Here is a 57,015-nt window from a genome sequence, read left to right as displayed (position 1 = left end):
CCGTGCCGCCGCGGCCGGGGCAACGCGATTTCGCACCTCGTCACCTACAGACCAACACGCCCGGTTCATGGCATATTGTGAGCGTTCGCCGTACGGGGGTGCGGAGGAGGAGCGAGCGCCCCCGCCGATGGAGAGCAGCGGTATTGCCACCATGGGTGACCGGTCATACGTTTTCCACCATGGCGGGGTCTACGTGCGTAGAGCCTTTCCGACATGGCATCGAGGTTTCCGGGGACCCCGCCCTCAGCCAGTGGAAGGAGTGGGAGCATGAGCCGCATCGTCATCCGGGGCGGACTGGTCGTCACCGCCGCGGAGGAGGTCCACGCCGACGTCCTCGTCGAGGGGGGCAGGGTCGCCGCCCTCGCGTCGCACGACTCCGACGCGGCGCAGGGCTGGACCGCGTCCGCCGACCGCGTCATCGACGCGACCGGGAAGTACGTCATCCCGGGCGGTGTCGACGCCCACACCCACATGGAGCTGCCCTTCGGCGGCACCCACGCCTCGGACACCTTCGAGACCGGCACCCGGGCCGCCGCCTGGGGCGGCACGACGACGATCGTGGACTTCGCCGTCCAGTCGGTGGGCGAGTCGCTGCGCGCCGGACTCGACACCTGGCACGCCAAGGCCGACGCCCAGTGCGCCGTCGACTACGGCTTCCACATGATCCTCTCCGACGTGAACGAGGACACCCTCAAGGAGATGGACATCCTCGTCGAGGAGGGCGTCACCAGCTTCAAGCTGTTCATGGCCTACCCCGGCGTCTTCTACAGCGACGACGGCCGCATCCTGCGCGCCATGCAGCGCGGTGCCGACAACGGCGGCCTGATCATGATGCACGCGGAGAACGGCATCGCCATCGACGTGCTCGTCGAACAGGCGCTGGCCGCGGGCAAGACGGACCCGCGCTACCACGGCGAGGTGCGCCACGCCCTCCTCGAGGCCGAGGCGACCCACCGTGCCATCCGGCTCGCCCAGGTCGCGGGCTCCCCGCTCTACGTCGTCCACGTCTCGGCGCAGCAGGCCGTCGAGCAGATCGCCCTCGCCAGGGACGAGGGGCTGAACGTGTTCGGGGAGACCTGCCCGCAGTACCTGTTCCTGTCCACGGACAACCTGGCCGAGCCGGACTTCGAGGGCGCCAAGTACGTCTGCTCCACGCCGCTGCGCCCGAAGGAGCACCAGGCGGTGCTCTGGCGGGCCCTGCGGACCAACGACCTGCAGGTGGTGTCCACGGACCACTGCCCGTTCTGCTTCGTGGGGCAGAAGGAGTTGGGCCGGGGTGACTTCTCCAAGATCCCCAACGGTCTGCCGGGGGTGGAGAACCGGATGGACCTGCTCCATCAGGCGGTGGTGGACGGGCACATCAGCCGGCGCCGGTGGATCGAGATCGCCTGCGCGACCCCGGCGCGGATGTTCGGGCTGTACCCGCGCAAGGGCACCATCGCGCCGGGCACGGACGCCGACATCGTCATCTACGACCCCGGCGCGGAGCAGGTCATGTCCGCCTCCACCCACCACATGAACGTCGACTACTCGGCCTACGAGGGCCGGCGGATCACCGGCCGGGTCGAGACCGTGCTCTCCCGCGGCGAGCCCGTCATCGACGGCCGGGAGTACGTCGGACGGGCGGGCCACGGCCAGTACACCCCGCGCGGAACCTGCCAGTACCTCATCTGAGAAAGGCGCGTGGACCCATGGACTTCGGACTCGTCCTGCAGACGGACCCGCCAGCGTCGGGGGTCGTGGAGCTGATGCGGCGCGCCGAGCGCAACGGCTTCACCCACGGCTGGACCTTCGACTCCACGGTGCTGTGGCAGGAGCCGTTCGTCATCTACAGCCAGATCCTCGCGCGGACGGAGCGGATGGTCGTCGGCTCCATGGTCACCAATCCGGGCACCCGTACCTGGGAGGTGACCGCGTCCACCTTCGCCACGCTGAACGAGATGTTCGGCAACCGGACGATCTGCGGCATCGGCCGGGGCGACTCGGCGATGCGTGTGGCGGGCCGCAAGCCCAACACCCTCGCCCGCATCGAGGAGGCGATGCACGTCATCCGCGAGCTCGCCGAGGGCCGCGAGGCCGACCTCGGCGGCACTGTCATCCGGATCCCCTGGATCAAGGAGGGGGCGGAACTGCCGGTGTGGATGGCGGCGTACGGGCCGAAGGCGCTGGCGATCGCCGGGGCGAAGGCGGACGGGTTCATCCTGCAGCTCGCCGACGTGTACCTGACCGAGTGGATGGTCAAATCGGTCAGGGACGCCGCGGTCGCCGCCGGCCGCGACCCCGCGCAGGTGAAGGTCTGCGTGGCGGCCCCCGCGTACGTCACCGAGGACGACTCCCCGCAGGCCCTGGCCCACGCCCGCGACCAGTGCCGCTGGTTCGGCGGCATGGTCGGCAACCACGTCGCCGACCTGGTGGCCAGGTACGGCGAGCACTCCGCCTCCGTCCCCGACGAACTCACCGACTACATCAAGGCCCGTCAGGGGTACGACTACTCCCACCACGGCCGTTCCGGGAACCCCGACACCACGTTCGTCCCCGACGAGATCGTCGACCGCTTCTGCCTCTTGGGCACCCCGGAGCGCCACATCGAGAAGCTGCGCGCCCTGAAGGCCCTCGGCGTCGACCAGTTCGCGGTCTACGACATGCACGACGCCAAGGAATCCACCATCGACGCCTACGGATCCACCGTCATCCCCGCACTGAGCGGCTGAGGGGGAGCACCGCACCCATGCCGGCCCCCACGCCGCCCGCCCAGATCACGCACCCCGACGGCCGCGTCGAGCTCCGCCTCGACGCGGCCGTGCCGCACGGTCGGTACGCCAACGAGGACCTGCTGCCGATCCCCATCGCCAAACGGCACTGGACCACCTACAACTTCACCGCGCTGTGGATCGGGATGGCGCACAACATCCCGTCGTGGACGCTCGCCTCCGGCCTGGTCGCCCTCGGCATGGACTGGAAGCAGGCGGTGTTCACCATCGCCCTGGCCAACGTCATCGTGCTCGCGCCGATGCTGCTCACCGGCCACGCGGGCCCCAAGTACGGCATCCCCTTCCCGGTGCTGGCCCGTTCCTCCTTCGGGGTGCGCGGGGCCAACCTCCCGGCGATGCTGCGCGCCGCCGTGGCCTGCGCCTGGTTCGGCATCCAGACCTGGATCGGCGGCCAGGGCATCTTCGTCCTCCTCGGCAAGATCTGGGGCGGCTGGGCGGGCGCCGCGCACGTGGCGGGCTACCCGTGGACGCTGTGGGTCTGCTTCCTCGCCTTCTGGGCGCTGGAACTCGCGATCATCTACCGGGGCATGGAGACGCTCCGCCGCTTCGAGAACTGGGCCGCGCCCTTCGTCCTCGTCGGCGCCGTCGTCCTGCTGGTCTGGATCACCAACAAGGCGGGCGGCCTCGGCCACCTGCTGGACCAGCCCTCCGCCCTCGGCTGGGGCGGGGACTTCTGGAAGGTCTTCTTCCCCGCCCTCATGGGCATGATCGGCTTCTGGTCGACCCTCTCCCTCAACATCCCCGACTTCACCCGCTTCGGGGCCGGGCAGCGTGCCCAGGTCTGGGGCCAGTCGCTCGGGCTGCCGACCACGATGACCCTCTTCGCCGTCCTGTCGGTGCTGGTCACCTCCGGCTCCCAGGCGGTCTACGGCGAGGCCATCTGGGACCCGGTCGAGCTGGCCGGCAAGACCGACAACGTCATCGGCCTGCTGTACGCCCTGGTCACGGTGCTGGTCGCCACCATCAGCGTCAACATCGCGGCCAACGTGGTCTCCCCGGCGTACGACCTGTCCAACCTCGCGCCCCGGCACGTCGACTTCCGCACCGGCGCGCTGATCACCGGCGTCGTCGGGGTGCTGATCTTCCCCTGGAAACTGACCTCCACCCCCGAGCTGTACATCTTCACCTGGCTGGGCGTGGTCGGCGGTGTCCTCGGCACCGTGGCCGGCGTCCTCATCGCCGACTACTGGGTCGTCCGGCGCACCCACTTGGCGCTGCCCGAGCTGTACGAGGCAGGTGGCGGACGCTACTGGTACCTCCGCGGCTGGAACTGGCGGGCGGTGCTCGCCCTCGTCGTGGGCGGCCTGCTGGCGGTCGGCGGCTCGTACTCCACCGTCGACGCCGAGGGCCGCAAGCAGGGCCCGTTCCCCGTCGACGGCCTGATCCCGCTGCTGAAGCCGCTCGCGGACTACGGCTGGGCGGTCGGCCTGGTCAGCTCGTTCGTGCTGTACAGCGCCCTGATGCGGAAGGCGGGACCTGCCGCACGGACGGCGTGAACCCGCCAAAGCCACCACGGGTGCGCGGCGCCGCGGACGATCTGGTCTGATGGAGGAGTGATCGATGACGCACTCTTCAAGGCGGTCGAGGACACGGTGCGCGCGGCCGCCGAGGCGGAGGTCGTGCCGCGCTGGCGCCGGCTGAGCGCAGCCGACATCAGCCACAAGACCGGACCGGGGGACCTGGTCACCGTCGCCGACCGCGAGGCGGAGCTGCGGCTCGCCGAGGAACTGCCGGCGTTGCTGCCCGGTTCGGTCGTGGTGGGGGAGGAGGCCGTGCACGCCGACCCGGGCATCCTGCGCCGCATCGGCGGGGACGAACCGGTGTGGATCGTCGACCCCGTCGACGGCACCGCCAACTTCGTCGCCGGCAGGCCCGAGTTCGCCACGCTCGTCGCGCTCGCCCGCGGCGGCGAGGTCCACGCCTCCTGGACGTACGTGCCGAGGCTGGCCCTCATGGCCACCGCCCGGCGCGGCGGGGGCGCCCTGCTCAACGGCGAGCCGATCCGCACCGCCCGCGACTCCGGTGGGTCCGCGCTCACCGTCGCCACCTCGCAGTTCGCCTTCCTCGACGAACAGGAGCGGCGCCGGTTCGAGGGGCTCGGCACCGACGGCGTCGAGTCCCGCCAGTGCACCTGCGCAGGCCTGGACTACCTGGAGGTCGCCCGGGGCGCCATCGACGCCGTCGCCTTCACCTGGGAGTCGCCCTGGGACCACGCGGCCGGACTGCTGCTGGTCACCGAGGCCGGCGGCGCCAGCATCACCGCGGAGGGCGTGCCCTTCCGCATCGGCGGCGGCAACGTCTTCCCCTTCTCCGTGGCGCGCGACGAGGCGACCGCGCGACGGGTCGTCGACCTCATGGCAGGTGACCGATGAGCAGGGCACACGTCACGGACGTCATCGTCGTCGGAGCCGGGCCCAACGGCCTGACCGCCGCGGTCGAACTCGCCCGCGCCGGGTACTCCGTGGAGCTCTTCGAGGCCGGCGACCACGTCGGCGGCGGCGCGCGCACCGAGGAACTGACCCTGCCGGGCTTCCGTCACGACCCCTGCTCGGCCGTGCACCCGCTCGGCGCCGGCTCGCCCGCGTTCAACGCGATGCCGCTCGCCGACCACGGCCTGCGGTGGCTCCACCCCGAGCTGCCGCTCGCGCACCCCTTCGACGACGGCACCGCCGCGGTGCTGGACCGCACGGTCGGCGCGACCGCCGCCTCGCTCGGACCGCGCGACGCGGGCACCTACCGCAGGCTCCTGGCCCCTTACATCGGCCGCTGGAAGACCCTCGCCCACGACTTCCTGCGCCCCCAGTGGCGGGGACTGCCCCGCGACCCGCTGCGCTTCGCGAGCTTCGGACTGACCGGGCTCCCGCCGGTGGCCGTGCTCGCCCGGCTGTTCCGCGACGAGAAGGCCCGCGGGCTGCTGGCCGGTCTCGCCGCCCACGCGATCGCCCCGCTGACCAGCCCGCTCACCGGTGCGACGGCGCTGATGTTCGCCGTCTCCGGCCACGAGGTCGGCTGGCCGGTCCCGCGTGGCGGCTCGCAGTCGCTCGCCGACGCCCTCGCGTCCTACCTGCGGCTGCTCGGCGGCACCGTCCACACCGGCGTCATGGTCCGCAAGCTTGACGAGCTGCCGCCGGCGCGCGCGTACGTCTTCGACACCTCGCCGACCGCGCTGGCGCGCATCGCCGGGCTCGGCGACGTGTACCGGAACTACCGCTACGGACCCGCGGTCTGGAAGATCGACTACGCCCTGGACGGTCCCGTGCCCTGGACCGCCGCCGAGGCCCGCCGGGCCGGCACCGTGCACATCGGGCCGACCTTCGGCGAGATCGGCGACGCGCTGAACCGGGCGGTACGCGGCCGCCCGCCGCAGACCCCGTTCCTCATCACCGCCCAGCCCACCGTCGTCGACCCCGGGCGGGCCCCCGAGGGCAAGCACGTCTTCTGGGCGTACGGGCACGTGCCCAACGGCTGGCGCGGCGACGCCACCGAGTCCGTCGAGCGGCAGATCGAGCGCTTCGCCCCCGGCTTCCGGGACCTCGTCCTCGCCCGGGCGGTCAGCGGACCGGCCGAACTCGCCGCCCGCAACGCCAACTACGTCGGCGGCGACATCGGCAGCGGGGCCTTCGCCGGCCTGCAGATGGCCTTCCGCCCCAAACTGCAGTGGAACCCGTACACCACCTCGCGCCCCGGGGTCTTCCTCTGCTCCTCCGCCAGCCCGCCCGGCCCGGGCGTCCACGGCATGCCCGGCCACCACGCGGCCCGCGCCGTGCGCCGTCACCTGGAGGGGGCCGCCCGCCGGTAGCGCCCGCCCCGTCGGCCGCGGCCGGCGGGGCAGCGACTAGCATCGACGGCATGGAGCAGCGCGTATTGGGCAGGACGGGCCGCAAGGTGTCCGTCGTGGGTCTCGGCACCTGGCAGCTGGGCGCCGACTGGGGCGAGGTCCGCGAGGAGGACGCACTCGCGGTCCTGGACGCGGCCGTGGCGGAGGGCGTGACCCTCTTCGACACGGCGGACGTCTACGGCGACGGACGCAGCGAGCAGCTGATCGGCCGCTACCTCCGGGAGCGCCCGGACGCCGGGATCTTCGTCGCCACGAAGATGGGCCGCCGGGTCGCCCAGGTCCCCGAGAACTACGTCCTGGACAACTTCCGCGCCTGGAACGACCGGTCCCGGGCCAACCTCGGCGTCGACACCCTCGACCTGGTGCAGCTGCACTGCCCGCCGACCGCCGTCTACTCCTCGGACGCGGTCTTCGACGCCCTCGACACCCTCGTCGAGGAGGAGCGCATCGCGGCCTACGCCGTCAGCGTCGAGACCTGCGAGGAGGCGCTGACCGCGATCGCCCGGCCGGGCGTCGCGAGCGTGCAGATCATCCTCAACGCCTTCCGCCTCAAGCCGCTGGAGCAGGTGCTGCCGGCCGCCGCCGAGGCGGGGGTGGGCATCATCGCCCGCGTGCCCCTCGCCTCCGGCCTGCTGTCCGGCCGCTACACCAAGGACACGGTCTTCCCCGCCGACGACCACCGCACCTACAACCGGCACGGCGAGTCCTTCGACCAGGGCGAGACCTTCTCCGGCGTCGACTACGCGACCGGCCTGGAGGCCGCCGCCGAGTTCACCGCCCTCTCCCCGCAGGGCGCGACCCCGGCCCAGACGGCGCTCCGCTGGATCATCCAGCAGCCCGGCGTCACCACCGTGATCCCCGGCGCCCGCTCCGTCGAGCAGGCCCGCGCCAACGCCGAGGCCGCCGCCGTGGCGCCGCTGCCGCAGAGCACGCTGGACGCCGTGCGGGACCTGTACGACCGGCGCATCCGAGCCCAGGTCCACCACCGCTGGTGACCGCCGCGGCGAACCTGCCCTGAGCCGTGCCCCCGGACGATCCGTCCGGGGGCACCGGCGTCAGCCCGCGGCGGCCTCCCGGGCGATCCCGTCCAGGAGCGCGGGCAGCGAACTCCCGATCGGCTCGCGCACCAGCTCGTCCGCGATCTCGTCGTACGGCGTCGGCTCGGCGTTGACGATCACCAGCCGCGCCCCGTGCTCCGCCGCGATCCCGGCGAGCGACGCGGCCGGCTGCACCTGCAGGCTGGTGCCGACCGCGATGAAGACCGTGCAGCCCTTGGCGATGGCCATCGCGTTGCCCAGCACCACCGGATCCAGCCGCTGCCCGAACATGACGGTCGCCGACTTCAGGATCCCGCCGCACTTCCCGCACGCCGGGTCCGGCTCGCCCGCCCGGACCCGCGCCAGCGCGTCGTCCATCGGCGCCCGGTCGTGGCACCGCGTGCAGACGACGGCGCGGGCGGTGCCGTGCAGCTCCAGCACCTTGCGCTCGGGCAGCCCCGCCATCTGGTGCAGCCCGTCCACGTTCTGCGTGATCACGCGCACCGCCACGCCCGAGCGCTCCAGCCGGACGATCGCGTCGTGCGCCGCGTTGGGCCGCGCCTCCAGCGTCGGGCTCTCCATGCGCATCCGCCACGACCTGCGGCGCACGTCGGGATCGGCCATGTAGTGCTCGTACGTCACGAGCTTCTCGGCCTCCGGATCGCGCCGCCACAGCCCGTTCGGACCGCGGTAGTCCGGGATGCCGGAGTCGGTGGAGATACCTGCGCCACTGAGGACGGCTACGAGAGGCCTGGCCATGCGCCGAGGGTAGGACGGCTGCCGGCCCGGCGCGAACGTATATCGGGGGATGCCCCTCGCCCAGCGGCCACACCCTCGTTCACCTGGGATTTTGTCTCGACTAACAGCAGTTGTGAACAGTCTCGTACCACTGGACCAAGCAGGGAAAGGTGACCATGAAGCAGTCAGCAGAGGTCTCGCGAGCTCCCCGATCCTTGAGCATCCGCCGGGGGGACTCCCTGGAGTTCGTCGCGTCGCATCCGAGTGAGCCGGGCAAGGGCGTCAGGGTGGCGCATTTCCTCGGCCCGGACAGTGGCGCCGCCCATTTGTCGATCGCGATCGTCGAACTCGAGCCCGGTGGCCACGTCATCGGTCACCGGCACCCGTTCGAGGAGTCGTTCTTCGTCCTGGAGGGCAACCCGCTGCTCGCGGTGGCCGACCACCGGTACGCCCTGCGTCCCCATGACTTCGGCCTCGTGCCCTACGCCGTCGGTCACGCGTGGAGCAACCCCACGGATCAGCGCGTGCGCATGTTGCGCGTGCACGCTCCCCAGCCGCGCCCCATCGACGGCAGGGGGACGTGGGGGGTGTTCGAAGCTCCTGAGACCCAGGTGCCGACTCAGGGCGTGGCCGTCGACGAACTCGACCCGGCCAAGCCGTACGTCGGTCACTTCGATCAGACGGACATGGCGCCGCCCGGGTCGATCTCCATGCCCGGATACCACGGGGCGAACGTGCAGAACGTCCAGATCCGCATGATGGTGGACGATCTCCTCGGGGCGCGCCACCACGCGATGTTCATCGTGCAGTTCACCCCGGGCGTGGTGGACAACGTCCCGCTCAAGACCGCAAAGGAGCACTTCCATCCGTTCGAGGAGATCTACTACCTGATCTCCGGCCGGACGCGGTCCTTCTGCGACGGTGCGCAGGACCTGGCCGGGGCCGGCGATCTCGTCTTCGCGCCGGTCGGCGCGTCGCACGGATTCGCGGCCCTCGGCACGGAGCCGCTGTGCTGGATCGAGGTCCAGTCGCCGATGCCGCCGGCGAGCGGCGGATTCACCTTCCACAACGACTGGGCGCAGCACACCAACATCGGTTGATCCGCTCGTCCGGCACCGGGGCCCGCGCGTTTCCGCGCGGGGTCAGCCCAGTGCCGCGCGTACGTCCGCGACGAGGGTGGCGGCGTCCTCCACCGCCGTCACCGGGTCGCCGAGGCCGGACAGCACCGCTTCGGCGCGGGACCGGAAGCCGGGCGGGGTGTCGGGGAGGGCGCCCGCGGCGGCGAGGGCGCCCTTCTCGTTGAGGCACCACACGCGGTGGTGGGCGTGGAGCGACTGCGTCAGCACCCCGACCGCCCGCGCAAGGCACAGGGCGGCGTGCAGGACGTCCCCGGCGCCCGCGGACTTGCGGGCGTTGACGGCCAGGAAGTCCGCCTCCCAGGAGGCCCCGACGAGGGCCTCGCGCAGCGGCTCCGGGTAGACCAGCGTCCGCTCGCGCAGTGCGGTCAGCTCACCCGCCGGGTCGGCCAGGACGCGGCCGAGGGCGACCTCACCGGCGTACACGGGGGACCAGAAGCCCAGCGGATGGCCGGCCTGGACACCCACCTCGTAGCGGCCGGCGCGGCAGTCGTCCCACACCCGCCCCACCCGGTCCAGGTCCCGCAGGATCCAGTCGACCTGGACGCCGTCCACGCGCAGCCACGCCCCGCCGTTCACCCAGGGACCCCAGCCGCCGGGGCCGGCGATCTCCACCGGTGCGCCCGTCGCCTCGGCGGCGAGCGCGGCGAGCGCCTCCAGGTCCGGTTCGCCGCGGTAGTACACGCCGAGGTCCCAGTCGGAGTCGGGGCGGTGCGTTCCGCGCGCCCGGCTGCCGCCCAGCATCACCGCGACCACACCGGGGACCCGGGCGAGCGACCGTGCCATGGAGGAGACAGGGGGTACGTGTTCGGGCTCGTGGGGCACCGTGCGAGTGTAGGTGCACCCCGGGCGCGAGGAGTACGGAATTGTTCACGACCCGTCCCACCCTCCAAGGCACCTTCGGCATGGCCTCCTCCACGCACTGGCTCGCCTCGCAGTCGGCGATGGCCGTGCTGGAGAGCGGTGGCAACGCCTATGACGCGGCGGTGGCCGCCGGGTTCGTCCTGCACGTGGTGGAGCCGCACCTCAACGGACCCGCGGGCGAGGTGCCGATCATCGTCGCGCCCGCGGGCGGTCCCGTGCGCGTGCTCTGCGGCCAGGGCCCCGCTCCGGCCGGGGCGGGCATCGACCACTACCGCGCGCTGGGCCTGGACTTCGTCCCCGGTACCGGTCCGCTCGCGGCCGCCGTGCCCGGTGCCTTCGACGCCTGGATGGTGCTGCTGCGCGACCACGGCACCAAGCCGCTCGCGGACGTGCTCTCCTACGCCATCGGCTACGCCGAGCACGGCCACCCCGCGGTGGACGCGGTCGGCGCCACGGTCGGCTCCGTCCAGGCGCTGTTCGAGACGGAGTGGACGACCTCGGCCGAGCTGTACCTGGCCGGCGGCCGCCCGCCCCGGCCGGGGGATCTGCTGCGCAACCCCGATCTCGCCGCCACCTGGCGGCGGTTGCTGCGGGAGGCGGAGGCCGCCGGCAGCGACCGGGAGGCGCAGATCGAGGCGGCCCGGCGGGTGTGGCGCGAGGGCTTCATCGGCGAGGCGCTGGCCGCCTTCGCCGCCCGTCCCGCGATGGACACCACGGGCGAGCGCCACGCCTCCACCCTGACCGGGGACGACCTCGTCGCGTACGAGGCACGCCACGAGGACCCGGTGACCTTCGACTGGAACGGCTGGACGGTCTGCAAGGCCGGACCGTGGAGCCAGGGCCCGGCCTTCCTGCAGCAACTGGCCCTGCTGCCGCCGGATCCCGCGGACCTGGAGTACGGCTCCGCCGACTACGTGCACACCCTGGTCGAGGGCACCAAGCTCGCGATGGCCGACCGTGAGGCCTGGTACGGCGACGCCCAGGACGCCGTCCCCCTCGCCGAACTGCTGTCACCCGACTACAACGACGCACGGCGCGCCCTGGTCGACCAGGCGAAGGCCTCCCACGAGCTGCGCCCCGGCAGCCCGGGCGGCCGCACGCCGCGGCTGCCGCACTTTCCGCTCCACGACGCTGCCGCGACAGCGGGATTCGACGCCATGGGCGTCGGCGAGCCGACGGTCGCCCACAACGGCGCGACCCGCGGCGACACGTGCCACCTCGACGTCGTCGACCGCTGGGGCAACATGGTCGCCGCCACCCCCAGCGGCGGCTGGCTCCAGTCCAACCCGGTGGTCCCGGGGCTCGGCTTCCCGCTCGGCACCCGCCTGCAGATGACCTGGCTGGAGCCCGGGCTGCCGAACTCCCTCACCCCGGGACGCCGTCCGCGCACCACGCTCACCCCGTCGCTCGCGCTGCGCGACGGCGTGCCGGTGATGGCCTTCGGCACCCCCGGAGGCGACCAGCAGGACCAGTGGTCGCTGCACTTCTTCCTGGGCGTCGCCCTGCGCGCCCCCGTCCGGGGCGGCCTCGACCTCCAGGGCGCCATCGACGCGCCCAACTGGCACAACGACAGCTTCCCGAGCTCCTTCCACCCCCGGGAGATGCGGCCCGGCAGCCTCACCGTGGAGAGCCGCTTCGAGGAGTCCGTCATCGCCGGGCTCCGCGGCCGCGGCCACGACGTCACCGTCGGTGCCGCCTGGTCCGAGGGCCGTCTGTGCGCGGTGGCCCGCGACCCGGAGACCGGCGTGCTGTCCTCCGCGGCCAACCCCCGCGGCATGCAGGGTTACGCGGTGGGGCGCTGACCCGTCGCCCGGGCAGGCGCCGTCCGCCGGCGCGGCAGGGCAGCGCGGCAGGGCGACGGGGACCTGGGGGTGGAGGCCGGTGGGGGACTGCTCCTCGGCCTCCTGGGGCGTTGCCGTGCGGCGGGCGGACAGCCCGTGGCCCGCGACCCGGCGACCGGTGCGGCCGACCCCCGCGGTATGCGGGGTTACGCGGTGGGCCGCTGACCGACCACCGGGGGGCGGCCGTTGACCAGTTCGACGGGGCAGGCGCCGTCCGCCTGTGCGGCCAGGGCGGCGCGGACCCGGCGGTAGAGGCCGGGGGAGAGGTACTCCTCGGCCTCCTCGGGCGTCGCCATCCGCCAGGCGGACAGCTCCTCCTCCTGCAGCACGATCGCGCCGAGCGCGGCCTCGTCGAGCACCCCGCCGTCGTACAGGTAGGAGGTCAGCGGCGGGCGGCCCGGCCACTGCACCCAGTCGACGGCGAGCAGGGCGCCCGGCTCGACGTCCAGACCGACCTCCTCCAGGGTCTCCCGGCGCGCCGCCTCGCGGGGGGTCTCCCCGTCGGCCGACTCGATGGTGCCGCCGGGCAGCACCCACTTGCCGTCCTGGCGGTAGGTGGTCTCGGCGATCAGGATCCGGCCGTCGGCGTCGCGGAAGAGCGTGCTGGCCCCGGCGAGGATCTTCGGCAGGCTGTCGATGTAGGCATCGAAATCGGTGGTCGTCACGCGCCCCAACCTACGGGTTCGCGACCCTCGACGGCGGCGGCCACCTGCGCCGGGTCCAGGCTTCCGGGGGCGCGGAGGTCGCGTGCCGCACGGTTCGCGAGCCGGCGCAGCGTCTCGTTGACCGGGACGGGTATCCCGTGGAGCCGTCCCAGCAGCACGATCTCGCCGTTGAGCCAGTCCGCCTCGACGCTCCCGGTGCCCCGGGTCAGGCTCTGCCAGGACGAGCCGCCGCCCCGGGCGAAGCCGTCGACCGGCCGCAGGCTCACCCGGTCGCCGCGGACCGCCGCCTGCTCCTCCTCGCCCGCGTACGGGATGCCGGCGGCGTCGAGCACGGCGGCGCCCTCGGCCCGCGCCCGCTTGACGAGGCCGGCGGCCGTGTCGTCCCAGCCGCCGCAGAGCGCCTCGACGGCGTTGCCGAGGTTCGACAGGAGCTTGGCGTACTTCCAGCGCATCACGTCGGCCACGACCGGGGCGGCGAAGGAGGACTTCTCCAGGTCCGCGGAGACGGCCCGCGCGAGCTCGTCCGTTCCGTGCGGGTAGCTGCCCAGGTGGAGGATGCCGGTCAGCGGACCGCAGGGGGCGACCACCTCTCCGGGCTCCAGGTGCGTCGACGGCAGCCACACGCACATGCCGTACACGTCGCGGAAGCGGCGCAGTGCCATGCGTTCGTTGGCGACGCCGTTCTGGGCGCAGACCAGCGGCAGGTGGTCCGCGACCGGGGCCCAGGCGGCGAGCGCGGCTTCCGTGTCCTGCGTCTTCACGGCCAGCACCAGCACGTCGTCCTCGCGCAGCGTCAGCCCCTCCGGGCCGCCGGCCACCGGGACGGGCAGCGACAGCGTCCCGTCCGGAGTCCGCAGCGTCAGCCCGCGCTCGCGCAGCGCCTCCAGGTGCGCTCCCCGCGCGACGAGGACGACCTCGTGACCGCTCTCGTACAGCCGGCCGCCGATCGTCGCGCCGACCGCGCCCGCTCCCACAACGATGTATCGCACACGCGGACCCTACGGCACGAGCAGCGCCGTGCGACGGGCGAGTTCGCTGATCGCCACGCCGTCGAAGCCGAACACCGCGCTGCGCACCCGGTCCTCCAGCGGCTCGGTCCACTGCGGCGGGATCGCTGCCGCGCCGCAGAACACCCCGGCCACCGAACCCGCCGTCGCGCCGCTGGAGTCGGTGTCCAGGCCGCCGCGCACGGTCAGCGCGATCGTGGCGGTGAAGTCGCCCGCGCCGTAGAGCAGCCCGGCGGTGACCAGCGCGGCGTTGGGGACGGTGTGGATCCAGTGCAGCCCGCGGGTCTCCTCGTCCAGCTCCGCCATCGTCCCGGCCCAGTCCAGCCCCGCCGCGTGCAGCGCCATGGTCCGGCGCACCGTGCGGGCCAGCCGGCAGCCCGGCGGGACGTGCTGCAGCGCCGACTCCAGCGCGGCCCGGGCGTCGGGCGCGGTGAACGCAGCCGCGATCAGCGCCGCGGCCCACATCGCGCCGTACACCCCGTTGCCCGTGTGGGACAGCACCGCGTCCCGGCGGGCGAGCGACGCGGCCCGCCGGGGGTCGCCGGGGGAGGTCCAGCCGTGGATGTCGGCGCGGATCAGCGCCCCGATCCACTCCTGGTACGGGTTGTCGGCCGTAGCCGTCAGCGGCGGCTTCATCCCGCCCGCGAGGTTGCGGTACGCCGCGCGCTCGGCGGTGAAGGTCTGCAGGTAGGGAAGGCGCAGCAGCCACAGCTCGCCGACCTGCTCGGTGGTGAAGTCCGGACCGTAGGTCTCCAGCAGGTCGAGCCCGAGGATCGCGTAGTCGACGTCGTCGTCCCGCGCGCTGCCGTGGATGTTGCCGCGGGTGCACTGCGGCCACTCCGGGCGCAGCTCGAACTCCGCCGGATCCGCAGGCGGGTCCAGCGCGGGGATGTAGTCGGTCAGCGGCAGCGCCCCGGCCCGGCGCAGGTAGCGGTCGATGCGCTCCCGGGTCCAGTGGTCGCCGCGCTCGACGGGCTTGCCGAGCATGTTTCCGGCGATCCGGCCGAGCCAGCCGCCCAGGATGCGGTCTTGGAGAGAGAGGGCCATGCCCCCGGTGTACCGCCCGGACGCCCCGGGATAAGGTCCAAGCGGCGCGACCTGCCGTAAGGGAGATCAATGTGACGGACGCACGGCCCGCGCGGGTGCTCATCGCCGCGGACAAGTTCAAGGGCTCGCTCACCGCCGTCGAGGTGGCGGAGCGGCTCGGGGCGGGGCTGCGGAGCGCCGCCCCCGATCTCGTCGTCGAGTCCGTGCCGGTGGCCGACGGCGGGGACGGAACGGTGGACGCCGCCGTCGCCGCGGGATTCGAGCGGCGCCTGGTGGAGGTCACCGGGCCGCTGGGGGAGCCGGTCACGGCCGCGTACGCGCTGCGCGACGGCACCGCCGTGGTGGAGATGGCCGAGGCCTCGGGACTGCGGCACCTGCCGACCGGCGTCTTCGCGCCGCTGACGGCGACCACCCGCGGCACCGGTGAGCTGCTGCTGGCCGTACTCGACGCGGGAGCGCGGTCCATCGTGCTCGGCGTCGGCGGCAGCGCGACCAACGACGGGGGCGCGGGCATGCTCGTCGCGCTCGGCGCCCGCCTGCTGGACGGCCGGGGCGAGCCGGTGGGCCCGGGCGGCGCGGCGCTCGCCGGACTGGCCTCGGCGGACCTGTCCGGCCTCGACCCGAGGCTCGCCACGACCGAGGTCGTCCTCGCCAGCGACGTCGACAACCCGCTGCTCGGCCCGAAGGGCGCCGCCGTCGTCTACGGCCCCCAGAAGGGTGCCACGCAGGAGGACGTCGCCACGCTGGACGCGGCGCTCGCCCATTACGCGCAGGTGCTGGAGGCCGGTGCGGCCGCCGAGGCCCCGGGAGCGGGGGCGGCCGGCGGGGTCGGGTTCGGGGCGCTGGTGGGCCTTCGCGCCTCCTTCCGGCCCGGCGTCCAGGTGCTCCTGGACATGCTCGGCTTCGCGGCGGCCCTGGAGCGGGCCGACCTGGTGATCACGGGCGAGGGCTCGCTGGACGAACAGACCCTGCACGGCAAGGCCCCGGCCGGTGTCGCGGCCGCCGCCCGTGCCCGGGACGTGGACGTGGTCGCCGTCTGCGGCCGCCTCGCGCTGTCCGGCGCCGCCCTGGGCGCGGCCGGCATCCGGCGGGCGTACGCCCTGACCGACCTCGAGCCGGACCCGGCGCGCTGCATGGCCGAGGCCGGGCCGCTGCTGGAGCGCCTCGCCGAGGACATCGCGCGCGACCTGCCGGCCTGACCCGGGAACGCCAGGGACCCCGAGCCTTCCCGGCTCGGGGCCCCTGGCACGTACGTCGTACGCCGTACGGCTACGGAAGCTGTGCCGTACGCGCCTCGCGGCGGTTGTTGCGGATCGTGTTGACCCGGCGGGTCGTCGCGAAGAGCGGGATCACCGCCGCGGCGCAGATCTGCAGGGCCGCGCCCGTCTGCAGGAGCACGTCGCCGCCGGGGACGGCGAACGCCCAGCAGACCAGGCAGCCCATGCTCAGCACGATCCAGGCCAGCGTGATCGTGGCGAGCCGGCCGCGGGGCTTGGGGTACTCGACCCGGCTGACCATCAGCCACGCCACACCGACGATGGCCAGCACCGTCGGGATGAAGGGCAGCTCCAGCAGCACGACCGAGATGACCGTCATCGCCCCGAAGGGGCTCGGCATGCCCTGGAAGATCCCCTCCCGCACCGTCGTGCAGGAGAAGCGGGCCAGGCGCAGGACGACCGCGAGCAGCACCACGACCGCCGCCACCGCCGACAGCTTGCCGTAGGCGTCGTCCGAGATCAGACCCCAGACGACCACGAAGTAGGCGGGGGCCAGGCCGAAGCTGATCAGGTCGGACAGGTTGTCCAGCTCCGCGCCCATCGCCGAGCTGCGCAGCTTGCGTGCCACGAGGCCGTCGAAGAGGTCGAAGACCGAGGCCATGAGCATCAGCAGCACGGCGGTGGCGGCGCTGTGCCGCGTCATGCCGCCGTCGGTGTTGCCCATCAGGTGCGGGACGAGCACCCCGGTGGTGGTGAAGTACACCGCCATGAATCCGCAGATCGCGTTGCCGAGGGTGAGGCCGTCCGCTATCGACAGCCGCGTAGACAGCGGCATGTCATCGTCGTCGTCCTCGTCCACCGAGGCGACCCACGGTGCCTGGGTGTCGGGATCAATCACGGTCAAGGCGCGTCACCCCAGCCACGGTGGTCTGGCCGACCTCGACGGCGGGCTCGACGCCCTCCGGCAGGTAGATGTCCACACGGGAGCCGAAGCGGATCAGGCCGATGCGCTCGCCCTGCTCCACCTTGGTGCCCTGCGGCACGTAAGGGACGATGCGGCGCGCCACGGCTCCGGCGATCTGCACCATCTCGATGTCGCCGAGCTCGGTGTCGAAGTGCCAGACGACGCGCTCGTTGTTCTCGCTCTCCTTGTTGAACGCCGGAACGAAACCGCCGGGGATGTGCTCGACGGACGTGACGGTGCCGGCGAGCGGCGCGCGGTTCACGTGGACGTTCAGCGGGCTCATGAAGATCGCGACGCGGGTGCGCCCGTCCTTCCACGGCATGATGCTCTGCACCACACCGTCGGCCGGCGAGATGACGCGGCCCTGGGTGATCTCACGCTCGGGGTCGCGGAAGAACCACAGCATGCCCGCCGCGAGGGCGGTGGTGGGGACGGCCACGGCCGCCCAGCGCCCGGAGCGGCGGGCGCGGACGAGGCTGATCGCGGCGGTGGCCACGGTCGGGAGGAGCCACGGCGACGCTCCGCGCGCGAGGCGTACGCCGGCCCGGCTGTCGCGTTGTGCAGAGGAATGGCTGTGGGGCATGGAAGACCTTCGTAGCGGAGGGTGCCGCAATGATGGTGCAGGGGACGGCGGCTTTCCGTGAATGGTATCGGGAGTGACCGGCAACTGGGCAAGCCAGCAGTCGAGTCAGTGGCCGGTATTTGATGACTGGGTGTGACCTTTGGCTCGCACAAAGTGCCACAACCTGGACATTCACCCCTGGATTCGGTACTCCTCGAGCAGTCGGCGCCCGATGATCATTTTCTGGATCTCGGCGGTGCCCTCACCGATGAGCAGCATCGGGGCCTCGCGGTAGAGGCGCTCGATCTCGTACTCCTTGGAGAAGCCGTAGCCGCCGTGGATGCGGAAGGCGTCCTCCACGACCTCCTTGCAGTACTCCGCGGCCAGGTACTTCGCCATGCCGGCCTCGAGGTCGTTGCGCTGGCCGGAGTCCTTCTTGCGGGCCGCGTTCACCATCAGCGCGTGGGCCGCCTCGACCTTGGTGGCCATCTCGGAGAGCTTGAACTGGATCGCCTGGTGCTGCGCGATCGGCTTGCCGAAGGTCTGCCGCTGCTGGGCGTACGCGATCCCCAGTTCGAAGGCGCGCTGTGCGACACCGCAGCCGCGGGCGGCCACGTTGACCCGGCCGACCTCGACCCCGTCCATCATTTGGTAAAAACCGCGGCCGCTCTGACCGCCCAGGACGCGATTTGACGGAATCTTCACATCCTCGAGGATGAGTTCGGTCGTGTCGACGCCCTTGTACCCCATCTTCTCGATCTTGCCGGGCACGGTGAGACCCTTCACCGTCGGGTTCGGCCCGAAGCCCGGCTCCTTCTCGATGAGGAAGGTCGTCATCGACTTGTGCGGGGCCGCGCCCTCCGGCTGGCCCTCGTCGGTCCGGCACAGCACCGCGACGAGGTTGGAGGTGCCGCCGTTGGTCAGCCACATCTTCTGGCCGTTGATGACGTAGTCGTCACCGTCCCGGACCGCCTTGGTGCGGATCGCCGAGACGTCGGAGCCGAGGCCCGGCTCGGACATCGAGAAGGCGCCGCGCACGTCGCCGGCGGCCATGCGGGGCAGGAAGTGGTCCTTCTGCTCCTGGGTGCCGTGCTGCTTGAGCATGTAGGCGACGATGAAGTGCGTGTTGATGATGCCCGACACGCTCATCCAGCCGCGGGCGATCTCCTCGACCGTCAGGGCGTAGGTGAGCAGGGACTCGCCCAGGCCGCCGTACTCCTCGGGGATCATCAGACCGAAGATGCCGAGTTCCTTGAGACCCTCAACGATGTCGGTGGGGTACTCGTCCTTGTGCTCCAGCTCGTTGGCGACCGGGATGATCTCCTTGTCGACGAAGCTGCGGACGGTGGAGAGGATCTCCTGCTGGACGTCGGTCAGCCCGTCGGTCTGCGCGAGGCGGCTCATGTCTGCTGTCTCCTAGGCGTTCAGCTCGGGGCGGCCGGGCTGCTCGCCGCCGCGCTCCTTGATGTACGTGGCGGTGGGGACCATCACCTTGCGGCGGAAGACGCACACCAGGGTGCCGTCCTGCTTGTAGCCCTTGGTCTCCACGTGGACGATCCCGCGGTCGTCCTTCGACTTCGACGGCCACTTGTCCAGCACGGTCGTCTCGCCGTAGATGGTGTCGCCGTGGAAGGTCGGCGCCACGTGCTTGAGCGACTCGACCTCCAGGTTCGCGATCGCCTTGCCGGAGACGTCCGGCACCGACATGCCGAGCAGCAGGGAGTAGACGTAGTTCCCCACGACCACGTTCTTCCCGAAGTCGGTGGTCCTCTCGGCGTAGTTCGCGTCCATGTGGAGCGGGTGGTGGTTCATGGTCAGGAGGCAGAAGAGGTGGTCGTCGTACTCGGTGACCGTCTTCCCGGGCCAGTGCTTGTAGACGGCACCGACCTCGAACTCTTCATACGTACGGCCGAACTGCATCTCTCCTACGCCTCCGGGGTGTCGAACGTGTTCGTACGGGTGTTCGCTGCGGGGGTCACGCGGCGACCTCCAGCGGCTCCAGCTTGTTGGCCCTGCGGATCTCGTCCACGATCCTGCCGATGATCTCGGTGATCCCGAAGTCCTTCGGCGTGAACACGGCCGCGACGCCGGACTCGACCAGCTTGGCAGCGTCCGCCGGCGGGATGATGCCGCCGGCGATGACCGGCACGTCGTCCACCCCGGCCCTGCGGAGCCGGTCCAGCACGTCCGGGACCAGTTCGGCGTGCGAGCCGGAGAGGATCGACAGGCCCACGCAGTGGACGTCCTCGGCGACCGCCGCCGACACGATCTGCTCGGGCGTCAGCCGGATGCCCTGGTAGACCACCTCGAAGCCGGCGTCGCGCGCCCGTACGGCTATCTGCTCGGCGCCGTTGGAGTGACCGTCCAGGCCCGGCTTGCCCACCAGCAGCCGCAGCTTGCCGGTGCCCAGCTCCTCGGCGGTCAGCGCCACCTTGCGGCGCACCGCGGCCAGCGGCGTGCCCGGCTCGGCGGTGACCGCGACGGGGGCGCTGCTCACGCCCGTCGGCGCGCGGAACTCGCCGAAGACGTCGCGCAGCGCCCAGGACCACTCGCCGGTGGTGACACCCGCCCGGGCGCACTCCAGGGTGGCCTCCATCAGGTTGCCGGTCCCGGCGGCCGCGGCCTTGAGGGCCTCCAGCGACCGCTGCGCCCGTACTTCGTCCCGGTTGTCGCGCCAGTCGTGGAGGGCGGCGACGACCCGTGCCTCGTTCTCCGGGTCGACGGTCATGATGGCGCCGTCCAGGTCGGAGGTGAGGGGGCTGGGCTCGGTGCCCTCGTAGCAGTTGACACCGATGATCTTCTCCTGGCCGGACTCGATCCGCGCCCGGCGCTCGGCGTGCGAGGAGACCAGCTGAGACTTCAGGTAGCCGGACTCCACGGCGGCCATGGCGCCGCCCATCTCCTGGATGTGCTCGATCTCGGCCAGGGACTGCCCGACGAGCTCGGTGACCTTCGCCTCCACGACGTGGCTGCCCTCGAAGATGTCGCCGTACTCCAGCAGGTCGCTCTCGTGGGCCAGCACCTGCTGGATGCGCAGGGACCACTGCTGGTCCCAGGGGCGCGGCAGGCCGAGCGCCTCGTTCCAGGCCGGCAGCTGCACGGCGCGGGCCCGGGCGTCCTTGGAGAGCGTCACCGCCAGCATCTCCAGCACGATGCGCTGGACGTTGTTCTCCGGCTGGGCCTCCGTCAGGCCGAGCGAGTTGACCTGGACCCCGTACCGGAAGCGGCGCTGCTTGGGGTCCTCGATGCCGTAGCGCTCGCGGGTGATCCTGTCCCAGATGCGGGTGAAGGCCCGCATCTTGCACATCTCCTCGACGAAGCGCACGCCCGCGTTCACGAAGAAGGAGATGCGCGCGACGACGTCGCCCATCCGCTCCTGCGGCACCTGGCCGGAGTCGCGGACCGCGTCGAGGACGGCGATCGCGGTGGACATGGAGTACGCGATCTCCTGCACCGGCGTGGCCCCGGCCTCCTGCAGGTGGTAACTGCAGATGTTGATGGGGTTCCACTTGGGGATGTGGTTGACCGTGTACGCGATCATGTCCGTCGTCAGCCGGAGCGACGGGCCGGGCGGGAAGACGTACGTCCCGCGCGACAGGTACTCCTTGACGATGTCGTTCTGCGTCGTCCCCTGGAGCCTGGTGACGTCGGCGCCCTGCTCCTCGGCGACCACCTGGTAGAGCGCGAGCAGCCACATGGCGCTGGCGTTGATGGTCATCGAGGTGTTCATCTCCTCCAGGGGGATGTCCTGGAAGAGCCGGCGCATGTCGCCGAGGTGGGCGACCGGGACCCCGACCCGGCCCACCTCGCCGCGGGCCAGGATGTGGTCGGGGTCGTACCCGGTCTGCGTCGGGAGGTCGAACGCGACCGACAGCCCGGTCTGGCCCTTGGCGAGGTTGCGCCGGTACAGGGCGTTGGACGCCTCGGCGGTGGAGTGCCCCGCGTACGTCCGCATCAGCCACGGACGATCCTTCTGACGCTCGCTCATGCTCGTTCCCGTTCTCAGACGTTCCGGAAGCGGTTGATGGCGTCGAGGTGCTCGGCGCGCAGCTCCGCGTCGCGGACGCCGAGGCCCTCCTCGGGGGCGAGCGCGAGCACGCCGACCTTGCCCTGGTGCACGTTGCGGTGCACGTCGTGCGCTGCCTGGCCGGTCTCCTCCAGGCGGTACGTCTTCGACAGCGTGGGGTGGATCTTGCCCTTGGCGATGAGGCGGTTGGCCTCCCACGCCTCGCGGTAGTTCGCGAAGTGGGAGCCGACGATGCGCTTGAGCGACATCCACAGGTAGCGGTTGTCGTACTCGTGGTTGTAGCCCGAGGTCGACGCGCAGGTGACGATCGTGCCGCCCTTGCGGGTGACGTAGACCGAGGCGCCGAAGGTCTCGCGGCCCGGGTGCTCGAAGACGATGTCGACGTCCTCGCCGTCGGTCAGCTCGCGGATGCGCTTGCCGAGGCGCTTCCACTCCTTCGGGTCCTGGGTGTGCTCGTCCTTCCAGAACCGGTAGTCCTCGGCGGTGCGGTCGATGATGGCCTCGGCGCCCATGCGGCGGCAGATCTCCGCCTTCTGCGGCGAGGAGACCACGCAGATCGGGTTGGCGCCGCCGGCCAGCGCGAACTGGGTGGCGTAGCTGCCCAGGCCGCCGCTGGCGCCCCAGATCAGGACGTTGTCGCCCTGCTTCATGCCGGCGCCGTTGCGGGAGACCAGCTGGCGGTAGGCGGTGGAGTTCACCAGGCCCGGGGCCGCGGCCTCCTCCCAGCTGAGGTGCCTGGGCTTGGGCATCAGCTGGTTGGACTTGACCAGCGCGATCTCGGCGAGGCCGCCGAAGTTGGTCTCGAAGCCCCAGATGCGCTGCTCGGGGTCGAGCATCGTGTCGTTGTGGCCGTCCGCGGACTCCAGTTCGACGGACAGGCAGTGCGCGACGACCTCGTCGCCCGGCTTCCAGAGGTTCACGCCGGGGCCGGTGCGCAGCACGACGCCCGCCAGGTCGGAGCCGATGACGTGGTAGGGCAGGTCGTGGCGCTTGGTGAGCGGGGAGAGCCTGCCGTACCGCTCGAGGAAACCGAACGTCGACACCGGCTCGAAGATCGACGTCCACACCGAGTTGTAGTTGACCGAGCTGGCCATGACGGCCACCAGGGCCTCGCCCGGGCCGAGCTCGGGCACGGGCACCTCGTCCAGGTGCAGCGACTTGCGCGGGTCCTTCGCGCGGCTGTCCACGCCCTCGAACATGCCGGCCTCGTCCTTGTGGACGGTGATGGCGCGGTACGACTCGGGCAGCGGCAGCGCGGCGAAGTCCGCGGCCGTGCTTTCGGACGCCATGATTGCGTCGAGGATGTCCTTCACGGTGATGCCTCCGGCGAAGCGCGACGTAGGGACGCTTGAGGGAACGTCGGGGGTTGCTGTGGGGTGGTGCCGTCGGTTCGGCGGTGGTGCTGCTGTCCGTGGCGGTCGCACGGATGGAGCGGGGGCGCTTGGTGGCGCGGTGAATGCCTGTGACGCAGGCGTCCGGGCCTTTGGGGACAGACGGCGTTCGACGGATCCCAGCACGCCGCCCGCCCGGACACTTCTCACGTTATGGCACCGCGTGCCACCCTGCAAGACACTGCGTGCCAACAATTTTTCTCAGATGGCACCACGGCTTCACGTTTGAGCAACACGCGAAGGCGCCCCCGGCACGAGGGCCTGGGGGCGCTGGTGGGATGCCGGGGGCGCCGGAGGACGCCGGGGGCGCGAACGGGCGGCTACGCGCCCTTCAGGGCTTTTTCGATCGTCCGCATGACCTCGGCGGGCGAGGCGTCCGTACGGGCCACCGCAACGATGACCTCGCCCTGCTCGGAGGTGAGGACCGGGGCGGGGGCGGGGCTGGGACGCCGGCCGATGCCAGTGCCGAAGGTCTGCTTGATCACCTCGAAGGCGTGGTCGAGCTGGGCCTCGACGTCGCCCTTGCCGCCGGCGCGCAGCCAGCGCCGCAGCACGTGGTTGTGGGCGGCGACGACGGCGGACGCGGCGACCTCCGCCAGCAGCGGGTCGTCGTCCCCGTCGTGGTGGGCGCCCTCGTCGAAGTGGCCCAGCAGGTAGCGGGTGAACAGCCGCTCGTAGCGGGCCACCGAGGCGATCTCGCGCTCCCGCAGGATCGGGATCTCACGGGTCAGGCGGTAGCGCTCCACCGAGACCTCGGGAGCCTCGGCGTACATGCGCAGCACCTCGGTGATGCCACGGCACACCGTGTCGAGCGGGTGCTCGTGCGGTTCGGCGGAGTCCAGCACCTGCCCCACGCGCACGAGGGTGTCGTCGTGGTCGGGGAAGATCGCCTCTTCCTTGGAGCGGAAGTGCCGGAAGAACGTCCTGCGCGCGACCCCCGCGGCCGCGGCGATCTCGTCGACCGTCGTCGCCTCGTAGCCCTGGCTCGCGAACAGGTGCATCGCCGCGGCGGCCAGTTCCTGGCGGACACGATGGCGCTGGGCGGTGGTGGAGGACGCACGGGCGGGCTTCACGGGCTGGGGCATACCGCGAACGTACTGCATTCCCGCTGCACCGTGGGCCGGGCCCGGTTTCCGGAGGCGGTGGGGCGGTCCCAGGAGACCGCCCCAGCCACCGGGATCGTCCCGGCCGTCCCAGCCGCTGCCCGCGTAATCAGCGGCGGGCATACTCGCGGAAGCCGCGGCCGGTCTTGCGGCCGAGGCAGCCCGCGGACACCAGGTGCTCGAGCAGCGGCGCCGGCGCCAGGCCCGGGTCGCGGAACTCCTTGTGCAGCACCTGCTCGATCGCGAGCGAGACGTCCAGCCCGACGACGTCGAGCAGTTCGAAGGGCCCCATCGGGTAGCCCCCGCCGAGCTTCATCGCCGAGTCGATGTCCTCGACCGTCGCGTAGTGCTCCTGGACCATCTTCACGGCGTTGTTGAGGTACGGGAACAGCAGCGCGTTGACGATGAAGCCGGCCCGGTCGCCGCAGTCCACGGCGTGCTTCCTGATCTTGCCGCAGACCTCGTGGACGGTGGCGTGCACGTCCTCGGCGGTCAGCACGGTGCGGACCACCTCGACCAGCTTCATGGCGGGGGCCGGGTTGAAGAAGTGCATGCCGATCACGTCCCGCGGACGGGACGTGGCGGTGGCGACGGCCACCACGGGCAGCGAGGACGTCGTCGTGGCCAGCACCGCGCCCGGCTTGCAGACCTTGTCCAGGGTCGCGAAGAGCTGCTGCTTGACCGGCAGGTCCTCGGCGACCGCCTCGACGGCCAGGTCCACGTCCGCGAAGGCGTCCAGCGATCCGGCCGCGGTCACCCGCGCCACGGCGGCGTCGCGCTGCTCCTGGCTGAGCCGGCCCTTGGCCACCGACCGGTCCAGGGACTTGGCCAGCGCCGCGACCGCCCTGTCGGCCTTCTCCTGGCCGCGGGCGGCCAGCACGACCTCGTACCCGGCCTTGGCGAAGACCTCCGCGATGCCGACGGCCATGGTGCCCGAGCCCGCGACGCCCACGCTGCGCACGGGGCGCCCGCCGGTGGCACCGGCGGCCTCGGCCGGCGTCTCGGCGTCCGGGACGACGCTCGCGCTGCCGGGCGCCTCGTAGGTGTAGAAGCCGCGTCCCGCCTTGCGGCCCTTGAGGCCGGCGGCGGAGAGCTGCTTCAGGATGGGCGCGGGGGCGTGCAGCCGGTCGCGCGAGGCCTCGTACATCGCCTCCAGGACGGTCTGCGCGGTGTCGATGCCGATCAGGTCCAGCAGGGCGAGCGGGCCCATGGGCAGGCCGCAGCCGAGCCGCATGGCGGCGTCGATGTCCTCGCGGGTGGCGTACCGCGCCTCGTACATGGCCGCGGCCTGGTTGAGGTAGCCGAAGAGCAGGCCGTCGGCGATGAAGCCCGGACGGTCGCCGACCGCCACCGGCTCCTTGCCGAGCGAGCGGACCAGCTCGGTCACGGAGTCCGTGGTCTCGGGGGAGGTGAGCACGGTGGAGACCACCTCGACCAGCTTCATGGCCGGTGCGGGGGCGAAGAAGTGCAGGCCGAGGACGCGGTCGGGGCGCGAGGTGTGCGAGGCCAGCTGGGTCACCGACAGCGCGTTGGTGCCGGTCGCCAGGACGGCGCCCGGCTTCAGGAGGGCGTCCAGGGCCGTGAGGACCTCGCGCTTGATCTCGAAGTGCTCGGTGACGACCTCGATCACCAGGTCGGCGTCGGCCGCCGCCTGGAGGTCGGAGAAGGTGCGGAAACGGGCCAGGACGTCGCCGCGCTCGGCCTCCGTGATCCGCTCGCGCTGCACGGCGCGGGCGGTGGAGGCCTCCAGGGCGGCGACGGCACGGTGGGCGGCCGCGTCGTCGATCTCGATGCCGATCACTTCGTGGCCGGCGCGGGCGACGACCTCGGCGATGCCGGTGCCCATGGTGCCGAGACCGATGACGGCGACGGTGGGGAAGGGTCGTGGACGGTCCATCGCGGAACTCCGAATGCTGAGGGTCCGCGCCGTGCGTCTCTGCTGCGCAGGCGCGGGGGCGGGAGAGTCGAGGAGCCGCGGGGTGCGTACGCGTGTGTGGGCGTACCCGCGTGAGAACCGGCGAGCCCTGTCCCGGGGCTGCGCCGCGATGGTGCCGAACCGACAACGGCTGCACGCGGCGGCTGCGTCACCAGGCCTATGCGTGCGTTGGTTAGAGGGTAACCGGTGAGTAACCTCGGCGCCAGCCCACCCGCCCATGTGATTTACACCTCCTACAGATGAGCGCGCCATTAGGGTGAGCGCACGGGGGAGAGGGGGGACCGTGGAACGGGAGCACGGGGGCGCCGGTCACTCGGCGCGGCGCGCGGCCGAACTGTACGGGGCCGTGCGGGCGGGGGAGACGGACATCGCGCGGCTGCGCGGGCGCGGGGAACCACGCCGCGTCCTGGGGCTGCTGGAGTTCGCCGGCCAGGGGCGGTGCGAGGAACGCGGTGCCTATTTGCGGCGGCTTGCCACCTCACCGGACGCCGCCGCCATGGTGCGGCCCTGGCTCGGTCCTGCCGAACGCGCGCGCCTCGACGTGGCGGGCGGGCGGGCCCCCGCCGTCCCGCCGTTGCTGGCCATGCTTCCCCGTGGCACGGAGGAGGAGCGCCGCTACGCCTTGGAGGCGCTGGCGGTGAAGCGCCCCATGGAGGCGACGGGACCCCTCTTCGGCCTGCTCGGCGCACTCGGGCCGGACGAGCACTCCTGGTACCCCGGGTTGATCGAGGACACCGTCAGCCGCATCGTCATCGGTCGTCACCTGCCCTTCTGGCGCTGGGCAGCCAGGAACGGCCCCGTTCCGCCCGCCACCTGCGTGCCGCTGCTGCTGAGCCAGGCCCGCCAGTTGGCACCCCGGGCCCGGCGGCTGGCCCTGGTCCTGCTCGGCTACGACCGCGACCCGGCGCATCTCGACCTGTTCCTCGCGGCCGCGGGCGACCCGGACGAGTTGGTGGCCGAGGCGGCGCTCGTCGCTCTGTGGCGGCTGGACGCCCCCGAGGCCCGGGACCGCCTCGCCGCCGTGCTGACCGAGCCGTCGCGCTCCCCGCAGGAGCGTCTCGCCGCCTCCGTCCTGCTGGGGCGGGCCGGTGACAGGCGGGCCTTCGAGACCCTCGTGCTGTTCCTCAACCACCGCGACGCCTGGAACACCCTTGCCGCGGCCGAGGCCCTGACCCGGCTCGGCGACCCGCGGACCGCCCGTGCCGCCGCCGCGCTCGCCACCAACCGGCTGCGGATCGGCTACGCGCTGGCCGCCGTGCGCCTGCTGGGGCGGTTGCGGGCGCCCGAGTCGCTGCCCGCGCTGACCTCCACCCTCACGTGGCTCCTGGACGAGGACCGCACGGGTTACCAGGCCGCCGCCGGCTGCGTCGAGGAACTGGGCCGGCTCGGCGACGCGCGGGCGGTGCCCGTCCTGACCCGGGCGGTCGGTGATCCCCGCCTGCGTGTCGCGGCCGTGGACTCCCTCGGGCGGATCGGGGGCCCCGAGGTGCTCGGGACACTGCTCGGGGCCGCCTCGGACGAGGACGGGGAGGTACGCGCCGCCGCGGCGCGCGGACTGGCCCGCTACTCGGAGGAGCCCCGCGCGACCGCCGCCCTCGTGGGGCTGTGCGCGCCGCCGTACCCCAGGCGGATCGTGCGCGCCCTGGTGCGGTCGGGCGACCCGGTTGCCGCGGCGGTGCTGGCCGCGGCGCGGGAGAAGGCACCGAGTGCCACGACGCGCCGTCTCGCCTGGCGCTTCAGGCCAGATCCGTCGCGTACCGCAACTCCTTGAGCGGGACGCCGTCGTACATCTCGATCTGGTCGGTGCCGTCCGGCGCGAGACCGGACCGTTCGTAGAAGCGCAGCGCCCGCGGGTTGTCCGCGAGCACCCACAGGCGCAGGCTCCGGAAGCCGCGTTCGCCGGCGCGCGCCCGTACGGCGTCCATGAGCGCGCGGCCGGTGCCGCGGCCTATCCGGTCGGGGTGTACGTAGATCGCGTACAGCTCGCCGACCTCGGCGTCGTCGGGCTCGCCCCGGTAGGGGCCGAGCGCGGCCCAGCCCGTCACCTCGCCGCCGTCCGCGGCGACCAGGTTGTCCACCCGGCTGCCGCCCGCGTCGAACCACTCCCTGCGACGCTCCGCGTCCGCCCCGACGTCCATCGCTTCGAGGTACGCCTGCGGCACGATCCCCGCGTAGGCCGCCTGCCATCCCCTTACGCGGATCGCCGCCACGGCGTCGATGTCGTCGCGGGTCATCACCCTCACAACCGTCATGCCGCGACGTTAAGGGGGGCGGAGCCGGGCGGGCACCCGCTTTTCGTGAGCTCAGATCAGGGTCAGCTGGGTCGGCGGGGCCGGCTGGGCGGGCTGGGCCGGATCGGGTGCGGCGGGCGGACCGGGGGTCTCCTCCTCGGGTGCGGAAATCCGGCGCGCGGTCCCGGCACGGCTGGGCCCGATCCCGAACTCGGCGGCGAACTCGTGTACTTGGCGGGTGATGCGCCGCTGGTACCAGGTGGGCGCGTAGGCGCCGTCCGCGTAGAGCGCCTTGTAGCGGGAGATCAGCCGCGGGTGGTGAACCGAGAGCCAGGCCATGAACCACTCCCTCGCCCCGGGGCGCAGGTGCAGCACCAGCGGGGTGACGGACGTGGCGCCGGTCCCGGCGATCGCGCGGACCGTCTCGCGCAACTGCTCCGGGGAGTCGCTGAGGTACGGCAGCACCGGCGCCATCAGGACGCCCGAGGGGATGCCGTGCTCATTGAGCGTGCGGCAGACCTCCAGACGCTTCGCCGGCGACGGCGTGCCCGGCTCCACGGTGCGCCACAGGTCCCGGTCGGTGAAGCCGACGGAGACCGCGGTCGAGACGTCGGTGACCTGGGAGGCCTGCACCAGGAGGTCCAGGTCGCGCAGGATCAGCGACCCCTTGGTGAGGATCGAGAAGGGATTGGCGTGGTCGCGCAGCGCGGCCAGGATGCCGGGCATGAGCCGGTAGCGGCCCTCCGCGCGCTGGTAGCAGTCGACGTTGGTGCCCATCGCGATGTGCTCGCCCTGCCAGCGGGGCGAGGCGAGCTCGCGGCGCAGCAGCTCGGGCGCGTTGACCTTCACGACGATCTGGGAGTCGAAGTCCAGGCCGCTGTCGAGGTCCAGGTAGGTGTGCGTCTTGCGTGCGAAGCAGTACACACAGGCGTGACTGCAGCCGCGGTAGGGGTTGATCGTCCACTCGAACGGCATCCGGGACGCGCCGGGCACGCGGTTGACGATCGTGCGGGCGCGCACCTCGTGGAAGGTGATCCCGCGGAACTCGGGGGTGTCGAACGTACGGGTCACGGCGTCCACGCCGAACAGCGCGGCTGTGGTCGCCGCCGTGTCGCGGCTCAGGTTGTCCCACCTCATGCCGCCTCCTTCGTTGCTCTCCTCCCGAGAATAGAACATCTGAGCGAATAGCGTCGAGGGGGATCCGAGGGATTCCCGTGACCACTGTGCGTGACCGCGTGTGACGCAGGGCCCCGGGTGTGCCGTCGGCACCGCCCGAGGCCCTGCCGGGGCTGTCCACCGTCACTGCGGCCGCAGGCTCAGGACGAGGTCGCGCGGCAGGCCGTGGGTGTCGTGGAGGTAGTGGAAGTCCTCTTCGTCCAGCGGCCCCCGGAACCGGGGGCGGGCCAGCACCTGACGGCCGCGCTCCAGGAGCCGCCCGAACCGGCGCTCCTCCTCCAGCAGCACCCGGCGTGGCTCGTCCGGGTCCACGCCCTGGCGAAAGTGGTCCAGGGTGTGCCGGACCAGTTCCTGCGGCAGATCGCCGAGGCCGCGGGACGGGTCGTCCCGCCACAAGGTGGTGAGGACCCGCCGCACCAGCCGGCGCAGCACGTACCCGCGGCCGGTGTTGGACGGGTGCACCCCGTCCCCGATCACCACCACGGCCGAGCGCAGGTGGTCGCAGACCAGGCGCAGCGACGGCTCGTCCAGCGGCCACAGGGACGGTACGAGACGGCGCCAGGGGGTGAAGACGTCGCACTCGAACACCGACGTGCGGCCCTGCAGCAGCCAGGCCAGGCGTTCCAGGCCGAGTCCGGTGTCGACGTTGCGCTGGGGGAGCGGCACGAGCGAGCCGTCCTCGAGCCGCCGGTGGCGCATCATCACGTGGTTCCAGACCTCGACCCAGCGGTCGTCGCGGGTGGGCGTGGACCGCGGCGGGGTGTCGCCGGTCCACAGGAAGATCTCCGAGTCGGGGCCGCACGGGCCGGTCGGCCCGTTGGACCACCAGTTGTCCTCGACCGTCAGTTCCACCGGGACCCCGTGCTTCTCCCACAGCTCCAGGGAGTCGGTGTCCGGACCCGTGCGGTCGTCGCCGCCGAACACCGTGACGTGCAGCCTCCCCGGGTCGACGCCGAAGCCCTCGGTGAGCAGTCCGTAGCCCCAGTCGAGGCTCTGCGGGCCCTCGTAGTCGCCGAGCGACCAGGTGCCGAGCATCTCGAAGACCGTCAGATGGGTGGGATCGCCGACCTCCTCCAGGTCGGTGGTGCGCAGACAGCGCTGCACGTTGACCAGCCGGCTGCCGAGCGGGTGCGGGCGCCCCTCCAGGTACGGGGTGAGCGGATGCATGCCCGAGGTCGTGAACAGCACCGGGTCACCGGGCGGCGGCAGCAGCGTCGATCCGGTGATCCTGCGGTGGCCGCGCTCCTCGTAGTACTCGACGAACGTGCGGACGATCTCTTCGGTGTTCACGGGGGGTGGCTCCTTCGCGTGGAGGGCGGGGAGGCACCGGGCGACGGCCGCGCGATCGCCGGGATCGGGGCGGGAACCACGAAACCACCGGCGGGCCGTTCCCGGTCGCCGGTGGGGAGGAAGGGGGTACGTCAGGCGGCGGCAACCGGCGAGCTGGTCGCTCGCGCGGTCGCGGTGATGCTGTGGCCGGTGACGTTCATGGAGCCGACGATAACGCGCCAGGACCGGCGGGGCACGTGAATTTCGCGCCGGGCGGCGGCAGGGCTCCATGGGGCCGTCGCACGTGGGTGCTCCACCGGGAGGGCGGCCCGATTTCGCGGGCACGCGGCCGTGGTGATTGGCTTGTCGGCGACGGCACACGGATCGACGGAGGACGGCGCATGGCACAGGTCGAGGCCACCACTCAGCGCGAGATCGCGGCGAGCCCGGAGAGCGTCTTCGCGGCGCTCGCCGACTACGCGGGCACCCGGCAGCGACTGCTTCCCGAGCAGTACAGCGAGTACGAGGTGCGCGAGGGCGGCAGCGGCGCGGGCACCCTGGTGCACTGGAAGCTGCAGGCGACCGAGAAGCGCGTGCGGGACTGCCTCCTCGCGGTGACCGAGCCGACCCCGGGGCAGCTGGTCGAGAGCGACCGCAACTCCACCATGGTCACCACCTGGACGGTCACCCCGGCCGGCGAGGGCCGCGCCAAGGCGGTCGTCACCAGCACGTGGACCGGCGCCGGCGGCATCGGCGGCTTCTTCGAGCGCACCTTCGCCCCCAAGGGCCTGAACCGCATCCACGACGCGGTGCTCGCGCGCCTCGCCGCGGAGACCGAGAAGTAACAGGCGGCACAAGGGAGGCGGCCGGGGCCGGGTGACGCCCGGTCACCTCCCTTGACGCGCCGCACGTCTACGCGCCCTACGTGCCGGGCCGGCGCGCGGTGGGCGCACGCCGGTGGGCACGTCACTTGAAAGGGTGGATCTGCCGCGCTCCGGCGCATCCCCGGCGCCCCAGATCGTTGTCGCAGGGCAGGCGCGACGAGGGGAGCGGTACGCAGATGGGCGGCACCACCGGGACGACCCTGTCCGAGGAGACCGGCACCCTCACGGACCTGACCGGCGCCGGCACGGGCCCCGAGGACCGACCCGCAGCCGTGCCGCACGAGCAGGGCGCGCCCGTCGGCGGACTGAGCCCGCGCAGGGTGCGTCTGGTCTTCCTCGGGCTCATGCTGACCCTGCTGCTGGCCGCGCTCGACCAGATGATCGTGGCGACCGCGCTCCCCAAGATCGTCGGCGAGCTGCACGGCCTGGACAAGATGTCCTGGGCGGTCACCGCCTACCTGCTCGCCTCCACCGTCGGGCTGCCGATCTACGGCAAGCTCGGCGACCTCTTCGGGCGCAAGAGCGTCTTCCAGTTCGCCATCGTCGTCTTCGTCATCGGCTCGGCGCTCGCCGGCTGGTCGCGCTCCATGAACGAGCTGATCGCCTTCCGCACCGTCCAGGGTGTCGGCGGCGGCGGGCTGATGATCGGTGTCCAGGCGATCATCGCGGACATCGTCCCGCCCCGGGAACGCGGCCGGTACATGGGCCTGATCGGCGCATCCTTCGGGCTGGCCTCCGTCGCGGGACCGCTGCTCGGCGGCTTCTTCACCGACCACGCCTCATGGCGCTGGTGCTTCTACATCAACGTGCCCTTCGGGCTGCTGACCCTGGCCGTCATCGCCGTCGTCCTGAAACTGCCGCGGCCGGCCGTGCGCCCCCGGCTGGACGTGCTGGGTGCGCTGTTGCTGACAGCCGGCTCCACCTGCCTGGTGCTTTTGACCAGTTGGGGTGGCACGACGTACGCCTGGCGCTCGGACGTGATCATCGGGCTGGGCGCGGCATCGCTCGGCTGCGCCGTGCTGTTCGTCGTGGTGGAACGGTTCGCCGTCGAACCCATCATCCCGCTGCGGCTCTTCCGCGACGGCATCTTCACCGTCTCCGCCCTCATCGGGGCCGTCGTCGGCGTCGGCCTCTTCGGCGCCGCCAGCTACCTGCCCACGTTCCTGCAGATGGTCAACGGCGTCAGCGCGACCGAGTCCGGGCTGCTGATGCTGCCCATGATGCTCGGTGTCGTCCTGGCCTCCGTGGTCTCCGGCCACATGATCAGCCGTACCGGGCGCTACCGGGTGTTCCCGCTGGCCGGCGGGGCGCTCTCGGTGGCCGGCATGTGGCTGCTGTCGCTGCTGGAGACCGACACCCCGCGCGTGGAGTACAGCGTCTACATGGGTGTGCTGGGGCTGGGCATCGGCCTCGTCCTGCCGGTGCTGATCCTCGCCGTGCAGAACTCCGTGCGGCCCGCCGACCTCGGCACCGCCACCAGCGCCAACAACTACTTCCGGCAGATCGGCGGTTCCGTCGGGGCGGCCGTCTTCGGCACCCTGTTCGCCAACCGGCTCGCCGACGGGCTCGCCGACCGGCTGCCGCGGGGCGTCGACCTGCCGGACCCCCAGTCGATCACGCCGCAAATGGTGCACGCGATGCCGGCACCGCTGCGCGAGGCCTATGTGCGGGCGTACGCCGAGGCCATGCCGCGCATCTTCCTCTATTTGGTGCCGGTACTCGCCCTCGGCTTCCTGCTCGCCTTCCTGCTCAAGGAGAAACCCCTGGTGACCCAGCACGTCCCCACCGCCCGCAAGGCCGACACCGTCGGCGTCGGGGTCCCCGTGTGCGGCACCGTCCAGCACGCCGACGGCAGCACCGTAGGCCGGGCGGCCCTCACCCTCATCGATGTGACCGGCCGCCAGATCGGGCGTGGCGCCACAGGTGAGGACGGACGTTACGCGCTGAGCACCCCGGGCAGCGGCAGTTACGTCCTGATCGCCGCCGCCGGAGGGCACCAGCCGCAGGCCGTCAGCGTGACCGTCGGGGAACGCCCGGTCGAGCTCGACGTGGTGCTCGGCGGCGCCGGGCGGCTCGCCGGCACGGTGCGCACCGCCGACGGCACGGCCGTACGGGAGGCCACCGTCACCCTCACCGACTCCCGCGGCGACGTGGTGGCCACCACCCGCACCGGCAGGGAGGGCGACTACGTCCTGAGCGACCTCGTCGCGGGGGAGTACACGCTCGCCGCCAACGCCCCCGCCTACCGGCCCGCGGCGCTCCCCGTGTCGGTGCACGCGGCCCGGGAGACCCGGCAGGACGTCGAACTCGCGGGCGGCGCGATGCTGCGCGGCACCGTGCGCGGCCCGGGCGGCAGCCCCGTCGAGGACGCGCGGGTCACCCTGCTGGACGCGGCGGGCAACGTCCTGGACACCGTGACGACCGGCCCTGACGGCGTCTTCCGCTTCGTCGACCTGGCTGCGGGCGAGTACACCGTCGTGGCCTCGGGGTATCCGCCGGTGGCCACCGTGCTGCGGCTCAGCGGCGGTGAGCGCACCGAGCGCGACGTGCACCTGGGCCACGAGGACTGACCTGCTCCTGACGGCCCTTGACCGCTGGGGCGTGCGCCCGCGCATGCCCCAGCGTGTCCACCGCCCGCCGCGGGCGCACACCGGATTCGGCCAATGCCCGACGCGGCACCCGGTGTCGGTCGTACCGTGGTTGCGGAGCCGCAGATCTTGCGCCGGGGGCCGACCACCTCCGCGCCTCGGTCGGGATCCGGGCGCCGCAGGGGAAGGAGCCGCTCGCGTCATGCAACGTCGCACTCCGCCGGGGGAGGGGAGCCGCGCCGCGCTGCCGGAGCAGCGGACCGGGCTCTCCGGACGCGTCCCGCTCGCCGTGGTCGTGGTCGACGGCGAGGGGCTCGTCTCGCACTGGAGCACGGGCGCCCGCAAGCTCTTCGGGCCCACCCGGGAGGAGGCCGTCGGCCGCCCGGCCGCCGACCTGCTGCCGGTCTCCGGCGCGCTCGGCGAGGAGCCCGGCCCGGACGGACCCGAGGCGCCGGCCGGAGCCGACCTCGACGCCACGCTCAGCGGCGGGACGTCCTACCCGGCCGCCGGCCTCGCCCGGCTCAACCAGGGGCCCGACCCCGACCCCGGCGGCCTCCCGGGCGACGTCCTGTGGTGGGCCTACCCGCTGGTCGGCCCGGGTCCCGAACGCCTGCTCGTGCTGGCCGCCGACACCGCCCTGGTGCACGGCGAGGACGACGCCCCTCCCGGGGAGTCCGAGCGGGTCGCGCCCGGCTTCGCCCTGCACACCGAGTTCCCCGGCGCGGACGGGCTCGCCAAGCGGCTTCCCGAGATCCTGCCCAGCATGAGCGTCGCCGAGAGCGGCCGCATCGTCTCCCAGGTGCTGGAACTCGGCTACCCCGTCCTGGAGATCAGCCGGCACGACCGGGTGCCCGTCACCCCCGACTGGGGCGTGCCCCGACGGGACGAGCGCAGGGCCCGCAGGAGGCGTGCCGTCCGTGAGTCCGCCGTCGACCCGTGCGCCATCGTGCCCGACGAGCTCGAACCCGACCTGGAGTACGCGGCCGTCCGCGAGCGCCTGGAGTTCCTCAACGAGGTCAGCGGGCGCATCGGCAGCTCCCTGGACCTGACCCGCACGATCCGGGAGGTCAGCGCCGCCGTCGTACCGCGCTTCACCGACGTCGCGGGCACCTACCTGCGCGAACAGGTGCCGGCGGGCGAGGACTTCCCCGAAGGCCCGCCCGACGTCACCACCATGTGGTACCGGGTCGCCCTGGAGCACACCGACGAGCCCGGCCGCTGGGACGACGTCGTACCGGTCGGCGAGTCCATGCCGTTCCCCGAGCACACCCCGTTCTTCCGGTGCATGACGAGCGGTCAGCCGGTGCTGGTGCCCAGGATCACCGAACCCATGGGCGAGGCGATCGCCTCGCAGTTCGAGAAGCGCGACATCCGGCCGCTGATCACCGGGCGGTCGATGCTGGTCGTGCCGCTGAAGGCGCGCAACGTCGTCCTCGGCTTCATGATCCTGCTGCGGCACGGCGAGCGTCCGCCGTTCAACGACATGGACCGCGTGACGGGCGCCGAACTGGCCGCCCGCGCCGGGCTCGTCCTGGACAACGCCCGCATGTACACGTACCAGGAGAACGTCGCCGACACGCTGCAGGAGAGCATGCTGCCGCAGATCACCCCGCGCATGCCGGGGTGCGACGTGGCGACCCGCTACCTGCCCGGCACCCGGCTGGGCCGGGTCGGCGGCGACTGGTTCGACACCATCAAGCTGCCCGGTTCCCGGCTCGCCCTCGTCGTGGGCGACGTCATGGGGCACGGGCTCAACGCGGCTGCCATGATGGGCCAGTTACGCACCGCCGTGCAGACCATGGCCGCGCTGGACATGCCGCCGGCGCAACTGCTGCGCAACCTCGACGACCTGGCGCAGCGCCTCGGCGAGCACTACCTCGCGACCTGCCTGTACGCCGTGTACGACCCGATCCGGTCCGAGCTGCTCATCGCCAACGCGGGCCACATCCCGCCCGTGCTGGTGCGCGCCGAGGACGGCCGCAGCGTGCTGCTCGACGTCCCGACGGGTGCCCCGATCGGCATCGGAGGGGTGCCCTTCGAGACGGTCAAGGTCGCCGTCGGTACCGGCGACCGGCTCGTGCTGTGCACGGACGGGCTGGTCGAGGTGCGCGGCCAGGACATCGGGGCCGGTCTCGCCGCGCTGTGCGAGAGCGCCGCGCATCCCGCGGCCTCGATGGACGACGCCTGCGACACGATCATCCGCGCCCTCAACCCGCCGGGCGGCCGCAAGGACGACGTCGCCCTGCTGATGGCACGGCTCAACGGCATCGCCCGTGAGGACGTCGTCTCCTGGCAGCTCGCCCTCGACCCCCGCGAAGTGGGCAGGGCCCGGATCCTGACCCGGGGTGCCCTGGAGGGCTGGGGGCTGGAGGAGGCGGCGGAGGCGGCCGAGCTGATGGTCGGCGAGGTGGTCACCAACGCCGTCCGGCACGCGCACTCCCGGCACGTCGAGCTGCGCCTGGTGCGTACGGACGCGCTGCTGTGCGAGGTCTCGGACGACGACCACGCCGTACCCGTCCTGCTCGGCGCCGGGCCCGAGGACGAGTCGGGGCGGGGACTGCGGATCGTGAGCCGGCTGGCCCGGGAGTGGGGCGCGAGCCGTACGGCGCAGGGCAAGACGGTCTGGTTCGAGCAGGCGCTGCCGTGGCGGCGGACCGGCGGACGCGGCGGCGGGGCCCCGGCCGGGCCTCGAACGTAGCGAACACGAGGTCACGACTTCCCCCGGACGCTTGCCCTCGCCGACGCCCACCGGTAGCACGGACGCTGACGGGGCTCCCGCCGCGCGGCCGGACACGGTCCGCGGCGACGGACACGTGGACCTGGGGAGATCGCATGGACGTCACCGGCACGAACCTGCAGGCGTGGGAGGGCTTCTGGCGCGATGCCCCCGCAGAGCCGGGGGCGGTGTTCTGGGACGCGGAGGCGGAGGTCACCGCGGCGGCCCACCTCCCGTTCTTCGAGGCGCACTTCGACCCGTCGCTGCCGGTCGTCGACCTCGGCTGCGGCAACGGCACCCAGACCCGCTTCCTGGCCAAGCACTACGGCCGGGCCGTCGGGGTGGACCTCGCGGCGGCCGCGATCGGCCACGCGCGGCACCAGGACCCGGGCGGCATCGCCGAGTACCGGCAGCTCAACGCGGCCGACCCCGAGGCGGTCCGGCGGCTGAGCGAGGAGCTGGGCGAGGCGAACGTGTACATGCGCGGAGTGCTCCACCAGTGCCTGCCCGAGGAACGCGCACCGCTGGTCGAGGGCATCGCCGTGCTGACCGGCCGGCGCGGCCGGGCGTTCGCGGACGAACTCGCGGCGTCCGCGCGGGACGTGCTGGCGGGGTTCGCGCAGGGGCCGGGCGGGCCGCCCGCCAAGCTCGCGGCGGTCTTCTCGCACGGCATCGCGCCGGCCGCGATGCCCGACGAGACCGTCCCGGAGCTCTTCCGCGCGGCGGGGATGGAGGTGCTCGCACGCGGTGAGGTCGCGCTCGTGACGACGGAGCGGCGGGCGGACGGCACGCGGCTCGAAGTACCGACGAACTGGCTGGTGGCAGGGGGTGCCGGCTGACCGCCACCGGTCTGGGCCACTGAAGTTTTCCACAGGCGGGGCGGGGGCCTGGTGTGCGGCGGTGACTTTGCGTAACGTTCCATGCCATGAAGATCCTGATCAGCGCGGACATGGAGGGCGCCACCGGGGTGACCTGGCCCGGTGACGTCCTGCCCGGCACAGAGGGCTGGCAGCGGTTCCGGCATCTGTTCACCTCGGACGTGAACGCCGCGATCGCCGGCTTCTTCGACGGCGGCGCCGACGAGGTCCTGGTCAACGAGGCCCACTGGTCCATGCGGAACCTGCTGCTGGAACAGCTGGACGAGCGGGCCCGGATGGTCACCGGGCGGCACAAGGACCTGTCCATGGTCGAGGGCGTGCAGCACGGCGACGTGGACGGCATCGCCTTCGTCGGCTTCCACACGGGCGCGGGGACGGAAGGGGTGCTCGCCCACACCTACCTCCCCAACTCGATCACCGGCGTGTGGGTCAACGGCAGTCCGCCGGCGAGCGAGGGCCGGCTGAACGCGCTGGTGGCCGCCGAGTACGGGGTGCCCGTCGTGCTGGTCACGGGGGACGACCGGACCGGCCTCGACGCCCGCGACTACGCGCCCGCGGCGCGCACGGTCGCCGTCAAGGACTACGTGTCGCGGTACGCGGCCGTGTGCCGGCCGCCGTCCCGCACGGCGGCGGACATCCGCTCCGCCGCGAAGGACGCGACCTCGCTCGCCGTGCGCCACGAGCCGGCGCGGGGCGGGCCGTTCACGATCGAGGTCGAGTTCGACGCGGCGCACCTGGCGGGGGCCGCCGCGGTCGTGCCCGGTGTGGAGCGCACGGGCGAGCGCCGCGTCACGTACACCTCACCGACCATGTACGAGGGGATCCGCTGCTACAAGGCCGTGACCACCCTCGTCTCGGCAGCTGTGGAGGAGCAGTATGGCTGACACCCGGGCACTGGACGAGGCGGTCCGCTTCACCTCGGAGCTGATCCGGATCGACACCACCAACCGCGGCGGAGGCGACGGCAACGAGCGTCCCGCGGCGGAGTACGCCGCGCGGCTGCTCGACGAGGCGGGGATCGAGGCCCGCATCCTGGAGTCAGCACCGGGCCGGGCCAACGTCGTGGCACGGATCGAGGGTGCCCCACGCGCCGGGAACGGACAGGGCGCGCTGCTGGTCCACGGCCACCTGGACGTCGTGCCCGCCCAGGCGGAGGACTGGAGCGTGCACCCCTTCTCCGGCGAGGTACGGGACGGAGTGGTCTGGGGCCGCGGCGCGGTCGACATGAAGGGCACGGTGGCGATGGTGCTCGCCACTGTCCGCTCCTGGGCCCGCAGGGGCCTGCGCCCCGAGCGGGACATCGTGCTCGCGCTGACGGCCGACGAGGAGGACAGCGCCACCTACGGGGCGACCTACCTCGTCGAGCAGCACGCCGAACTGTTCCGCGACTGCACCGAGGGCATCAGCGAGTCCGGCGGCTTCACCTTCCACGCCGGGCCCGGCCTGCGGCTGTACCCCGTGGCGGCCGGGGAACGCGGCACCGCATGGCTGAAGCTCACGGCGCACGGCAGGGCGGGGCACGGCTCCAAGGTCAACCGGACCAACGCGGTGACCCGGCTCGCCGCGGCCGTCTCCCGCATCGGCGAGCACCACTGGCCGGTGCGGATCGTCCCCACGGTGCGGGCGGCGCTGACCGAACTGGCCGCGCTGCACGAGGTCGAGCCCGACTTCGACGACGTGGACACCCTGCTCACCAAGCTGGGCACCGCCGCCGCCCTGGTGGAACCGGTGATCCGCAACAGCGCCAACCCGACCGTGCTCGAAGCCGGCTACAAGGTCAACGTCATCCCGGGCAGTGCGGTCGCCTATGTCGACGGCCGGGTCCTGCCCGGCGGCGACGAGGAGTTCACGACCACCATGGACGAGCTCACCGGCCCGGACGTCGAGTGGGAGTTCCACCACCGCGAGATCCCGCTGGAGGCCCCCCTGGACGCGCGGGTCTACGCCGCGATGCGGGAGGCACTGATCCACTTCGACCCGGATGCCCACGTCGTGCCCTACGTGATGGGCGGCGGCACCGACGCCAAGCAGTTCTCGCGGCTCGGCATCACGGGATACGGCTTCTCTCCGCTGAAGCTCCCGGAGGGCTACGACTACGCGGGGATGTACCACGGCGTCGACGAGCGGGTCCCGGTGGAGGGACTGCACTTCGGCGTCCGCGTACTCGACCGGTTCATGCTGGGCCGGCAGGACACGACCGACGGAGTTGCCCGATGACGCGTGCCCCGATCATCGCCCCCTACGGTGCCTGGGAGTCGCCGGTCGACGCCCGCACCGCCGCCTCCCACGACGGGCGCCCCGAGTTCCCCGGGTTCGTCGGTGACGAGGTGTGGTGGACCGAACCACGGCCGGCGGAGGGCGGCCGCCGCGCCCTCGTCCGCCGCCGCGCGGACGGCACGGTCGACGGCCCGCTGCCCGCGCCGTGGAACGTCCGCACCCGCGTCATCGAGTACGGCGGCCGGGCCTGGACGGGTACGGCACGGCCCGCGGGAGGACCGCTGATCGTCTTCTCCCACTTCCCGGACCAGCGGCTCTACGCGTACGAGCCCGACGCGCCGGGTGCCGTGCCGCGGCCGCTGACCCCGCTCTCCCCCATCGGTGACGGGCTGCGCTGGGCCGATCCGCAGATCCATCCGGACCGCGGTGAAGTGTGGTGCGTACTGGAGGAGTTCACCGGGGAGGGCCCGAGCGACGTACGACGGGTACTCGCCGCCGTTCCGCTCGACGGCTCGGCCGCCGAGGACCGCTCCGCCGTGCGTGAACTCTCCGACGACGCACACCACTTCGTGACCTCGCCCCGGCTCTCCCCGGACGGCCGGCAGGCCGTCTGGATCGCCTGGGACCACCCCCGGATGCCGTGGGACGGCACGGAGCTCAAGCACGCCGCCGTCGGCGCGGACGGCACCTTCGGCGCCGCCCGGACGATCCTCGGCGGCCCCACCGAGTCGGTGGCCCAGGCGGAGTGGACACCGGACGGCACCCTGATCGCCGCCACCGACCGCGACGGCTGGTGGAACCTGCACCGTGTCGACCCGGCCACCGGTGACGCGGTCAACCTGCGGCCGGCGCAGGAGGAGTTCGCCGGGCCCGGCTGGCAGATGGGCGCCCGCTGGTTCGCCCCGCTCGCCGCCGGGACACTGGCGGTGCTGCACGGCAAGGGGGCACAGCGCCTGGGGATATTCGACCCGGCGACCGGCGAGCTGGTCGACGCGCCGGGACCGTGGACCGAGTGGACGGCCGCGCTGTCCGCCGAGGGCACCCGGGTGGTCGCCGTGGCCGCCTCGGCCCGCAGCTCGTTCGAGGTCCTCGAACTCGACACCTGCACCGGCCGTACCCGCGTCATCGGTGCCGCCCACCACGACACCGTGCCACCGGAGTTCCTGCCCGAGCCCGTGGAACGCACCTTCACCGGGCCCGGCGGACGGGAGATCCACGCCCAGCTCTACCCGCCGGCGAACCCCTACTTCGCCGCGCCCGAGGGAGAGCTGCCGCCCTACGTCGTCTGGGTGCACGGCGGCCCCACCAGCCGGGCCCCGCTCGTGCTCGACCTGGAGATCGCCTACTTCACCTCACGGGGGATCGGTGTCGTCGAGGTCAACCACGGCGGCTCCACCGGCTACGGGCGTGCCTACCGCGAGCGGCTGCGCGAGCAGTGGGGCGTCGTCGACGTCGAGGACTGCGCCGCCGTCGCGAGGGCACTGGCGGAGGAGGGCACCGCGGACGGGCAGCGGCTCGCGATCCGCGGCGGCAGTGCCGGCGGCTGGACGAGCGCGGCCTCCCTCACCGGCACCGACGTCTATGCCTGCGGCGTCATCAAGTACCCGCTCCTCGACCTCACCGGCTGGGCCGAGGGCGGTGAGACCCATGACTTCGAGTCCCGCTACCTCGACTCGCTCGTCGGGCGCCACGCCGACGTCCCCGAGCGTTACCGCGACCGTTCGCCGGTCACCCGGGCCGACCGGCTCACCGTGCCCTTCCTGCTGCTGCAGGGGCTGGAGGACGTGATCTGCCGGCCCGTGCAGTGCGAGCGGTTCCTGGAGCGGATCACGGGACGCGGTGTCCCCCACGCCTACCTCACCTTCGAGGGCGAGGGGCACGGCTTCCGCCGCGAGGACACGCTGATCATCTGTCTCGAGTCGGAACTCGCCCTCTACGGTCAGGTCTTCGGCTTCACCCCGCCCTCCGTTCCCCCTCTGGAGCTCACCAAGTGACACCGCTCGTCCCGCTCACCCGCCCCCGCCGCCTCGTCCCCGGGGACCGGGTCGCCGTCGTCGCCCCCAGCGGTCCCGTCCCCCGGGAGCGGCTCGACGCGGGGCTCGACATCCTCCGCGGCTGGGACCTCGACCCGGTGGTGGCGCCGCACGTCCTGGACCGGCACCCCACGTTCGACTACCTGGCCGGACAGGACTCGGCGCGTGCCCGCGACTTCCAGGAGGCGTGGTGCGACCCGTCGGTGGCCGCCGTGCTCTGCGCGCGCGGCGGCTACGGCGCCCAGCGCATGACCGACCTCCTGGACTGGGAGGCGCTGCGGGCGGCCGGGCCCAAGACCCTCCTCGGCTTCAGCGACATCACCGCGCTGCACGAGGCCTTCGCGGTCCGGCTGGGCCTGGCCACCCTGCACGGCACGATGACCGCGGCGGAGGGCTTCCTCAAGGACGAGCCGACGCGCGCACAGCTGAGGGACACCCTCTTCGCGCCCGAGCGGACGCGGGTGCTCGGCGCACCGACCGCCCGCCCGCTCGTCCCCGGCACGGCAAGCGGTGTCACCGTCGGCGGCTGCCTGGCCCTGCTCGCCTCCGGCCTCGGCACGCCGGACGGACGGCCCGGGGTGCCCGGCGGCATCCTCCTGTTGGAGGACATCGGAGAGGAGCCCTACCGGATCGACCGGATGCTGACCCAGTTGCTGCGTGCCGGCTGGCTGGACGGCGTGGCGGGCATCGCCCTCGGCTCCTGGCGGGACTGCGGCCCCTACGAGGAGGTGCGGGCGGTGCTGCTGGACCGGCTGGGCGGACTCGGCGTCCCGGTCGTCGAGGAACTGGGCTTCGGCCACTGCGAGACCAGTCTGACCGTGCCGCTCGGCGTCCCCGCCGTCCTGGACGCGGACGCGGGTACCCTCACGGTGGAGGCGCCCGCACCGGCGAGCTGACCTGGGGGCCTACGTCCTCAGGACGGCTGCTCCGCCGACAGCGCGGTGACGGCGACGACACCGTCGCACTCGGCGAACACCCCGTCGTCCAGGGCGACCTGGTGCCTGCCCGCCCCGCCGGGCAGGCCCAGCACCATCGTCGGGTACTGCACCGGCGCCTCCTTGGAGACGCAGTAGCCGTCGCCCTCGCCCTGGACCTGGTGGAACGTCAGCTTCACCCATGCGCGGCCGCCCGGCGCCAGCCTGACCGGCGCGGCCGCACCGGAGTGCTGCACCGTCAGCGGCACGTTCATCTCCGGGGAGCCGTTGGCCGCCCCGGCCACCGTCGGGAAGCCCTCGACGACGCAGGGCGCGCCCGAGGTGTTGGTGAACCCGACCACCGCCGCCCCGGTGCCCGTGCCCTGGGGACGTACGGCGGCCTGGTGTGCCGAGGTCGCCTCCAGGTCCTCCGCGCCGCAGCGGTCCGCGGGGCCTGTCGTGGAACCTGACGAGGGGGCGGAGGATCCGGTGCCCCCGGGCGCCGGGGACGTGCTGGAGACCGGGCGGGTGTCACCCGGGGTCCCTGACGGCGCGGTGGTCGACGGAGCGGTTGACGGAGCGGTCGGCGAGGGCGTGCCGCCCGCGACGTCGTCATCTCCCCGGCACCCCGTCAGCAGCACCGCCGCGGTCGCTGCCAGAGCCACCGCGATCGTGGCCCGCCTCGTGTTCCTGCGCTCCATGCCGTCCCCCTGGTCGTTCCGCTGTTGCGCTGTTCGGCTGTCCCGTTGTTCGGCTGTCCCGTTGTTCCACCCCGGCCCACGACCGGCGTTCGCCGCGGAACACGAGGCCGTGCCGCGCCCGGGTTCCGTGCGTACACGCCTGGTACGGAACGGTGACGCCACGAAGTCGTCCGGGCCGCGGAGTTCCGGTCGCCGGAATGCGGTGGACCGCCCCGAGTCCGGGCAGGAGCAGAGGTACGACTCGACAGGGGAGGAGAGCCGTCACATGACCAACGACCGCACCCGGAACCGGAGGACGACCCTGCGCGCACGAGCCGCGACGCTCGCCCTGGCCGTCGCCGCGTCGCTGTCGGCGTGCAGCGGCTCCGGCGGCGGGCCCCACGCCGCGGAGCCACGGCCGGCGATCGCCGTCGCCCCCGCCTCCGGCGGGCGTGCCGTGCCCGTCGACCGCAAGGTCACCGTGCGGACCACTGCCGCGCGGATCGTCTCCGTACGTGTCACCGCCGCCGGCCCCGGGCCGTTGCGCGGCACGCTCGCGTCCTCCAAGGAGAGCTGGACCTCGGCAGGCCGGCTGGCCCCCGGCGTGACGTACGACGTCCTCGTCCGCGCCACCGCCTCCGACGGCAAGCGGCTGACGGAGCACACCACCTTCACCACCGCCGAGCCCCGGCGCACCTTCGTGGGGGAGTACCACCCGGACAAGGGCACCACGGTCGGCGTCGCCATGCCCGTGTCGATCGTCTTCAACAAGCCGATACGCGACCGCGCGGCCGTCGAGCGCAAGCTCGGCGTCACCGCGAGCCCGGCCGTGGACGGGGCCTGGAGCTGGATGAAGGACTGGAGCGGCCGCGACCGCGTCGACTACCGCCCGCGCACCTACTGGAAGCCCGGCACCGAGGTCACGCTCCGCATGGACCTCGACGGCGTCGACGCGGGCGGCGGTCTCTACGGCACACAGAACCGGGTCGTCCGCTTCCGGATAGGGCACTCGGTCGTGACCACGGTCGACACCGCCCGCAAGACCCTCACCCTGCGACGCGACGGTGCTGTCCTGCGCACCCTCCCCGTCTCCACCGGCAAGTCCGGTTTCGAGACGTGGAACGGCACCATGGTCGTCCTGGAGAAGACGCCCAGCATCACCATGAACTCCCGCACCGTGCGCATCTTCGGTCCCGAGGCGTACAACCTGAAGGACGTGAAGTGGGACGTCCGGCTCACCACGTCGGGCACCTTCGCGCACGCCGCGCCCTGGAACGAGGGCAAGTTCGGCCGCGTCAACGGCAGTCACGGCTGCATAGGGCTGAGCACGGCCGACGCCAGGTGGTTCTACGAGCAGGTGTCACCGGGCGACCCGGTGACCGTCGTCCACTCTACCGACACCGTCCAGGTCAACAACGGCTACGGCGCCTGGAACGCGAGCTGGGCGGACTGGCGGGCGGGGAGCGCCCTGTGACCGCCGCCCGCTGAGGTCAGGGCGTCACCCACCCCGCCACGAGGACCGCCGGGAAGAGCCGGTGGACGGCGAGGAAGCCGAACGGGCGCAGAAACCCGACGCGTACGCGCCTGGCCCGCTGGGCCTGCCCGGGAGCGCTGCCGGCGATCAGGGAGACGGCCGTGACGGCTGCGGCGCGGAAGCCCTTCGCGCTGAAGGTCGCCGTGGCCGCCTGCTTCGCCGCGCCGACGGCCAGGGGCTGCGTGCTGATGCCGGGGAAGTGCCCGGCGCCGCTGTCCCGGGCCGTGGCGAGCCCGAACAGCGCGGCGCGGTCGAGGAGGTCGTGCTCGGCGCCGACGGTGAACGGCACCGTGGTCAGGTCGAGCGCGGGTGCCGGGTCGAAGCTCGTGACGTCCTCGACCACGACCCCCGGTCCGGGACGCCCGTACGGAAGCAGGTTGCCGGGGAGCACCGGGTACGTCCCGCCGAGGGCGGACACGCCGGCGGCGATCACCTCGCCGGGGGCGACGTGGTCGGGGCCGAGCAGGAGGTGGACCTCGATCCCGTTGGTGCCGTTCACCTTGGCCATGGTCAGCGGGCCGAAGGGGGTGGTCGCGACCCCGGCCATGTCCAGGTGCGGCGAGCTGCGGAAGAGCGTCCCCGTGTGGTGGTCCTGGAAGGGCTCGGCCCAGTCGGTGCGCAGGGCCAGGGCGTTCGCGAGCAGCAGCAGGGTGCTCCGGTCGACGGCGACCGGCATCCTGGGGACCATGCCGTGGGTGCGGTCCGCCGCCCAGGTGTCCAGGGTCTTGCGGTCGGTCTCGGTGTCGCCGCTGAAGTGCCCGTGGGTGCCGGCCGGGAGCAGCGAGAGCCAGCCGGGCGCGAGCGGCAGGGAGGCGCGGGTCCACAGGCCGACGGCGGTGTCGACGCCGTCCATCGCGTCCAGCCGCGCGAGCAGCCGTCCCGAGGAACCGGCCGCCGTCGTGGCGTCCGTGCCGAGGGCCTGTTCCAGTTCGGTGCGGGCGGGGCCCGCGGCACCCGCGGCGAGCAGGGCCAGCAGCGGCCAGACTCCCGCGGCGGAGAGGACCGTCGCCCCGGCCGGGCCGGCGCCCAGGGTCTCGCGGGCCCATCGCGCGGTCAGTGCGTTGACCGCGCCCACCAGCATCCGGTCGTCCATGTCCCCACCCCGTCCACCACGCCGGCCTCGTCCGCGTCAGGCGATCATCCCAGCGAACGGGTGGGGCGGCCAGGTGACGGCGGGACCCCGCGCGACACGATGCGGCGCGCACAAGTGAGCCCGCGCTCATCGCGCGGGCTCGTCGGCTACAGTTCCACGACCTACGAGGTGGGACTCCCTTCGCCGGCATGGTCCGGATCAGGTGCTAGGGGTCGCTCTCCGGTCTCAAAACCTCTTCCCGGACCTTCAAGCCTCTCAGCCCGGCCGTTGTACCCGGTTCCGGTGGAAGCCGCTGCTTCCTGCTCCGGCTCCGGTGCTACCAGACTCCCTCGCTCGCCCCGTAGGCCACATTCCAATCTACTCAGGGCGGAAGCGGGCCACCAGGGGCAAAAGCCTTCAATTCATGATTTTCTCCATGTAATTCCGTCTCTCGCGCCTCCTGTGCCCCTGCTCTCCCGTCCGCGACACGACTGTCGACGAGGAGCCGTTGTGCGATCCGTTGACGTGGCCGCGCGGCGCCCCTACCGTCGCTTGGCGCACCACCCAATGAACGACAGTTCACTGTGCGAACGGAACTGATCAGATCAGGGAGTGCCCATGCGTCGCACCTTTCCCCTGCTCCTGTCGGCGGCAGCGCTCCTCGCCGCCGGACTCACCGCTTGTGGCGACTCCGACGACTCCGCCGGCAAGGGCGGTCCCTCCGGTTCCGGCGGAGGCACGCGGAGCGTCACGGTCGGCGCCATCGCCATCGTCGACACCGCACCGGTGTACCTCGCCCAGAGCCAGGGCTTCTTCAAGAAGCACGGCATCGACGCGAAGATCACCTCGGTGCAGGGCGGCGCCGCCAGCATCACCGGCGTGATGGGCGGCCAGTTCGCCTTCGGCTTCGCCAACACCACCTCCCTGCTCACCGCCCAGCAGCAGGGCCTGCCGCTCAAGGTCGTGGCCAACGGCGTCGCCTCCACCGGAAAGCGGGACACCGACTACAGCGCCGTCCTCGTCCCGGCCGGCAGCCCGGTCAAGTCCGCCAAGGACCTCGCGGGCAAGACCGTCGCGGTCAACCAGCTGAAGAACATCGGCGACACGACCGTGCGCGCCGCCGTGCGCAAGGACGGCGGTGACGCCTCCAAGGTGGAGTTCGTCGAGATCCCCTTCCCCGACATGCCGGCCGCCCTGTCCAAGGGCCGGGTCGACGCGGTCTGGGAGGTCGAGCCCTTCGTCACGCAGGCCACGGGCCAGGGGGCCCGCGCCGTGGCGTGGCCCTACGCCGATGCCGCGCCGGACCTCACCGTGGCCATGTACTTCACCACCCGGCAGACCGTCCAGAAGGACCCGGAGCTGGTGAAGGACTTCACCGCCGCCATGAACGAGGCCCTCGCCTACGCCGACGCCCACCCCGACGCGGTGCGCGAGACGCTGAAGTCCTACACCTCGATCCCCGCCGAGGCCATCGCCAAGATCAAGCTCCCCAAGTGGCCGACCGAGATCAACCGGGATTCCGTCCAGACCGTCGCCGACGACGCCCGCCAGGACGGCACGCTCACCAAGGACGCCGACCTCTCGGCCCTCCTGCCATGAGGGGACGCGACGCCGCGTACGGAGCGGCCGGCCTCGCGGTGCTGTTCGGCATCGCCGAGGCCGTCCCGCGGCTCGGCTGGGTCTCCCGGGACTTCCTGCCCCCCGCGAGCGAGATCCTGCGCACCCTCGGCCACGAATTGACCACCCGTCAACTCTGGTCGGCGCTCGGCGACACCATGAGCGCCTGGGCCCTGGGCCTGGCCATCGCCTTCGTCCTCGCCGTCGCGCTCGGCACCCTCATCGACGCCGTTCCCGGCGCCCGTGCCGCCACCGCGTCCACCGTCGAGTTCCTCCGCCCCATCCCCTCCGTGGCGCTCATCCCGCTCGCCACCCTGCTCTTCGGCGCCGACCTCGGCTCCAGCCTCCTGCTGGTCGTGTACGCCGCCTTCTGGCAGGTGCTCATCCAAGTGCTGTACGGCGTCGCCGACGTCGACCCGGTCGCCCGCGAGACCGCCCGCTCCTACCGCCTCGGCCACTGGACGACGCTGCGCCGCCTCGTCTGGCCCACCGCGCTCCCGTACGTCATGACCGGGCTGCGGCTCGCCGCCTCGGTCGCCTTCATCCTCGCCGTCACCGCCGAACTGGTCATCGGCAGCCCCGGACTCGGACTGCGCATCCAGCTCGCCCAGTCCGGCGGCGCCGTCGCCACCGTGTACGCCCTGATCACCCTCGCCGGGATCATCGGTGTCGTCGTCAACCTCGCCGTACGCAGCCTGGAGCGGTGGCTGCTGGCCTGGCACCCCTCCGTGCGCGGGGAGGCCGCCGCATGAGCCGCCTCGCGCGCCTCCTGCTCGGGGCCCTGCGGGCGCTGGGACTGCCCGTCCTCCTCGTCCTCGGCTGGTGGGCGTGGAGCGTGTGGCGGCCCAGCTTCTACGTGCCCTCGCCGCAGCGCATCGCCGCCGTCTTCGGCGACGTGTGGCTCACCGCGCGCCTGACCGACGACGTCCTGCCCAGCCTCGCCCGGCTCCTCGCCGGGTACGCGCTCGCCGCCCTGCTCGGCGTCGCCCTCGGCACCGCCGTCGGCCTCTCGGCCCGGCTGCGCGCCGCCACCGAACCCGCGCTGGAGTTCTTCCGGGCGATCCCGCCGCCCGTGCTCGTGCCGCTGATCATGCTCGTCGCCGGGCTCGACACCACCATGAAGGTCCTCGTCATCGTCTCCGGCGCGATCTGGCCCGTCCTGCTCAACACCATCGAGGGCGTCCGCGCCGTGGACGAGGTGCTCGCCGACACCGCCCGCGTCTACGGCCTGCGCGGCCCCGCCCGGCTGCGGCGCCTCGTGCTGCCCGCCGCGAGCCCGCAGATCATGGCGGGACTGCGGCAGGCGCTGTCGCTGGCCATCATCCTCATGGTCATCGCGGAGATGTTCGCCAGCACCTCGGGCATCGGCCACTCCGTCGTGCTGTTCCAGCGGCAGTTCCAGATCCCCGAGATGTGGAGCGGCATCGTGCTGCTCGGCCTGGTCGGCTTCCTGCTCTCGCTCGCCTTCCGCGCCCTCGAGCGCCGGGTCCTGCAATGGCACCAACGGGAGACACATGCTTGAGATCACCGGACTGCGCAAGGTGTACGAGGGCCGTGGCCGCGTCGTCGAGGCCCTGCGCGGCATCGACCTCACCGTCGACCGCGGCGAACTCGTCTGCGTCGTGGGCCCGTCCGGCTGCGGCAAGACCACCCTGCTCAAATGCGTCGCCGGACTCCTGACGCCCACCGCGGGCCAGGTCCGGCTCGCCGGACGCGTCGTCGACGGGCCGCCGCCCGGCATGGCGGTGGTCTTCCAGGAGTACGGCCGCAGCCTCTTCCCCTGGCTGACGGTCAGCCAGAACGTCGAACTCCCGCTCCGCGAGAAACGCGTGCCCCGCCCGCGCCGCGCTGCCCTCGTCCAGCAGGCGCTCGCCGCCGTCGGCCTGGCCGACGCGGGCGCCGCCCACCCCTGGCAGCTGTCCGGAGGCATGCAGCAACGCGTCGCCATCGCCCGCGCCGTCGCGTACGAGCCCCAGGTCCTGCTCATGGACGAGCCCTTCGCCGCCGTGGACGCCCAGACCCGCGCCGACCTCGAGGACCTCCTCCTCGGGCTCTGGCACCGTCTGGGCATCACCACGATGCTCGTCACCCACGACATCGACGAGGCCGTCTACCTCGCCCGCCGTGTCGTCGTCCTCTCCGCCGCGCCCACCGTCGTCCAGGAGGACCTGCACGTCGACCTCCCCCACGACCGCGACCAGATCATCACCCGCTCCGACCCCCGCTTCGCCGAACTGCGCGCCCACGTCTACGGGCACATCCGCGCCGCCAAGACGGATCCGGGACGGCCGCCCGCGGGCACGATGAAGACATGAGACGGTCCACGGCCGCGCTCGGCAGCGCGGTCTTCCTCCTCGCGGCGCCCGGCGTCGTGGCGGGGCTCGTGCCCTGGTGGCTGACCGGGTACGCGTCCGGCGACGGCCCCTGGCCGGTACGGGCCGCCGGCGGCCTGCTCGCCCTCGCCGGCGCGATGGTGCTCCTGCACGGCTTCGCCCGCTTCGTACGCGAGGGGCAGGGCACGCCCGCGCCCGTCGCCCCCACCGAACGCCTCGTCACCGGCGGCGCGTACGCCCGGGTCCGCAACCCCATGTACCTGGCCGTCGTGGCGCTCGTCGCCGGGCAGGGACTGCTGCTCCTGCGGCCCGTCCTGTTCCTCTACGCCGCCGCCGTGTGGCTGACGGTCGCCGCGTTCGTCCGCTGGTACGAGGAGCCGACGCTGCGCGCGGCCCACGGCGAGGCGTACGAGGCGTACCGCCGGGCCGTGCCCGCGTGGCTGCCGCGGTTCCCTCAGACCCGGTCGAAGGGCTCCGCGTAGCGGAACGCCCCGCTGACCGAAGGAGTGTAGGCGGACAGCGGGCGCACCTGGAAGTACGGCCCCCAGGCCGGTTCGGGCGGCGTGATCCGGTAGTCCGTGCTCGCCCGGAAGCCGTACCGGCCGTAGTAGTCCGGGCTTCCCAGCAGGGCCACGAGCGGTTCCCCGAGGGCGTCCGCCGCGCCCAGCACGGTGTGCACCAGCGCCAGGCCGACACCCTTGCGCTGGTACTCCGGTGCGACGCTCAGCGGGCCCAGACCGAGTACGGGCGTGCCGCCGGCGTGCGCCCGCGTGCAGACGACATGGCCGACGACGCTCTCGCCGTCGGCGTCCACGGCGACCAGGGACAGCTCCGGCAGCCAGGCGTCGCACTTCCGCAACTCGGCCAGCAGCGTGACCTCGACGGGGACGGGATGCTCCTCCGAGGCGAATGCCTCCCCGGTGAGTGCCTGTACGGCCCGGACATCGTCGGGGGTCTCACGTCGAATCAGCACCCGGGCAGTCTGGACGCCCCGCCCTTGCCCGGCAAGCGCATTTCGAGCGCGGCCACCCCGTTCGGCCGTCCTTCCGGGGGTGCCCACAGCGGTTCGCGGCGGCCCTGCGCGCGGACGGCCGCGCATACCGCGTGGTTACGGGGGTGGTGCCGTGGCGGCCGTCGTCGACCGGGCCGCGCGACGCGCCCGCCCGGGCGGCGAGTTGACGCATGTGCGCGCCGTCGCAAGCCAGTTCCGGTGGGGGCGCCCCGGCCGGGGCGCGGACGGCCTTGTGAGCGGTGTTGCGGTGGCGAAGGGGGTTGGGTGGTCGACGGCTCCGGTGACGCCGCGAGCGACCGGGTGTTGAGGGCGTCGTCGTGCCCTGACGGCATCGCGCCGCCATCCGCCGCACCGGACCGGCCGACGGCCGGCGCCGGGTGGGCGGTCCGGCTCATGCCGTGGTCCTTGCGGCCCCCCGCGCCGCCGTCGCGTGCGCCGGTCGGCGCGTAGCCGCGGCCGACGGCTGGGCCCAGGGCGCCGCAGCGCGGCGAGCGGGGCCGTGCGGCCGTTTCTCGCCGCCCCCGGGCCGGTACGGGTCCCGCAGCGGCCGGGCCGTGCCGGGGTCATCACGGCCCCCGGCACGAGTGTGCCGCGCTGCCGCGTGAGGCCGGTTCCGTGTCGGCCCGGGCGGATGCGCGGGTGCGGGGGAGTGACCGTGCGGCAACGAGGCCCGGTCGTGGGGCACATCCCTTGCCGCCGCGGGCGGCACGTGTCCCGTAGCGGCCGGGTCGTGCCGGGGGTCATCGCGGCCCCTGGCACGAGTGTGCCGGGCTGCCGCGTGAGGCCGGTTCCGTGCCGGCCCGGGCGGTACGGGTCCCGTAGCGGCCGGGCCGTGCCGGGGTCATCACGGCCCCCGGCACGAGTGTGCCGAGCTGCCGCGTCAGACCGGTTCCGTGTCGGCCGGGGCCGATACGCGGGGGCCGGGGAGGGTGCCCGGGAAGGGGCCGCGAAGCAACGAGGCGAGGCCGTGGGCGAGTTCCTCGCGCCAGCACAGGTAGTCGTGACCGCCGTTGTACTCGTGGTGCGCCACCTCGTACCCCTGGTCCAGCAGGGTGTCCCGCAGCCGCCGGACCACGGCCGTCAGGCCCCATTCCTGCAGGCCCGCCGACAGGTGGAACCGCACCGGTCTTCGCGCCAGCGACGCCACGCGCCCGGTCAGCCACTCCTCGGGCAGGGCTCCCGCGCGGCGCCCGGCCGGCCACCAGAAGGCGCCGGACTGGGCGAGCACGTTCCCGAACCGCTCGGGCCGGCGCAACGCCGCGTACGCGGCGGCCAGTCCGCCGAGGCCCTGGCCGGCGACGACCGTGCGCGCCGGGTCGCCGCTGACCGGCCAGCGGCGGGCGGCCCAGGGCAGCAGTTCACGGCTCAGGAAGGCCACGAAGCGGTCGTCGCAGGTGAGTTCGCGGCGCCGGGTGTCGCTGTCCAGTGCGTCCGGCATCAACGCGACGAGCGGGGGCAGGGCGCCGGCCGCCACGAGCCCGTCGAGCAGCGCCGAGACGTCGAGGTGCTGCTGCCAGACGTCCCCGTCGAGCAGCACCACCACCGGGAGCCCGGCGAGGTCCTCGTAGCCGGACGGGGCGTAGGCCCACACGCGGCGCCAGTTGCGCAGGTGGGCGCTGCGCATGGTGTGGACGGAGACCTCGCCCACCGGCGTCCCGGGCCGGTTCCGCCCCGCGCCGAGCGGCGCCGGTGCCGCGGGGAGGGCGACCACCGACAGCGGCTCGGTGCCCCAGCGGGTGGGGAAGTCCGTCCGGTTGAGCGGGTCGCGCCGCGGGTTCCGCCGCAGGCCGCGCAGGTACGCCTGGCCCTTGGGCCCCGAGGGGGCCACGCCCGCGCCGTCGCCGTCGTCCACGCAGAGCGCGTACGTGGCGCGCCAGTCGGCCCGCATCCTTATCGTCCAGTGCCACACGTCCGTGCCCGGCACGCGCGACATCAGGTTGCCGGCCAGGTCGTCAGGGTCGAGCACCTGGTTGGGCAGGGCCAGTACGGCGTGCGTCGCGGCCGTGCCGCGCCAGAGGAAGGTGACCGCGGCGTGCCCGGGGTCGCCGTCCAGGCGCTCCACCAGCGGTGTCCCCTCGGCCTCCACGGCCCGCCAGAACTCGGCCTCGCGCTCGGGGCGGGCGGCGAGCGCCGCCAGCCGCGGACTGTGCGCGCGTTCGACCGGGGCAGGGCGCGGAACGCGGGGCGCGCGCGAGGGCGTGCCGTTCGGCGGGCTCCACAACGTGGACAGCATGATCGGCAAACCCTCCCGGACCGGTCCGACGGCAAAAGAAGGCCAAAATGACGTTCACCATATATTGAAGTCCGCACGCGGCCCGTTCCGTGAGGTCCAAACCCCTGACGGCGCAGGCCGAAAGGGGGTTCCATGTCCTCACCCGAACACCGGTGACAGAGAGAGGGACCTCTTGGCCACCACCGTGCGACGCACCACCCTCACCCTCCCGGCCAGCCCGCTCGGCCCGGAGAACCCCCTGCCCGCGCTCCGCGCGTCCGGGGACCCGCACGTCCTCGACCCCGCCGAGAGCGCCGCGCTCCCGCCCGGCATGGCCCGGCGCATCGCCTACGGGCAACTGCGCACCCTGCTCCCCGTACCGCGTCTCGACGGCTACACCCGCGAGCGCGTGCCCACCGTGCTGGACGCGGTCGTCCTGGAGAACGACCGGTTGCGCGCCACCGTCGTGCCGGGCCTCGGCGGCCGCCTGTACGCGCTGCACCACAAGCCCACGGGCCGTGAACTGCTGCACGCCGACCCCGTCCTGCAGTACGCCGACTTCGGCCTCGCCGGCGCCTGGTTCTCCGGCGGCGTCGAATGGAACCCCGGCGCCACCGGGCACACCACGCTCAGCTGCGCCCCGCTCCACGCCGCCCGCGTCCCCGCCCCCGACGGCGGCGAGATGCTCCGCCTCTGGGAGTGGGAGCGGCTGCGCGACCTGCCGTTCCAGATCGACCTGTGGCTCCCCGAGGGCTCCGACTTCCTCTACGCGGGGGTACGCGTCCGCAATCCTCACCACCGGACCGTTCCCCTCTACTGGTGGTCCAACACCGCCGTACCCCAGACACCTGGCACCCGCGTCGTCGCACCCGCCACCCACGCCTGGCACTTCGGCGCCTCCCGCACCCTCCAGCGGGTGCCCGCCCCCGAGGCGCCCACCGCCTCCGAGCACCCCGCGGACTGGTTCTACGACCTGCCCGACGGCACCCGCCCCTGGATCGCCGCCCTCGACACCGACGGCCGCGGCCTCGTGCAGACCTCCACCGACGCCCTCGGCGGCCGCAAGCTCTTCGTCTGGGGCCGGGGTCCCGGCGGACGCCGCTGGCAACGCTGGCTCGCCGGGGACGAGGGCGACGCCCCGGGCTACCTGGAGATCCAGGCCGGACTCGCCCCCACCCAGCTGGAACACCTCCCCCTGGCCGCGGGCGCCGCCGTGAGCTGGCTGGAGGCCTACGGCCCGCTGGAGACCGCTCCCGGCGCCGGCTCCCGCGCCGTGGCGGAACGGCTGGAGGCGGTCCTGCCGCGCGAACACCTGCGTGCCGCCCACGAGGCGTGGCTGCCCGCCGCCGACACCGAGCCCAAGGACGTCCTCGCCACCGGCTCCGGCTGGGGCGCTCTGGAGGTCACCCGCGGCCGCTTCGACCTGCCCGGTACGCCCTTCGCCGCGGACACCATGGGCGAGCGGCAGAAGCCCTGGCTGGAACTCCTGCTCGCCGGGGTCTTCCCGCGGCTCGGCGAGGACTCCGTCCCCGGCCCCGCGCTCGTCTCCCCGGAGTGGCGTGAACTGCTGGAGACCGCGGCCACCTACGAGGGCAACGGCTGGGCCCTGGACTACCACTTGGGCCTCGCCCAGTGGCACGCCGGTGACCGCGCCCAGGCCGTGCTCAGCTGGGAGCGGGCCGCCGCGGGGTCGGGTTCGTGCCTGCCGCTGCACTGCCTGGCCGTCGCCGACCAGACCGACGGCAATCCGGATCGCGCAGCCCAGCGCCACCTCGACGCCTTCCGGGCGGTCCCCAGGGGCGACGCCTGGGCCACCGCCGCGGGCGCCCTGGCCCGCGAGGCCGTACCGGCCCTCCTGGCCGCCCGCCGCCCCGGCGACGCCGCCGCGGTGCTGGAAGCCCTGCCCGGAACCCTCCGCGCCCGCGGGCGCTTCCGGCTGCTGCACGCCCAAGTCCTGCTCGCCGCAGGCGACATCGCGGCCGCCCGAGCCGTCTTCGACGAGGGCTTCACCGTCGACGACCTCAGGGAGGGGGAGGAGTCGCTGCACACCACCTGGCAGGCCCTCAGCGACGAACCGCTGCCCCGGGCGTACGACTTCCGCATGGCACCGGCACCCTGAAAAACCGTTCGCCCGCGACGCGCGGCACCGCGCACAGTGGTGCGATCCACGCACCACCACGAGGGGGAACCCGATGTCGACGCTGCGCGTCACGGCCGAACGGCTCACCGTCCACGACCACCCGAACGCGGACGCCCTGGAACTCGCCCAGGTCGGCCTCTACCGGGCGGTCGTGGCCAAGGGCGCCTATCGGACCGGCGACTTCGCGCTGTACATCCCCGAGCAGTCCGTGCTGCCCGCCGCGCTCATCGACGAGCTCGGCCTGACCGGACGGCTCGCCGGCCCCGCGGCAGACCGCGTCAAGGCGGTCCGGCTGCGCGGCGAGCTGTCCCAGGGCATCGTCTGCCGTCCGGCCGCGCTCGAGGGCACGGACCTGGCGCGGGCCGCCGGCGACGCCACCGACTTCGCGGAGCTGCTCGGCATCAGCAAGTGGGTGCCGCCGGTCCCGGTGTCGATGAGCGGCGACGTGGAGTCCGCGCCGGACCTGCTGCCGTGGATCGACATCGAGAACGTCAAGCGCCACCCCGGGGTGTTCGGCGAGGGCGAGCCGGTCGCGATCACCGAGAAGCTCCACGGGACGGCCTGCTGCCTGACCTACCTCGCCGACCCGGGGCGTGTGCTGGTCACCTCCAAGGGGCTCGGCGCCCAGCGCCTCGCCCTGAAGGAGGCCGACGGCAACCTCTACTGGCGCGCCGTCCGCCGACACGGCCTGCCCGACGTCGCCGCGGCCCTCGCCGGCCGGCTCGGCGCCACCCGCGTGGCGATCTTCGGCGAGGTCTACGGCGCCGGTGTCCAGGACCTCGGCTACGGTGCCGACGCGGGCCGCGACACGCCCGGCTACGCGGCCTTCGACATCGCCGCCGAGATCGACGGGGCGGTCCGCTGGCTCGACCCCGCAGAGGTCCTCCCGGCCGGGAGCGTGCCGCTGGTGCCCACGCTCTACCAGGGCCCGTACGACCTCGACGTCGTCCTGGAGCTCGCGCGGGGCGCCGAGACCGTCTCCGGCCGCGGCCTGCACCTGCGCGAGGGTGTCGTCGTCCGGGCGGCCCCCGACCGGCACAGCCCCGAGCTCGGCGGACGCGCCGTCCTCAAGGCGGTCAGCGACGCCTACCTCACCCGCAAGGGCGGCACCGAGTACGAGTGACACCCGCGGAGCACGCATGACCGTTCCCTCGGCGGGTACGCGCAGCCCCCGAGCCACCCCGTACGCAAGCAACGGAAAGGGAACGGCCATGACCGATTTCACCACTCCGAACGGTGCGCAGCCCCCGGCACAGCGTGCCCTGCACGAGATCGCCACCGGCGGTGACAACGCGGCCGCGCTCAGCACCCTGGCCGCCAGCGACATCCTGCTGCCGGTGCCGGTGGCGCCGGAGGAGTCCGCGG

47 protein-coding genes (1 of these 47 only partly in view) are annotated in these 57,015 nt (G+C 73.0%); 27 read left to right on the top strand and 20 right to left on the bottom strand.

The window, feature by feature from the left end:
- The first annotated feature begins 267 nt into the window (after window positions 1–267).
- From hydA to ACFV3E_RS15115, 6 genes are read left to right on the top strand one after another with little or no spacing between them, the layout of a single operon-like run.
- Complete coding sequence (hydA, locus tag ACFV3E_RS15140; RefSeq protein WP_500535099.1) at window positions 268–1,674, top strand: dihydropyrimidinase; 1,407 nt, start codon at window positions 268–270, stop codon at window positions 1,672–1,674.
- A 17-nt stretch (window positions 1,675–1,691) separates the two neighbouring features.
- Window positions 1,692–2,711, top strand: a complete 1,020-nt coding sequence (locus tag ACFV3E_RS15135; RefSeq protein ID WP_500535098.1) for a TIGR03842 family LLM class F420-dependent oxidoreductase — start codon at window positions 1,692–1,694, stop codon at window positions 2,709–2,711.
- A 17-nt stretch (window positions 2,712–2,728) separates the two neighbouring features.
- The gene (locus ACFV3E_RS15130; RefSeq protein WP_500535097.1) at window positions 2,729–4,267 is read left to right on the top strand and encodes an NCS1 family nucleobase:cation symporter-1; all 1,539 of its coding nucleotides are present in this window, start codon (window positions 2,729–2,731) and stop codon (window positions 4,265–4,267) included.
- 57 nt (window positions 4,268–4,324) lie between these two features.
- Complete coding sequence (locus ACFV3E_RS15125) at window positions 4,325–5,143, top strand: inositol monophosphatase family protein (RefSeq protein ID WP_500535096.1); 819 nt, start codon at window positions 4,325–4,327, stop codon at window positions 5,141–5,143.
- On the top strand, window positions 5,140–6,570 hold the full coding sequence (locus tag ACFV3E_RS15120; RefSeq protein ID WP_500535095.1) for a phytoene desaturase family protein: 1,431 nt from the start codon (window positions 5,140–5,142) through the stop codon (window positions 6,568–6,570). The genes ACFV3E_RS15125 and ACFV3E_RS15120 overlap by 4 nt, the downstream gene beginning before the upstream one ends.
- Before the next feature lie 50 nt (window positions 6,571–6,620).
- Window positions 6,621–7,604, top strand: coding sequence for an aldo/keto reductase (locus ACFV3E_RS15115; protein ID WP_500535094.1), 984 nt, complete (start codon window positions 6,621–6,623; stop codon window positions 7,602–7,604).
- Window positions 7,605–7,664: 60 nt separating this feature from the next.
- Here ACFV3E_RS15115 and ACFV3E_RS15110 read toward each other — a convergent pair whose 3' ends face one another.
- On the bottom strand, window positions 7,665–8,405 hold the full coding sequence (locus ACFV3E_RS15110) for an SIR2 family NAD-dependent protein deacylase (RefSeq protein ID WP_499514806.1): 741 nt from the start codon (window positions 8,403–8,405) through the stop codon (window positions 7,665–7,667).
- Window positions 8,406–8,560: 155 nt separating this feature from the next.
- On the opposite strand from ACFV3E_RS15110, the gene ACFV3E_RS15105 reads away from it, so the two are divergent.
- The gene (locus ACFV3E_RS15105; protein ID WP_500535093.1) at window positions 8,561–9,484 is read left to right on the top strand and encodes a cupin domain-containing protein; all 924 of its coding nucleotides are present in this window, start codon (window positions 8,561–8,563) and stop codon (window positions 9,482–9,484) included.
- Window positions 9,485–9,526: 42 nt separating this feature from the next.
- On the opposite strand, the gene ACFV3E_RS15100 is transcribed toward ACFV3E_RS15105, so the two are convergent.
- Window positions 9,527–10,306, bottom strand: a complete 780-nt coding sequence (locus ACFV3E_RS15100; protein ID WP_500535177.1) for a nucleotidyltransferase domain-containing protein — start codon at window positions 10,304–10,306, stop codon at window positions 9,527–9,529.
- A gap of 80 nt (window positions 10,307–10,386) precedes the next feature.
- Between ACFV3E_RS15100 and ACFV3E_RS15095 the strand changes: the two genes are divergently transcribed.
- Entirely contained in the window at window positions 10,387–12,186 is a 1,800-nt protein-coding gene (locus ACFV3E_RS15095) for a gamma-glutamyltransferase family protein (protein ID WP_500535092.1), read from the top strand.
- Window positions 12,187–12,371: 185 nt separating this feature from the next.
- Here ACFV3E_RS15095 and ACFV3E_RS15090 read toward each other — a convergent pair whose 3' ends face one another.
- Genes ACFV3E_RS15090 through ACFV3E_RS15080 form a run of 3 tightly spaced genes read right to left on the bottom strand, consistent with a single transcriptional unit; the run spans window position 12,372 to window position 14,944 of the window.
- Entirely contained in the window at window positions 12,372–12,890 is a 519-nt protein-coding gene (locus ACFV3E_RS15090; RefSeq protein ID WP_500337237.1) for an NUDIX domain-containing protein, read from the bottom strand.
- Entirely contained in the window at window positions 12,887–13,879 is a 993-nt protein-coding gene (locus ACFV3E_RS15085; RefSeq protein WP_500535091.1) for a ketopantoate reductase family protein, read from the bottom strand. Before ACFV3E_RS15085 ends, ACFV3E_RS15090 begins: the two co-directional genes overlap by 4 nt.
- A gap of 9 nt (window positions 13,880–13,888) precedes the next feature.
- Complete coding sequence (locus ACFV3E_RS15080) at window positions 13,889–14,944, bottom strand: ADP-ribosylglycohydrolase family protein (RefSeq protein ID WP_500535090.1); 1,056 nt, start codon at window positions 14,942–14,944, stop codon at window positions 13,889–13,891.
- A gap of 95 nt (window positions 14,945–15,039) precedes the next feature.
- Here ACFV3E_RS15080 and ACFV3E_RS15075 point away from each other — a divergent pair, with 95 nt between their 5' ends.
- A complete protein-coding gene (locus ACFV3E_RS15075; RefSeq protein ID WP_500535176.1) occupies window positions 15,040–16,143 on the top strand; it encodes a glycerate kinase in 1,104 nt (367 codons plus the stop codon).
- Window positions 16,144–16,213: 70 nt separating this feature from the next.
- On the opposite strand, the gene pssA is transcribed toward ACFV3E_RS15075, so the two are convergent.
- From pssA to ACFV3E_RS15035, 8 genes are all read right to left on the bottom strand, one after another.
- On the bottom strand, window positions 16,214–17,065 hold the full coding sequence (gene pssA, locus ACFV3E_RS15070; protein ID WP_499601402.1) for a CDP-alcohol phosphatidyltransferase family protein: 852 nt from the start codon (window positions 17,063–17,065) through the stop codon (window positions 16,214–16,216).
- Window positions 17,052–17,708, bottom strand: a complete 657-nt coding sequence (locus ACFV3E_RS15065; RefSeq protein WP_500535089.1) for a phosphatidylserine decarboxylase — start codon at window positions 17,706–17,708, stop codon at window positions 17,052–17,054. Before ACFV3E_RS15065 ends, pssA begins: the two co-directional genes overlap by 14 nt.
- A gap of 171 nt (window positions 17,709–17,879) precedes the next feature.
- On the bottom strand, window positions 17,880–19,091 hold the full coding sequence (locus ACFV3E_RS15060; protein ID WP_500535088.1) for an acyl-CoA dehydrogenase family protein: 1,212 nt from the start codon (window positions 19,089–19,091) through the stop codon (window positions 17,880–17,882).
- Between the two features lie 12 nt (window positions 19,092–19,103).
- Window positions 19,104–19,607 (bottom strand): MaoC family dehydratase, encoded by a 504-nt coding sequence (locus ACFV3E_RS15055; RefSeq protein ID WP_396569326.1) that lies wholly within the window; start codon window positions 19,605–19,607, stop codon window positions 19,104–19,106.
- 55 nt (window positions 19,608–19,662) lie between these two features.
- Window positions 19,663–21,675, bottom strand: a complete 2,013-nt coding sequence (locus ACFV3E_RS15050) for a protein meaA (RefSeq protein WP_500535087.1) — start codon at window positions 21,673–21,675, stop codon at window positions 19,663–19,665.
- Window positions 21,676–21,689: 14 nt separating this feature from the next.
- Entirely contained in the window at window positions 21,690–23,027 is a 1,338-nt protein-coding gene (ccrA, locus tag ACFV3E_RS15045) for a crotonyl-CoA carboxylase/reductase (protein WP_499514816.1), read from the bottom strand.
- 398 nt (window positions 23,028–23,425) lie between these two features.
- The gene (locus tag ACFV3E_RS15040; protein WP_500365093.1) at window positions 23,426–24,208 is read right to left on the bottom strand and encodes a TetR/AcrR family transcriptional regulator; all 783 of its coding nucleotides are present in this window, start codon (window positions 24,206–24,208) and stop codon (window positions 23,426–23,428) included.
- Window positions 24,209–24,317: 109 nt separating this feature from the next.
- Window positions 24,318–26,105 carry a 3-hydroxyacyl-CoA dehydrogenase family protein gene (locus ACFV3E_RS15035; protein WP_500535086.1) on the bottom strand — a complete coding sequence of 596 codons (1,788 nt, stop codon included), beginning with the start codon at window positions 26,103–26,105 and terminating at the stop codon, window positions 24,318–24,320.
- 322 nt (window positions 26,106–26,427) lie between these two features.
- On the opposite strand from ACFV3E_RS15035, the gene ACFV3E_RS15030 reads away from it, so the two are divergent.
- The gene (locus tag ACFV3E_RS15030; protein WP_500535085.1) at window positions 26,428–27,915 is read left to right on the top strand and encodes a HEAT repeat domain-containing protein; all 1,488 of its coding nucleotides are present in this window, start codon (window positions 26,428–26,430) and stop codon (window positions 27,913–27,915) included.
- On the opposite strand, the gene ACFV3E_RS15025 is transcribed toward ACFV3E_RS15030, so the two are convergent.
- The 3 genes from ACFV3E_RS15025 to ACFV3E_RS15015 all read right to left on the bottom strand — a co-directional run bounded on the left by ACFV3E_RS15025 (window position 27,881) and on the right by ACFV3E_RS15015 (window position 30,841).
- A complete protein-coding gene (locus ACFV3E_RS15025; protein WP_500535084.1) occupies window positions 27,881–28,396 on the bottom strand; it encodes a GNAT family N-acetyltransferase in 516 nt (171 codons plus the stop codon). The two genes, ACFV3E_RS15030 and ACFV3E_RS15025, sit on opposite strands and share 35 nt — an antisense overlap.
- 51 nt (window positions 28,397–28,447) lie before the next feature.
- Window positions 28,448–29,512, bottom strand: a complete 1,065-nt coding sequence (locus tag ACFV3E_RS15020) for an Rv2578c family radical SAM protein (protein ID WP_500535083.1) — start codon at window positions 29,510–29,512, stop codon at window positions 28,448–28,450.
- 162 nt (window positions 29,513–29,674) lie between these two features.
- A complete protein-coding gene (locus ACFV3E_RS15015) occupies window positions 29,675–30,841 on the bottom strand; it encodes an alanine--tRNA ligase-related protein (RefSeq protein WP_500535082.1) in 1,167 nt (388 codons plus the stop codon).
- Between the two features lie 380 nt (window positions 30,842–31,221).
- Between ACFV3E_RS15015 and ACFV3E_RS15010 the strand changes: the two genes are divergently transcribed.
- The 8 genes from ACFV3E_RS15010 to ACFV3E_RS14975 all read left to right on the top strand — a co-directional run bounded on the left by ACFV3E_RS15010 (window position 31,222) and on the right by ACFV3E_RS14975 (window position 43,032).
- Window positions 31,222–31,665 (top strand): SRPBCC family protein, encoded by a 444-nt coding sequence (locus tag ACFV3E_RS15010; RefSeq protein WP_499514823.1) that lies wholly within the window; start codon window positions 31,222–31,224, stop codon window positions 31,663–31,665.
- 215 nt (window positions 31,666–31,880) lie between these two features.
- Window positions 31,881–34,274 (top strand): MFS transporter, encoded by a 2,394-nt coding sequence (locus ACFV3E_RS15005; protein ID WP_500535081.1) that lies wholly within the window; start codon window positions 31,881–31,883, stop codon window positions 34,272–34,274.
- A gap of 220 nt (window positions 34,275–34,494) precedes the next feature.
- Window positions 34,495–36,990, top strand: a complete 2,496-nt coding sequence (locus ACFV3E_RS15000; RefSeq protein ID WP_500535080.1) for a SpoIIE family protein phosphatase — start codon at window positions 34,495–34,497, stop codon at window positions 36,988–36,990.
- A 134-nt stretch (window positions 36,991–37,124) separates the two neighbouring features.
- Complete coding sequence (locus ACFV3E_RS14995; RefSeq protein ID WP_500365075.1) at window positions 37,125–37,847, top strand: class I SAM-dependent methyltransferase; 723 nt, start codon at window positions 37,125–37,127, stop codon at window positions 37,845–37,847.
- Between the two features lie 86 nt (window positions 37,848–37,933).
- Entirely contained in the window at window positions 37,934–38,770 is an 837-nt protein-coding gene (locus ACFV3E_RS14990; RefSeq protein ID WP_500535079.1) for a M55 family metallopeptidase, read from the top strand.
- Window positions 38,763–40,103 carry a M20/M25/M40 family metallo-hydrolase gene (locus ACFV3E_RS14985; protein WP_500535078.1) on the top strand — a complete coding sequence of 447 codons (1,341 nt, stop codon included), beginning with the start codon at window positions 38,763–38,765 and terminating at the stop codon, window positions 40,101–40,103. Before ACFV3E_RS14990 ends, ACFV3E_RS14985 begins: the two co-directional genes overlap by 8 nt.
- Window positions 40,100–42,097 carry a S9 family peptidase gene (locus ACFV3E_RS14980; RefSeq protein ID WP_500535077.1) on the top strand — a complete coding sequence of 666 codons (1,998 nt, stop codon included), beginning with the start codon at window positions 40,100–40,102 and terminating at the stop codon, window positions 42,095–42,097. Before ACFV3E_RS14985 ends, ACFV3E_RS14980 begins: the two co-directional genes overlap by 4 nt.
- Entirely contained in the window at window positions 42,094–43,032 is a 939-nt protein-coding gene (locus tag ACFV3E_RS14975) for a S66 peptidase family protein (RefSeq protein WP_500535076.1), read from the top strand. Before ACFV3E_RS14980 ends, ACFV3E_RS14975 begins: the two co-directional genes overlap by 4 nt.
- A 17-nt stretch (window positions 43,033–43,049) precedes the next feature.
- Here ACFV3E_RS14975 and ACFV3E_RS14970 read toward each other — a convergent pair whose 3' ends face one another.
- Entirely contained in the window at window positions 43,050–43,751 is a 702-nt protein-coding gene (locus ACFV3E_RS14970) for a DUF4232 domain-containing protein (protein ID WP_500535075.1), read from the bottom strand.
- A gap of 265 nt (window positions 43,752–44,016) precedes the next feature.
- Here ACFV3E_RS14970 and ACFV3E_RS14965 point away from each other — a divergent pair, with 265 nt between their 5' ends.
- Complete coding sequence (locus ACFV3E_RS14965; RefSeq protein WP_500535074.1) at window positions 44,017–45,204, top strand: L,D-transpeptidase; 1,188 nt, start codon at window positions 44,017–44,019, stop codon at window positions 45,202–45,204.
- 16 nt (window positions 45,205–45,220) lie between these two features.
- Here ACFV3E_RS14965 and ACFV3E_RS14960 read toward each other — a convergent pair whose 3' ends face one another.
- The gene (locus tag ACFV3E_RS14960; RefSeq protein WP_500535073.1) at window positions 45,221–46,357 is read right to left on the bottom strand and encodes a serpin family protein; all 1,137 of its coding nucleotides are present in this window, start codon (window positions 46,355–46,357) and stop codon (window positions 45,221–45,223) included.
- 597 nt (window positions 46,358–46,954) lie between these two features.
- On the opposite strand from ACFV3E_RS14960, the gene ACFV3E_RS14955 reads away from it, so the two are divergent.
- Genes ACFV3E_RS14955 through ACFV3E_RS14935 form a run of 5 tightly spaced genes read left to right on the top strand, consistent with a single transcriptional unit; the run spans window position 46,955 to window position 50,768 of the window.
- On the top strand, window positions 46,955–47,935 hold the full coding sequence (locus tag ACFV3E_RS14955) for an ABC transporter substrate-binding protein (RefSeq protein WP_500535072.1): 981 nt from the start codon (window positions 46,955–46,957) through the stop codon (window positions 47,933–47,935).
- Window positions 47,932–48,705 (top strand): ABC transporter permease, encoded by a 774-nt coding sequence (locus ACFV3E_RS14950; protein ID WP_500535071.1) that lies wholly within the window; start codon window positions 47,932–47,934, stop codon window positions 48,703–48,705. Before ACFV3E_RS14955 ends, ACFV3E_RS14950 begins: the two co-directional genes overlap by 4 nt.
- Entirely contained in the window at window positions 48,702–49,475 is a 774-nt protein-coding gene (locus ACFV3E_RS14945) for an ABC transporter permease (protein WP_500535070.1), read from the top strand. The genes ACFV3E_RS14950 and ACFV3E_RS14945 overlap by 4 nt, the downstream gene beginning before the upstream one ends.
- On the top strand, window positions 49,468–50,268 hold the full coding sequence (locus tag ACFV3E_RS14940) for an ABC transporter ATP-binding protein (RefSeq protein ID WP_500535069.1): 801 nt from the start codon (window positions 49,468–49,470) through the stop codon (window positions 50,266–50,268). The genes ACFV3E_RS14945 and ACFV3E_RS14940 overlap by 8 nt, the downstream gene beginning before the upstream one ends.
- Window positions 50,265–50,768: a methyltransferase family protein gene (locus ACFV3E_RS14935; protein WP_500535068.1), complete on the top strand. Its 504-nt coding sequence runs from the start codon at window positions 50,265–50,267 to the stop codon at window positions 50,766–50,768. Before ACFV3E_RS14940 ends, ACFV3E_RS14935 begins: the two co-directional genes overlap by 4 nt.
- Here ACFV3E_RS14935 and ACFV3E_RS14930 read toward each other — a convergent pair.
- The gene (locus ACFV3E_RS14930) at window positions 50,741–51,259 is read right to left on the bottom strand and encodes a GNAT family N-acetyltransferase (RefSeq protein ID WP_500535067.1); all 519 of its coding nucleotides are present in this window, start codon (window positions 51,257–51,259) and stop codon (window positions 50,741–50,743) included. The two genes, ACFV3E_RS14935 and ACFV3E_RS14930, sit on opposite strands and share 28 nt — an antisense overlap.
- A gap of 919 nt (window positions 51,260–52,178) precedes the next feature.
- Window positions 52,179–53,531 (bottom strand): enterochelin esterase, encoded by a 1,353-nt coding sequence (fes, locus tag ACFV3E_RS14925; protein WP_500535066.1) that lies wholly within the window; start codon window positions 53,529–53,531, stop codon window positions 52,179–52,181.
- 172 nt (window positions 53,532–53,703) lie between these two features.
- On the opposite strand from fes, the gene ACFV3E_RS14920 reads away from it, so the two are divergent.
- From ACFV3E_RS14920 to ACFV3E_RS14910, 3 genes are all read left to right on the top strand, one after another.
- Complete coding sequence (locus ACFV3E_RS14920) at window positions 53,704–55,629, top strand: DUF5107 domain-containing protein (RefSeq protein ID WP_500535065.1); 1,926 nt, start codon at window positions 53,704–53,706, stop codon at window positions 55,627–55,629.
- A 73-nt stretch (window positions 55,630–55,702) separates the two neighbouring features.
- Window positions 55,703–56,773 (top strand): RNA ligase (ATP), encoded by a 1,071-nt coding sequence (locus ACFV3E_RS14915; RefSeq protein ID WP_500535064.1) that lies wholly within the window; start codon window positions 55,703–55,705, stop codon window positions 56,771–56,773.
- A gap of 88 nt (window positions 56,774–56,861) precedes the next feature.
- Window positions 56,862–57,015, top strand: partial view of an SseB family protein gene (locus ACFV3E_RS14910; RefSeq protein ID WP_500365045.1) — the start only. It continues 260 nt past the right edge of the window; 154 of the gene's 414 nt are visible here — the first part of the coding sequence; the start codon lies at window positions 56,862–56,864; the stop codon falls past the right edge of the window.

The sequence above is a fragment of the Streptomyces sp. NPDC059718 genome (assembly GCF_042733315.1).
Classification (GTDB): Bacteria; Actinomycetota; Actinomycetes; order Streptomycetales; family Streptomycetaceae; genus Actinacidiphila.
Note: the sequence above shows the minus strand (reverse complement) of the source record. Positions and strands in the feature narration are given on the sequence as shown.

What these genes read in the sequence shown, in the direction of transcription:
- hydA (WP_500535099.1), top strand. Translation starts at nt 268, where the DNA reads ATGAGCCGCATCGTCATCCGGGGCGGACTGGTCGTCACCGCCGCGGAG.
- ACFV3E_RS15135 (WP_500535098.1), top strand. Translation starts at nt 1,692, where the DNA reads ATGGACTTCGGACTCGTCCTGCAGACGGACCCGCCAGCGTCGGGGGTC.
- ACFV3E_RS15130 (WP_500535097.1), top strand. Translation starts at nt 2,729, where the DNA reads ATGCCGGCCCCCACGCCGCCCGCCCAGATCACGCACCCCGACGGCCGC.
- ACFV3E_RS15120 (WP_500535095.1), top strand. Translation starts at nt 5,140, where the DNA reads ATGAGCAGGGCACACGTCACGGACGTCATCGTCGTCGGAGCCGGGCCC.
- ACFV3E_RS15115 (WP_500535094.1), top strand. Translation starts at nt 6,621, where the DNA reads ATGGAGCAGCGCGTATTGGGCAGGACGGGCCGCAAGGTGTCCGTCGTG.
- ACFV3E_RS15110 (WP_499514806.1), bottom strand. Translation starts at nt 8,405, where the DNA reads ATGGCCAGGCCTCTCGTAGCCGTCCTCAGTGGCGCAGGTATCTCCACC.
- ACFV3E_RS15105 (WP_500535093.1), top strand. Translation starts at nt 8,561, where the DNA reads ATGAAGCAGTCAGCAGAGGTCTCGCGAGCTCCCCGATCCTTGAGCATC.
- ACFV3E_RS15100 (WP_500535177.1), bottom strand. Translation starts at nt 10,306, where the DNA reads ATGGCACGGTCGCTCGCCCGGGTCCCCGGTGTGGTCGCGGTGATGCTG.
- ACFV3E_RS15080 (WP_500535090.1), bottom strand. Translation starts at nt 14,944, where the DNA reads ATGGCCCTCTCTCTCCAAGACCGCATCCTGGGCGGCTGGCTCGGCCGG.
- ACFV3E_RS15065 (WP_500535089.1), bottom strand. Translation starts at nt 17,708, where the DNA reads ATGCCCCACAGCCATTCCTCTGCACAACGCGACAGCCGGGCCGGCGTA.
- ACFV3E_RS15060 (WP_500535088.1), bottom strand. Translation starts at nt 19,091, where the DNA reads ATGAGCCGCCTCGCGCAGACCGACGGGCTGACCGACGTCCAGCAGGAG.
- ACFV3E_RS15055 (WP_396569326.1), bottom strand. Translation starts at nt 19,607, where the DNA reads ATGCAGTTCGGCCGTACGTATGAAGAGTTCGAGGTCGGTGCCGTCTAC.
- ACFV3E_RS15050 (WP_500535087.1), bottom strand. Translation starts at nt 21,675, where the DNA reads ATGAGCGAGCGTCAGAAGGATCGTCCGTGGCTGATGCGGACGTACGCG.
- ACFV3E_RS15040 (WP_500365093.1), bottom strand. Translation starts at nt 24,208, where the DNA reads ATGCAGTACGTTCGCGGTATGCCCCAGCCCGTGAAGCCCGCCCGTGCG.
- ACFV3E_RS15035 (WP_500535086.1), bottom strand. Translation starts at nt 26,105, where the DNA reads ATGGACCGTCCACGACCCTTCCCCACCGTCGCCGTCATCGGTCTCGGC.
- ACFV3E_RS15025 (WP_500535084.1), bottom strand. Translation starts at nt 28,396, where the DNA reads ATGACGGTTGTGAGGGTGATGACCCGCGACGACATCGACGCCGTGGCG.
- ACFV3E_RS15020 (WP_500535083.1), bottom strand. Translation starts at nt 29,512, where the DNA reads ATGAGGTGGGACAACCTGAGCCGCGACACGGCGGCGACCACAGCCGCG.
- ACFV3E_RS15010 (WP_499514823.1), top strand. Translation starts at nt 31,222, where the DNA reads ATGGCACAGGTCGAGGCCACCACTCAGCGCGAGATCGCGGCGAGCCCG.
- ACFV3E_RS15005 (WP_500535081.1), top strand. Translation starts at nt 31,881, where the DNA reads ATGGGCGGCACCACCGGGACGACCCTGTCCGAGGAGACCGGCACCCTC.
- ACFV3E_RS15000 (WP_500535080.1), top strand. Translation starts at nt 34,495, where the DNA reads ATGCAACGTCGCACTCCGCCGGGGGAGGGGAGCCGCGCCGCGCTGCCG.
- ACFV3E_RS14995 (WP_500365075.1), top strand. Translation starts at nt 37,125, where the DNA reads ATGGACGTCACCGGCACGAACCTGCAGGCGTGGGAGGGCTTCTGGCGC.
- ACFV3E_RS14990 (WP_500535079.1), top strand. Translation starts at nt 37,934, where the DNA reads ATGAAGATCCTGATCAGCGCGGACATGGAGGGCGCCACCGGGGTGACC.
- ACFV3E_RS14985 (WP_500535078.1), top strand. Translation starts at nt 38,763, where the DNA reads ATGGCTGACACCCGGGCACTGGACGAGGCGGTCCGCTTCACCTCGGAG.
- ACFV3E_RS14980 (WP_500535077.1), top strand. Translation starts at nt 40,100, where the DNA reads ATGACGCGTGCCCCGATCATCGCCCCCTACGGTGCCTGGGAGTCGCCG.
- ACFV3E_RS14970 (WP_500535075.1), bottom strand. Translation starts at nt 43,751, where the DNA reads ATGGAGCGCAGGAACACGAGGCGGGCCACGATCGCGGTGGCTCTGGCA.
- ACFV3E_RS14965 (WP_500535074.1), top strand. Translation starts at nt 44,017, where the DNA reads ATGACCAACGACCGCACCCGGAACCGGAGGACGACCCTGCGCGCACGA.
- ACFV3E_RS14960 (WP_500535073.1), bottom strand. Translation starts at nt 46,357, where the DNA reads ATGGACGACCGGATGCTGGTGGGCGCGGTCAACGCACTGACCGCGCGA.
- ACFV3E_RS14955 (WP_500535072.1), top strand. Translation starts at nt 46,955, where the DNA reads ATGCGTCGCACCTTTCCCCTGCTCCTGTCGGCGGCAGCGCTCCTCGCC.
- ACFV3E_RS14950 (WP_500535071.1), top strand. Translation starts at nt 47,932, where the DNA reads ATGAGGGGACGCGACGCCGCGTACGGAGCGGCCGGCCTCGCGGTGCTG.
- ACFV3E_RS14945 (WP_500535070.1), top strand. Translation starts at nt 48,702, where the DNA reads ATGAGCCGCCTCGCGCGCCTCCTGCTCGGGGCCCTGCGGGCGCTGGGA.
- ACFV3E_RS14940 (WP_500535069.1), top strand. Translation starts at nt 49,468, where the DNA reads ATGCTTGAGATCACCGGACTGCGCAAGGTGTACGAGGGCCGTGGCCGC.
- ACFV3E_RS14935 (WP_500535068.1), top strand. Translation starts at nt 50,265, where the DNA reads ATGAGACGGTCCACGGCCGCGCTCGGCAGCGCGGTCTTCCTCCTCGCG.
- fes (WP_500535066.1), bottom strand. Translation starts at nt 53,531, where the DNA reads ATGCTGTCCACGTTGTGGAGCCCGCCGAACGGCACGCCCTCGCGCGCG.
- ACFV3E_RS14915 (WP_500535064.1), top strand. Translation starts at nt 55,703, where the DNA reads ATGTCGACGCTGCGCGTCACGGCCGAACGGCTCACCGTCCACGACCAC.